The 57,671-nt window shown below is 46.4% G+C and carries 49 protein-coding genes and 1 tRNA gene (1 of these 50 running past the window's edge); 15 read left to right on the forward strand and 35 right to left on the reverse strand.

All coding sequences use genetic code 11. From position 1 onward, the window contains the following. Positions 1-22 precede the first annotated feature (22 nt). The 13 genes from C1A02_RS03745 to C1A02_RS03800 form a co-directional block, all read right to left on the reverse strand. Complete coding sequence (locus tag C1A02_RS03745) at positions 23-592, reverse strand: ANTAR domain-containing response regulator (RefSeq protein ID WP_243577912.1); 570 nt, start codon at positions 590-592, stop codon at positions 23-25. A gap of 430 nt (positions 593-1,022) precedes the next feature. Then, positions 1,023-1,277, reverse strand: a complete 255-nt coding sequence (locus C1A02_RS03750) for a cupin domain-containing protein (protein ID WP_101696894.1) — start codon at positions 1,275-1,277, stop codon at positions 1,023-1,025. Positions 1,278-1,460: 183 nt separating this feature from the next. Further along, a complete protein-coding gene (eutJ, locus tag C1A02_RS03755; RefSeq protein ID WP_101696895.1) occupies positions 1,461-2,312 on the reverse strand; it encodes an ethanolamine utilization protein EutJ in 852 nt (283 codons plus the stop codon). A 172-nt stretch (positions 2,313-2,484) separates the two neighbouring features. Beyond that, positions 2,485-3,663: a methionine adenosyltransferase gene (metK, locus tag C1A02_RS03760; RefSeq protein ID WP_101697472.1), complete on the reverse strand. Its 1,179-nt coding sequence runs from the start codon at positions 3,661-3,663 to the stop codon at positions 2,485-2,487. Between the two features lie 263 nt (positions 3,664-3,926). Next, positions 3,927-5,276, reverse strand: coding sequence for an aldehyde dehydrogenase (locus C1A02_RS03765; RefSeq protein ID WP_101696896.1), 1,350 nt, complete (start codon positions 5,274-5,276; stop codon positions 3,927-3,929). Further along, on the reverse strand, positions 5,266-5,844 hold the full coding sequence (locus tag C1A02_RS03770; RefSeq protein WP_101696897.1) for a BMC domain-containing protein: 579 nt from the start codon (positions 5,842-5,844) through the stop codon (positions 5,266-5,268). Before C1A02_RS03770 ends, C1A02_RS03765 begins: the two co-directional genes overlap by 11 nt. Before the next feature lie 359 nt (positions 5,845-6,203). Continuing rightward, entirely contained in the window at positions 6,204-6,986 is a 783-nt protein-coding gene (gene pduB / locus C1A02_RS03775) for a propanediol utilization microcompartment protein PduB (protein ID WP_101696898.1), read from the reverse strand. Positions 6,987-7,013: 27 nt separating this feature from the next. Continuing rightward, positions 7,014-7,934, reverse strand: a complete 921-nt coding sequence (locus C1A02_RS03780) for a glycyl-radical enzyme activating protein (protein WP_101696899.1) — start codon at positions 7,932-7,934, stop codon at positions 7,014-7,016. Between the two features lie 55 nt (positions 7,935-7,989). Then, complete coding sequence (locus C1A02_RS03785) at positions 7,990-10,557, reverse strand: glycyl radical protein (protein WP_101697473.1); 2,568 nt, start codon at positions 10,555-10,557, stop codon at positions 7,990-7,992. Positions 10,558-10,592: 35 nt separating this feature from the next. After that, a complete protein-coding gene (locus tag C1A02_RS13820) occupies positions 10,593-10,721 on the reverse strand; it encodes a hypothetical protein (RefSeq protein WP_279385497.1) in 129 nt (42 codons plus the stop codon). A gap of 256 nt (positions 10,722-10,977) precedes the next feature. After that, positions 10,978-12,444 carry a sensor histidine kinase gene (locus C1A02_RS03790; RefSeq protein ID WP_101696900.1) on the reverse strand — a complete coding sequence of 489 codons (1,467 nt, stop codon included), beginning with the start codon at positions 12,442-12,444 and terminating at the stop codon, positions 10,978-10,980. A gap of 752 nt (positions 12,445-13,196) precedes the next feature. After that, positions 13,197-14,009, reverse strand: a complete 813-nt coding sequence (locus C1A02_RS03795; protein WP_101696901.1) for an alpha/beta fold hydrolase — start codon at positions 14,007-14,009, stop codon at positions 13,197-13,199. A 169-nt stretch (positions 14,010-14,178) separates the two neighbouring features. Beyond that, complete coding sequence (locus C1A02_RS03800) at positions 14,179-15,189, reverse strand: FkbM family methyltransferase (RefSeq protein WP_101696902.1); 1,011 nt, start codon at positions 15,187-15,189, stop codon at positions 14,179-14,181. A gap of 524 nt (positions 15,190-15,713) precedes the next feature. Here C1A02_RS03800 and C1A02_RS03805 point away from each other — a divergent pair. The 4 genes from C1A02_RS03805 to cutA all read left to right on the forward strand — a co-directional run bounded on the left by C1A02_RS03805 (position 15,714) and on the right by cutA (position 19,202). Then, positions 15,714-16,502, forward strand: coding sequence for a phosphopantothenoylcysteine decarboxylase domain-containing protein (locus C1A02_RS03805; RefSeq protein WP_101696903.1), 789 nt, complete (start codon positions 15,714-15,716; stop codon positions 16,500-16,502). Next, complete coding sequence (coaC, locus tag C1A02_RS03810; RefSeq protein WP_101696904.1) at positions 16,499-17,038, forward strand: phosphopantothenoylcysteine decarboxylase; 540 nt, start codon at positions 16,499-16,501, stop codon at positions 17,036-17,038. Before C1A02_RS03805 ends, coaC begins: the two co-directional genes overlap by 4 nt. A 390-nt stretch (positions 17,039-17,428) precedes the next feature. Further along, a complete protein-coding gene (locus tag C1A02_RS03820; RefSeq protein ID WP_101696906.1) occupies positions 17,429-18,664 on the forward strand; it encodes an MFS transporter in 1,236 nt (411 codons plus the stop codon). A gap of 208 nt (positions 18,665-18,872) precedes the next feature. Continuing rightward, positions 18,873-19,202: a divalent cation tolerance protein CutA gene (gene cutA / locus C1A02_RS03825; protein WP_101696907.1), complete on the forward strand. Its 330-nt coding sequence runs from the start codon at positions 18,873-18,875 to the stop codon at positions 19,200-19,202. A 299-nt stretch (positions 19,203-19,501) separates the two neighbouring features. On the opposite strand, the gene C1A02_RS03830 is transcribed toward cutA, so the two are convergent. From C1A02_RS03830 to pdxR, 5 genes are all read right to left on the reverse strand, one after another. Continuing rightward, complete coding sequence (locus C1A02_RS03830; protein WP_101696908.1) at positions 19,502-20,215, reverse strand: DUF421 domain-containing protein; 714 nt, start codon at positions 20,213-20,215, stop codon at positions 19,502-19,504. A 212-nt stretch (positions 20,216-20,427) separates the two neighbouring features. Beyond that, positions 20,428-21,609, reverse strand: coding sequence for a collagen-like protein (locus C1A02_RS13615; RefSeq protein ID WP_207204872.1), 1,182 nt, complete (start codon positions 21,607-21,609; stop codon positions 20,428-20,430). A 212-nt stretch (positions 21,610-21,821) separates the two neighbouring features. Next, complete coding sequence (locus C1A02_RS03845) at positions 21,822-22,610, reverse strand: serine hydrolase (protein WP_101696910.1); 789 nt, start codon at positions 22,608-22,610, stop codon at positions 21,822-21,824. Between the two features lie 43 nt (positions 22,611-22,653). Continuing rightward, entirely contained in the window at positions 22,654-23,949 is a 1,296-nt protein-coding gene (locus tag C1A02_RS03850; RefSeq protein ID WP_101696911.1) for a GntT/GntP/DsdX family permease, read from the reverse strand. A 518-nt stretch (positions 23,950-24,467) separates the two neighbouring features. Next, the gene (gene pdxR / locus C1A02_RS03855) at positions 24,468-25,898 is read right to left on the reverse strand and encodes a MocR-like pyridoxine biosynthesis transcription factor PdxR (protein ID WP_101696912.1); all 1,431 of its coding nucleotides are present in this window, start codon (positions 25,896-25,898) and stop codon (positions 24,468-24,470) included. A gap of 109 nt (positions 25,899-26,007) precedes the next feature. Here pdxR and pdxS point away from each other — a divergent pair, with 109 nt between their 5' ends. Together pdxS and pdxT are read left to right on the forward strand one after the other, a co-directional pair. Next, positions 26,008-26,883, forward strand: coding sequence for a pyridoxal 5'-phosphate synthase lyase subunit PdxS (pdxS, locus tag C1A02_RS03860; RefSeq protein WP_101696913.1), 876 nt, complete (start codon positions 26,008-26,010; stop codon positions 26,881-26,883). Next, positions 26,883-27,470 carry a pyridoxal 5'-phosphate synthase glutaminase subunit PdxT gene (pdxT, locus tag C1A02_RS03865; protein ID WP_101696914.1) on the forward strand — a complete coding sequence of 196 codons (588 nt, stop codon included), beginning with the start codon at positions 26,883-26,885 and terminating at the stop codon, positions 27,468-27,470. Before pdxS ends, pdxT begins: the two co-directional genes overlap by 1 nt. Positions 27,471-27,779: 309 nt before the next feature. On the opposite strand, the gene cls is transcribed toward pdxT, so the two are convergent. Beyond that, complete coding sequence (gene cls / locus C1A02_RS03870; protein ID WP_101696915.1) at positions 27,780-29,318, reverse strand: cardiolipin synthase; 1,539 nt, start codon at positions 29,316-29,318, stop codon at positions 27,780-27,782. 128 nt (positions 29,319-29,446) lie between these two features. Here cls and C1A02_RS03875 point away from each other — a divergent pair, with 128 nt between their 5' ends. Then, the gene (locus C1A02_RS03875; protein WP_101696916.1) at positions 29,447-30,319 is read left to right on the forward strand and encodes a DegV family protein; all 873 of its coding nucleotides are present in this window, start codon (positions 29,447-29,449) and stop codon (positions 30,317-30,319) included. Positions 30,320-30,397: 78 nt separating this feature from the next. Continuing rightward, a complete protein-coding gene (locus C1A02_RS03880; protein ID WP_101696917.1) occupies positions 30,398-30,778 on the forward strand; it encodes a RidA family protein in 381 nt (126 codons plus the stop codon). A 3-nt stretch (positions 30,779-30,781) separates the two neighbouring features. Here C1A02_RS03880 and C1A02_RS03885 read toward each other — a convergent pair whose 3' ends face one another. After that, a complete protein-coding gene (locus C1A02_RS03885) occupies positions 30,782-31,738 on the reverse strand; it encodes an L-lactate dehydrogenase (protein WP_101696918.1) in 957 nt (318 codons plus the stop codon). A gap of 231 nt (positions 31,739-31,969) precedes the next feature. Here C1A02_RS03885 and C1A02_RS03890 point away from each other — a divergent pair, with 231 nt between their 5' ends. From C1A02_RS03890 to C1A02_RS03910, 4 genes are all read left to right on the forward strand, one after another. Next, positions 31,970-33,274: a putative DNA modification/repair radical SAM protein gene (locus tag C1A02_RS03890; RefSeq protein ID WP_101696919.1), complete on the forward strand. Its 1,305-nt coding sequence runs from the start codon at positions 31,970-31,972 to the stop codon at positions 33,272-33,274. Beyond that, on the forward strand, positions 33,262-34,125 hold the full coding sequence (locus C1A02_RS03895; protein WP_101696920.1) for a TIGR03915 family putative DNA repair protein: 864 nt from the start codon (positions 33,262-33,264) through the stop codon (positions 34,123-34,125). The genes C1A02_RS03890 and C1A02_RS03895 overlap by 13 nt, the downstream gene beginning before the upstream one ends. Positions 34,126-34,464: 339 nt before the next feature. After that, positions 34,465-34,848 (forward strand): hypothetical protein, encoded by a 384-nt coding sequence (locus C1A02_RS03900; protein ID WP_129588139.1) that lies wholly within the window; start codon positions 34,465-34,467, stop codon positions 34,846-34,848. Positions 34,849-35,070: 222 nt separating this feature from the next. Next, the gene (locus C1A02_RS03910; RefSeq protein WP_101696923.1) at positions 35,071-36,300 is read left to right on the forward strand and encodes an NRAMP family divalent metal transporter; all 1,230 of its coding nucleotides are present in this window, start codon (positions 35,071-35,073) and stop codon (positions 36,298-36,300) included. Between the two features lie 76 nt (positions 36,301-36,376). Here C1A02_RS03910 and pfkA read toward each other — a convergent pair whose 3' ends face one another. The 6 genes from pfkA to hprK form a co-directional block, all read right to left on the reverse strand. Beyond that, positions 36,377-37,348, reverse strand: a complete 972-nt coding sequence (gene pfkA / locus C1A02_RS03915; protein ID WP_101696924.1) for a 6-phosphofructokinase — start codon at positions 37,346-37,348, stop codon at positions 36,377-36,379. A gap of 114 nt (positions 37,349-37,462) precedes the next feature. Continuing rightward, on the reverse strand, positions 37,463-40,999 hold the full coding sequence (locus tag C1A02_RS03920) for a DNA polymerase III subunit alpha (RefSeq protein ID WP_101696925.1): 3,537 nt from the start codon (positions 40,997-40,999) through the stop codon (positions 37,463-37,465). Positions 41,000-41,122: 123 nt separating this feature from the next. After that, positions 41,123-42,028: a DNA-binding protein WhiA gene (gene whiA, locus C1A02_RS03925; RefSeq protein WP_101696926.1), complete on the reverse strand. Its 906-nt coding sequence runs from the start codon at positions 42,026-42,028 to the stop codon at positions 41,123-41,125. A 9-nt stretch (positions 42,029-42,037) separates the two neighbouring features. After that, positions 42,038-42,895 (reverse strand): RNase adapter RapZ, encoded by an 858-nt coding sequence (rapZ, locus tag C1A02_RS03930; protein WP_101696927.1) that lies wholly within the window; start codon positions 42,893-42,895, stop codon positions 42,038-42,040. Between the two features lie 27 nt (positions 42,896-42,922). Continuing rightward, positions 42,923-43,834, reverse strand: a complete 912-nt coding sequence (gene murB / locus C1A02_RS03935; RefSeq protein ID WP_101696928.1) for a UDP-N-acetylmuramate dehydrogenase — start codon at positions 43,832-43,834, stop codon at positions 42,923-42,925. 55 nt (positions 43,835-43,889) lie between these two features. After that, positions 43,890-44,879, reverse strand: coding sequence for an HPr(Ser) kinase/phosphatase (hprK, locus tag C1A02_RS03940; RefSeq protein WP_101696929.1), 990 nt, complete (start codon positions 44,877-44,879; stop codon positions 43,890-43,892). Positions 44,880-45,408: 529 nt separating this feature from the next. On the opposite strand from hprK, the gene C1A02_RS03945 reads away from it, so the two are divergent. Then, positions 45,409-46,596 (forward strand): glycosyltransferase, encoded by a 1,188-nt coding sequence (locus C1A02_RS03945; RefSeq protein ID WP_101696930.1) that lies wholly within the window; start codon positions 45,409-45,411, stop codon positions 46,594-46,596. Between the two features lie 181 nt (positions 46,597-46,777). Here the strand turns inward: C1A02_RS03945 and secF are convergent, their stop codons facing one another. The 4 genes from secF to asnS all read right to left on the reverse strand — a co-directional run bounded on the left by secF (position 46,778) and on the right by asnS (position 52,177). Continuing rightward, positions 46,778-47,737 (reverse strand): protein translocase subunit SecF, encoded by a 960-nt coding sequence (gene secF / locus C1A02_RS03950; RefSeq protein ID WP_101696931.1) that lies wholly within the window; start codon positions 47,735-47,737, stop codon positions 46,778-46,780. Continuing rightward, positions 47,734-49,143 carry a preprotein translocase subunit SecD gene (locus C1A02_RS03955; protein WP_101696932.1) on the reverse strand — a complete coding sequence of 470 codons (1,410 nt, stop codon included), beginning with the start codon at positions 49,141-49,143 and terminating at the stop codon, positions 47,734-47,736. Before C1A02_RS03955 ends, secF begins: the two co-directional genes overlap by 4 nt. Before the next feature lie 161 nt (positions 49,144-49,304). Then, on the reverse strand, positions 49,305-50,591 hold the full coding sequence (locus C1A02_RS03960; protein WP_101696933.1) for an aspartate aminotransferase type Ic: 1,287 nt from the start codon (positions 50,589-50,591) through the stop codon (positions 49,305-49,307). 191 nt (positions 50,592-50,782) lie between these two features. Next, positions 50,783-52,177, reverse strand: coding sequence for an asparagine--tRNA ligase (gene asnS / locus C1A02_RS03965; RefSeq protein ID WP_101696934.1), 1,395 nt, complete (start codon positions 52,175-52,177; stop codon positions 50,783-50,785). A gap of 695 nt (positions 52,178-52,872) precedes the next feature. On the opposite strand from asnS, the gene C1A02_RS03970 reads away from it, so the two are divergent. Next, positions 52,873-52,959 (forward strand) — tRNA-Ser (locus tag C1A02_RS03970). 594 nt (positions 52,960-53,553) lie between these two features. After that, positions 53,554-54,090 carry a superoxide dismutase family protein gene (locus C1A02_RS03975; RefSeq protein ID WP_306437206.1) on the forward strand — a complete coding sequence of 179 codons (537 nt, stop codon included), beginning with the start codon at positions 53,554-53,556 and terminating at the stop codon, positions 54,088-54,090. A 632-nt stretch (positions 54,091-54,722) separates the two neighbouring features. Here the strand turns inward: C1A02_RS03975 and C1A02_RS03985 are convergent. The 5 genes from C1A02_RS03985 to rsmA all read right to left on the reverse strand — a co-directional run. Beyond that, a complete protein-coding gene (locus tag C1A02_RS03985) occupies positions 54,723-55,166 on the reverse strand; it encodes a hypothetical protein (protein WP_243577913.1) in 444 nt (147 codons plus the stop codon). 89 nt (positions 55,167-55,255) lie between these two features. Beyond that, a complete protein-coding gene (locus C1A02_RS03990; RefSeq protein WP_101696936.1) occupies positions 55,256-55,954 on the reverse strand; it encodes a DUF4367 domain-containing protein in 699 nt (232 codons plus the stop codon). After that, positions 55,944-56,486, reverse strand: a complete 543-nt coding sequence (locus tag C1A02_RS03995; RefSeq protein WP_101696937.1) for an RNA polymerase sigma factor — start codon at positions 56,484-56,486, stop codon at positions 55,944-55,946. The genes C1A02_RS03990 and C1A02_RS03995 overlap by 11 nt, the downstream gene beginning before the upstream one ends. A gap of 399 nt (positions 56,487-56,885) precedes the next feature. Continuing rightward, positions 56,886-57,122, reverse strand: a complete 237-nt coding sequence (locus tag C1A02_RS04000) for a hypothetical protein (protein ID WP_243577914.1) — start codon at positions 57,120-57,122, stop codon at positions 56,886-56,888. 4 nt (positions 57,123-57,126) lie between these two features. Further along, on the reverse strand, positions 57,127-57,671 hold the 3' portion of the coding sequence (gene rsmA / locus C1A02_RS04005; protein ID WP_101696938.1) for a 16S rRNA (adenine(1518)-N(6)/adenine(1519)-N(6))-dimethyltransferase RsmA. Its footprint extends 319 nt past the window's final position; the window shows 545 of its 864 coding nt (coding positions 320-864); its start codon lies beyond the right edge, outside the window; its stop codon occupies positions 57,127-57,129.

A 57,671-nucleotide genomic window follows, 5' to 3' on the forward strand; every position in this document is an offset into this window, starting at 1 on the left:
CGGAACAATATTCCGTTTTCAATCATTTCATCGCCGAGATCATCATTTTTGCCACCTGAGCGATGGTGCAGCCTTTATCCATAGCCACTTTGCGCATATACTCATACGCTTCGTTTTCTTGCATGGATTTCTTTGCCATCAAAATGCCCTTGGCTTTATCAACGAATTTTCGGTCTTCCAAAGCGGTTTTCGCCTTGCTGTATTCCGCAGCTAATTTTTTCATCTTTTTATGTTTGCTGATGGCAATTTGAATGGCTGGTATCAATGTATTTTCATCAACGGGTTTGGTAATACACCCCATCACGTCGGCACTGATTGCTCTTTCGGCAATGGACTTATCGCTGTAGGCTGTAAGTAACAAAATAAACGATGCCAGTTCTTCCCGATGAATAATGGCAGCGGCTTCTAAGCCATCCAACACCGGCATTTTAATGTCCAGAATCGCAAAGTCGGGCTTTTTACTTCTGCAAACCTCTATCGCATCAAAGCCATCCGCAGCCTCACCAACCACTTCGTAACCATTGAGCTCCAGTATTTCTCTTACATACATTCGGATAAGCGGTTCATCTTCTGCGATAACAACCCGATACATCACTTCACCTGCTTAATTCCAAATTAGATATCTCGTTATTTATCTTATCTGAATAATGAAAAAAAGTCAATACTCACAAGTTTTATTTAGTTATTTTGCAATACCCCTGCCAACAGGAGCCTGTTATTCGAACTGATTTCTGCTGCCTTCAATGCTAGGTGGCCTGCAAACCGTTTCCAGAATATTACAAGAATGCTCAGGGTAAAATCGTTGTAATCTTCTTCACAACAAGTGATTGGCATAGCGGCAAAAGGCATCTAAAATAACGCCAAAACACAATTTGCCGCTATGCTTTCTTTGGGCCGAATTGCCCGTAAACGGAGGAAACGTCAGTCAGCCCACCCGAAAAGCCTTGGGATACTACTTTTACTTTAAATACAATGCAGAGCTGTTGTGGGCTGACTGTGACGTTAATCGGAAAACACAAAGATTATCGGAAATGCTTTCTCATCGGAATGGTTACTTTCCACACACAATCCATTCCTTTGGGGAAAGTAACCAGATCACCTGTGCCGAAAGAAGCTTTGCCCCCGGCATATTCGACTGTCGCCTGCCCTTCGATGATATAGCAGGTTTCTGCGCTGGGATAATGCCAATTAAATTCCGCAACGCCGCTCTCCCAAATCGGTTCGCGCATCATGTACACTTTTTCGCCTTCTGTTGCTTTTCTTACGATAATTTCCATATTAAGTCCTTCCTTTCAAAACGCTCCGATACACAAAAGAGAAAATCTTTTGTGCCGGGCCATCTTTGCTAAATTCATCTAAACAAAAAAGAAACGATTCTAACACACTATTCATCGAAACTGTTTTAAATTGTCAAACCGCTCGCTCTCCATTTTCTTTGCCGGGCTGTTTTGCTGAACTACTCAGGATGTTACCGTACTGCTCTCTGTCTGATTTTGTTCTGCAAAGCAGTTCATGGCAATTCCGATGGGGGTTACCAAAAAGGGATTGGACGGCAGAATCACCGGAATCCCAACCTGCGCCTGAAACACCTTTTCAATTCCGGTCATGCAGCAAGTGCCGCCGCAAAGATACAGAACTTCGGTTTCATTGGTATCGATATGGTTGCGCACAATAGAAGCCATTTTTTCCACCACAGGCTTGATGATCGGAAAAATTTTCTTGTGGTTGGAACGATCCATTTTGATGCGCTCTGCCTCTTCAAAAGGAACCCCCATATTGCCCGACAGCACCAACGTAAGATGCACACCGCCCGTGGCTTCATCCACCACGCGCATCACATCGCCGTCACGGAATACCGCAAGGCCGGTTGTTCCCCCACCGATATCCACAATCACACCGTTGGAAATACGGTATAGAGCATTGGCTGCACTGGGCTCATCCAACACCCGAATTACTTCGAATCCGGCACTTTCTGCCACATAGATATGGGTTTTGGTGCTGCTTTCGGTTCCGGCCGGCATCGCAATTGCGCACTGGGTCAGCTCCCGGCCAATGCGAGATTCCAAAGTGGCTTTTAGCTCCCCGACAATTTGCTGCGCCCCCATAAAATCCACCACTACGCCATCGCGAAGAACTCTGGCCGCGCGCTTTTCGCAAGCAACCGGATGATCCTTTTCATCCAATACTACAATCACGATATATGCCGTACCCAAATCCACGCCGACTTTTAGCTTTCCTTTGGCGGAAGACAGAACTTTCTTTTCCGAACGTTCTACCTTTTCGATGTATGCGTTAACCGCCTTCAAATCCATTCCCGCTTCCCCTCTCGTGTTGTTTCTTCCAGCACATCCATCTGTTGTATGCACCGATGTGTGCGGCCAAAAATTTGCTGTTCGAATCCAGTCTTATCAAAACAGCTCTATTTTGTGGACGCGGCTTCTGCATTTATCTATCAAACCCAAAACAGTATCGTGCAATGCAAAATCAAAGAAATCTCTTGGCCATACGCTGCATCGCCAACACACATAGATGCTCGGTTTGATCCAATTCTTCCCACCGAAAGCCCTGATTCTCCCGGCCAAAATGACCATAAGATGCCGTCTTTTGATACTGGGGTCTGCGCAGGCTCAAGTTTTCCAGAATATCTTTTACCGAGTAAGAGAATACCTCTCTCACAATGTCATGCAGAATATCCAGCGGAATCTGCTCGGTTCCGTATGTATGAATCGACACAGCTTCCGGCTCAGGGCGGCCAATGGCATAAGCCAGCGCCACCTCACACCGTTTGGCTAACTTGGCTGCGACAATGTGTTTTGCCACATACCGCGCCATATAAGCGGCTGATCGATCCACCTTAGTGGGATCTTTCCCCGAAAACGCACCGCCGCCATGTTTGCCAATACCCCCATAGGTATCCACCATCAGTTTGCGCCCGGTCAGTCCCGTATCTGCCATAGGACCGCCCACAGAAAAGCTGCCGGTGGGATTGATATGAATCTGCGTGTGTTCATTCAGCCAGCGGAGGTCGATTACCGGACAAATGACATCACGCAAAATAGATTCCCGAATCAGTTCCCCGGAAATACCTTCCTGATGATGGGCAGACACAATGATGCTGGTAATGTGACTTGGTTTTCCATTTTCATCATACTGCATGGTCACTTGCGATTTTCCATCCGGATACAGCCAGGAAAGCCGGCCGCTTTTGCGCATTTCTGCCAGCCGAAGGCAAAGCTTTGTGGCCAGATGATGCGTCAGGGGCATATAGGTTTCGCTTTCATCGCAGGCAAACCCATACATGATTCCCTGATCCCCGGCCCCAATCAGGCCCTGTTCTAGTCCAACCCCTTGAGCAATATCCGGAGATTGAGCATGAACATTGGTAAGAATCAGGCAATTACGCGCATCCAGCCCAGATTCGGGCGTGGTATACCCAATCTGCCAGGCGACTTTTCGGGCAACCTCCAAAATATCCACGCTTGCGTTGGAAGTCACTTCTCCCGCAAGAAAAAGCGTATCCTTTGAGGCCATCGTTTCCACCGCCACACGGCTGAATGGATCCTGTTCCAAATAAGCATCCAGAATGCCATCTGATATTTGATCGCAAAGCTTATCGGGGTGCCCTTCCGTCACCGATTCAGATGTCACCAGATAAGACTGCATGTCTTGACACCGCCTTTTATCAAAAGTATCTTGGGGATGAGCTGGGCTTCCAAGCGGCAAAGGTTTGTTTTTTTCTCCGTCTAAAACCAACCCTCTTTTTGACGCTTGCTCTGCAACTGTTTGCGATTGATTTGCCGCCGCAGCTCATCACACAGGGTTCTTCCCCACAACAGCTCCCGTACAAACTTTGTTCTATATTTTACCGCCTCAAAAAACGGCTTGCACATAACAGAACAAAGCCCCCAAAAGATAGAAATCTGCAATCAGCGAATCGAAAATCCGCTTGTCAGCGTGCAGCGTCTTCTTCGGGCAAAATGCCGGGCGGTTGTTACTCCTTCTCCGGTTACATTGGCAATGGTAAAGCTGGCATTCCCTTCACCGTTAACGCCAATTCCTACCAAAGAAGAGCCATTTTTCGCAAATACCGACGTCTGCATGATATGTGCCGCCCGATTCAAACGCTCAATGGATTGAGAGTGAATCATGGCGGTATGCCGAAGCCCCTGTTCAATAAACAAGGCAGTTTCCAGCGCTGCATCAAAGTCTTTGACACACACCATAGGAACCAGCGGCATCAGCATTTCCAGCGTCACAAAGGGATGTGTTTTGACGGTGTTCACCACAATCAGGCGAACCTCCCAGTCGCAGGAAATCCCGGCGGCTTTCAGAATGGCATTGGCGCTTTTTCCTTCTAGGGCACGGTTCATGGTCATCTCACTGGTGACGGTTGCCTTGGTCAGTTTCAGCATTTCCAGCTCATTTTCCACATAGTACACGCCTTGCTTTTTTAGCTCCTCAGCAAACTGAGAAGCAGCTGAAGAAACCACAACAATACTCTTTTCACTGATGCACATGATATTGTGATCAAAAGAGGCACCCGCGATGATATCACCGGCCGCTTTTGTAAAATTGGCTGTTTCATCCACGATTGCCACCGGGTTTGCCTGGCCTGCCCCAATCACTCTTTTGGATGCAGAAAGTGCCTTGCCCAGCATTCTGCCACCGCCGGTGGCAACCACCATCGCCACATCCGGATGATTCATAATTTCATCGGCCAGCTGCATGGAAGATTCCGAAAGCGCAATCACCAGGTTGGGAATTCCGCACACGCTGTATATGGCCTCATTAATATGATTGACCACAAAGCGGGAAACCGCAACACACCTGGGGTGCGGGATATGAATTACAGCGTTCCCGGCCGCCAGCATTCCGATGGTATTGTTAATAATAGTAGCACAGGGGTTTGTGCCCGGCTGCACCGCGCAGATTACCCCATAGGCGGAATATTCATATAAAGTCATTCCATCATCACCGGTCAGAACATCTGTCACCAGATCTTCTACCCCAGGTGTTTTGTGAATGGCCAGCATCAGCTTTATTATCTTATCACGGGGATTGCCCATCCCGGTTTCTTGCAGTTCCTTCTCGGCCATTTCCGGAACCAATGGAATCATCCTGTTTTTAATTGCCGTAATGACTTCCCGCCTGCGATTAAGCGTCAGTTTGGAATAGGCCTGATAAGCCTTTCGCGACACAAAAACAGCCTGTTCCACCACATCCGGCTGCTGTTCTGCAACAAAACCGGCTGTACACATTCTATCGTTAAATTCCATAACAAGCTCCATTCTGTTCAGGAGCCGGTTTGGCCGGCATTCCTTCAACGATTTTATTTTGGCTCGTCTGCGGCTCGTCAGTTACAGCTGCCGGCAAACGGTTTCTTTTCTTCTTTTTCCGCATAGGCTTCTGTTCGGAAGCATCGCCGGAACAAACGGGATTTACCGCCGTTCGTGTCGGGGGCTGACCGTTGGTTTCCAGTATACACTCGTTTTCAGCCACTTCATTTGATTCCAAGCCAAAATCAGGATTCAACATGCAGTCAAACATCGAACCGGTATCGTCCGATTCTGCCGTTTGACAGAAAACTTCTGAAACCCCATCCGCCGGGCAGGGAATTACTTTGGAAGAAATATATCCCCCATATTCTTCCCCCATCTGCTTGCCGGCCTGAATGGCGGCATCGACAGCTGCCACTTCACCCAATACTTTGACCGTAAGCCAACCGTACCCCCATGTCCGTTCCACATTCGCAATTTTGACATTCGCCGTTTTCGCCATGAGATCGGTAATCATCACAGCAGTGGCAAGCCCTCGAATTTCGATGATTCCCAATGCACTTTCCATCCGGCGTGTCCCCCTTCCTGATTTCAAAAATCCTATCGTGATTGGTACAGAATGCTTCTGCCAAGTGTTTTAGATTGTTCTTCCTTCACACGGCGCGGTTTCGCCCGGGCGCAGGCGAAACCATCCAGCCGTTTCGGTAAGGAAAAACAAACTGATCCGTTTTTCGAAAAACTCTTTTTCCCATAGACGCCCCCGCCGATTGGTGCTCCCGAACGTTTCGGCACAGGAGGAGCAAACAGCAGCGCCTGATTCCGGTTAACCACAGGAAAATGATTCGTTCTGACGGAAATCATAATTTTATATTCGAACTATTCAAAAAATCGAAAGTCTGATCTATGGAATTCTAGTGATATGCGGGTTTAAATGTAAGGCGTTGCGCAGCTTTTCGGCTCTTCGCCCATGGCGCTCAGCAGTTTTAGTCCCACATCAATGGCCGCTTTCACCGCTTGCCGCACCGCACCGGAATCCCCGGTAAAGGTGAGTGTAACTTCGTTTGAGTAGCAATATCCCTCTCCGGCATTGGGGGAAGTATAGCTGACAACCTCTACGTTAGCCGCTTTAACAGCCACATCCGACAAAACGGTTCCAATCGCCGCCGGAGCCGCGCACACCAGACCAAAGGCTTTCCCCAACGGGCAGCCGAATGCCTTTTCAATACAGTAGCTGGCTCTGGCAGTGTACTGATATTCCAGATGGCCGGGGTCGCTCACATAAATGTCCCCATAATATTTCTCTAAAGAACTCAGCGCCACTTCCACACCACGGCGGGCATCCGACACATCGTCTGCTCCAATGATAATAAGGGCACCGGGGCCGGCCCCACCCTTGCCGTCACGGGGTGCTTCCACACTGATCACCTCAGTGTTCGTGGCTTTAATCGCATCGTCAACCGCCATAACATGGGGGCCCAGTGCCGATCTTCCCCCGATAATGCCAATGGAACGATATTTTCCCAGTTTCATGGCTTGCGCCAATTGCGGATCCACACTGGCAATTACTAAACCAATGGTATCCCCGATGGCAGTACCAACATATTCGGTCACTCCAATGTTCTTTTCCACAGACGTGGATCCCGGTAATTCAGCAGCATTCATCTCGGATGCAACACGCTTCATCACCTTCTCAATCAAATTTTGATCCATTCCATAACCTCCTGTTCATTCTTATTTTTAACCGCCCACAACACAGCGAAGTCCCTGATTTTGCACAATCTGCTGGAATTTAGCCGCTTCTTCCGGTGGAAGCGGTTTGATTTCGTAACCCATCGAATACTCTTTCCCTAGCAGGTTATATTTGTTTTCACCCAATGTATGATAAGGAAGCACATGAACGGTATCAACCCCCTGCAAGGTTTTTGCAAACTCGGCAATGCGTAGAAACTCTTCGTCAAATGCATTGATTGTCGGAATGGTTGGAACGCGGATTACCGTTTTGGTCAGCTGAGCAATTCGCACCGCATTTTTATGAATCAGCTCGTTTGTTACGCCGGTCACGTTTTTATGCGTTTGGGAATTCATAGACTTAATGTCCAGCAAAGCCAGGTCAATAAAGGGAAAAACCGATTCCACCGCCTGTTCACTGCCGTACCCTGTGGTTTCTATGGCAGTGTGCCACCCCTGTGACTTACAGGCTTTGAGCAGCTCGGTTGCAAATTCCCACTGCACCATCGGCTCCCCTCCCGACAGGGTAATCCCGCCGCCGGATTTCCGGTAAATGGTCGCATCCTTCTTCAGGATTTGCACCACTTGCTCTACCGTCATTTTCTCGCCTTTTAGCACAAGTGCACCTGTGGGACATACACTGGCGCATTCCCCGCAGCCCACACATTTTTGCCGGTCAATCAGCCCGGGGGTATCCAGGCTGATTGCGCCGACTTTGCAGGCACGCAGGCATTTGCCGCAGCTGATGCATTGACTCTGCTGAAACATAACAACGGGAGCCAGCTTTTGTGATTCCGGATTGCAACACCAGAGGCAGGAGAGCGGACAACCTTTCAGGAAGACAATGGTTCGTATGCCGGGGCCGTCGTGAATAGAGAAACGCTGAATATCAAACACCGTTCCCTCGGCTTTATAGTTTACAGACGCCATTTATAAAAAACCTCCTGCACTTCATTGCGCGCCGTATTGAAAAGAAATGCTATATTTAGAATGTCTGCTCTGTACGAGCGATAATGTTATCCTGAGTATCTTTCGCCAGCCGGACAAAGTGCGCGCTGTATCCCGCTACGCGGACAACCAAATCCTTGTGCTGCTCCGGATGTGCCTGCGCATCAAGAAGCACCTGGCGGTCAACAACGTTAAACTGAATGTGCATGCCCTTGCGCTCGAAATATCCGCGGATTAGTGCTGCCAGATTCATCAGTCCGCCGTCGCCCGCCACTGCAGCAGGCAGGAATTTCATGTTGTACAAAGTTCCGTTACTGGCTATGGCATGGTCCAGCTTAGAAACGGAGTTGGCCGCTGCGGTGGGGCCGTTAGTGTCCACACCGGCACGGGGGGATACTCCGTCGCCCAGCGCTGTTTTCGCCAGTCTGCCGGTGGGCAGTGCCCCGACATCTTTGCCGTACAGTACGTTTGCGGATACGGGGTACATGCCCGCCTGATACTTGCCGCCGCGGGGGTTGCTGTACTGCTCGACCAGCTCGCAGTAAGTGCGGCCGCAGCGAACGGTGTACTCGTCAATCTCGTCGATGTCGTTTCCGAAACCGGAAGTATTCTTCAGGATTCTTAGAATATCGTCATATTTGCCATTGCTGGCTACGCCCTGGCTCTCCACATTTTTGCGGATATCTGCCAGACTGACGGATCCGGAACCGCTGAGAATGGATTTGACCGCCTCATAGATTCTGGCTTCCATCTCGGCCTCTGCGTTAGAGGCTGTGCCGCATGCTCCTGCGCATTGTCCGGCAGAAGCGGACAAATCAGTTGAGCCAAGAGCCGGAACCGGATAACCGAAGTTGTGATCCAAAGCATCTTTTAACTGCTCTAAAGTAATCTTTTTCTCTTCAAAGACATTCTTCTGAATGGCATACAGGGAATCACCGGCATCGATAATACCAACGCCCTGCGGGCCGGTAAAGTTCCACATGGCTCCGCCTTCCTGTACGGATTTGCCCTTTTCAATGCAGCCTTCAATCAATGCAGACTGGAAAGGCAGCGGCGCTCTGTCGCCGTGAGCCATATCGATGCAGTTCACTGTTTCTACCATGTTGTGCACAAAGTAAGCCATCTGCTTTTCAAATGCCTTGAAGAAATCTTCGATGCAGGTAAAGGTGGTGATTTCGCCGGTTTGCGGGCCCAGCTGTTTACCGAAGCAACGGCCGTTGTTCAAAGTGATTTCCAGCACTTTTGCAACGTTAAAGCTGGCGGCATCGTGCCATCCTTCATATTTGTGCTGAATGTCAGGCTCTACGCATCCGCTGGGGGTATAGGTACGAGCCATTTTCAGCGGAATTCCGCGGTTGACCATTGCGGGAATAATCACTTCGTCGTTAAACAAGTTGGGCATACCGTAACCCAAACGAATCACTTCGCAGGCACGATAGAGGAATTCGTCCGGAGTCTGGTTCCCAATGCGAACGCCCACAGAAGGCATCGGCATTCCCACATGTGCCAGTGCATCCAGGCACATATAGCTGACATCATTGGTCAGGTCGTTGCCTTCCTCATCGGTGCCGCCCAAAGCCAGCAATTCAAACAGCTGATATCCCGCAAATGCCTGAGCAGAGATATCATCACGGACTTTGTTGGCGTCGTTGAATTTAACAAACAGGCAGTCGATCAATTCCTGTGCAAATTCTCTGGTAATGCCGGGATCGTTCTTATAGAACTGATACATGTAACGGTCAAAGGGACCGGGGGAATAGCTGTGTCCGTTGGACTCAACGTGCAGCATATAATGAACGAACCAGAACGACTGAACTGCTTCCCAGAAGGTTTTCGCGCCGCGCTCCGGCACATTGTAGCAGTTCTGAGCAATTTGCAGCAGCTCTGCTTTTCGGGTGGGGTTCAGTTCTTTCTGAGCCATTTCTTCCGCTTTTTTTGCATAGCGATGGGCGTGATTAATGGCTGCAGTATAAGTAATTAAAAGAGCCTTGTAGAACTGCTCCTTCTTGATGGATTCGGGCTGGTTGCGATCCAGATTCTCCATGGCTTCCAGTACTTCTTTGATGATTCCGCTAAAACCAACCTGAACAACTTTCTCATAGAACACAACCGAGTGTCCGACACCGGCATACAGATAGTTGCCTGCGTTAAATACGGCACATTCCTGGCAATCGCGGTTTTCCGGGGACATCAAAGACAAAGCATACTCGCTCAAGGTCTTTCCCTTCCAGTAACTGCCCAGCTCACGCAGAATTTTCTTGCGGTCTTCTGAAATAATGAACGGATCGCAGTCTCTGGTGGCCATGGTATCGAGCTCCGGCTCAATCCAATCATAAGAATATTCGATTCCCAGTTCGGAAGAACGGGAATGCTCGGTAGTCGTGCCGACAATCAACTCATCATCGCGAATGGTAATCTGCATGTTGTTAAACAGGTTTTCCACCACTTTTGCGCGGCGCAGAACCGGGGCCATGTGCTCGGTATCCTGATAAGATTCGGTAACCAGAAGTGCCCTCTCTACTTCAACAACCGGGACGGCCTCTACCTGTTCCTTCTTCAAGCGCTCTACTCTCGCTGTTGGTTTTGTAAATCCCTTTGCTATCATTGCGGTATTATTTGTTGTCATTTACTTATACCTCCTTATTTCATTTGGCTCTGAAATGTTGCATGCAGCTTCACTGCATGCTGCGCAGCAGTATTCATTCCAATTGATTGAAACCATAATGCTCCGACATGCCTATTGGCTATGTAATCCAGTTTTAACTGCATACCCCCTGTCGCTCCTCGTTATGTAAATATAATAAAAGCCCAAAAATCCCCTGAAATCAGGAATTTTTGGGCTTCTTTGCCTCAAAATTATCGTTTAATATACTTCATTGCATACAAAACGTTTCAATTGTATGATATTGACTTTTCTGTTTTACCGTTTATTCTAAAAAAACAAAAAAGAGCCCAAGAGCTACGTTGGAAGCTCTTTTGGACTCCGTTGCCCATCCAGCATACGTCATTGCACACTGGGACACTATTAATAATAATTTTCGTTGCAGATAAATGTAAAGCGGACTTTGGTTCCGGGGCTATTGGAAGAAATATCAATATCCCCCTTAAGTTTGTCTTTCACCAGACTTTTCACCAGTTTAAGCCCCATACCACTTCGATTCCCGGTGCCGGAACACCCAGCACCATCATCGGTAATGGTAATGCAGGAATAAATATCCCCTTTTACAATGGTCAGCGTAACCCGACCCGTTTGCCTGCTAATAAACGCATGCTTAATGCAGTTTTGGATCAGTTCATTGACCACCATTGCAATGGCCATCACGGTATCGGACTGCAGAGAAATTTCATCCCCAAACAATTCCAAATTCAAATCCAGCCCTTCCGGAACAATAAAGCTCATGGAGCTGTTAAACATGCGGCTTAACATTTCCTTAATGTCAATGTAATCCACACTGTTGTGAGCCAGAATCTCATGGGTCAGACTGATGCTGTAAATTCGACTGATAATGTCACGGGAAAAGGATTTTACCTGTTCATTATTCGTTCGGTTAGACTGCATGCCAATCAAACTGATAATGGTTTGAAGATTATTCTTCACCCGGTGGTGAATTTCTGCAATAGCGGCTGATTTCACGATTAACTCAGTTTCTTTGTTTTTAATCTCTGTGATATCTTTGATAATCAGCACAGCGCCTTTAAATTGCCTTTCCTCGTTCCACGTTGCGGTGCAGGTCACTTTTAAATTATATTGACCAATCTTAATTTCATTGTGATCAATTTGGCGTTTCTCAATCAAATCATGATAGGTGTAATTGCCAAATGACAGGTTTTCAAAAGTCAAGCCTTCTATTTCATCCTGATAATTTAAACCCAAATAAATTTGCTTGGCCAGCGGATTTGCATAAACGCAAATTCCCTGAATATCGAAAAACAGCACTGCATCATTCATGTATTCTGCAATAAACTGTATTTCACCACCGCTGGAAATGGTATCCGCAGTGGGGTATTCCTGTTTTAAAAAGGATTTCTCAACTGGACTTTGATGCAGATGCTTTTCCACAATCAGAACGCCAATGATTTGGTTCTGGCTGTTGGTAATCGCACTGACATTCTGCCGCACAATGATATTTCGGTCACTTACACTGGCTTTCAGTTCCCGGGTGGGTACCCCTATTTCCAGTGTTCGATAGACCCCCGGCTCGTTTTTGCGCCACATGATATCCCCCACCGGACTGTGCGTGTAAAAACTTGCTTCCGGTGAGCTGTGCTGAGCCACAACCACGGCCAAATGGTTATCTTTTGTTAAAATATCAATGTATGCATCGCCCCCTTCCAGATCACTGATAAAGGGCAAGGTATGGCGGACTTCAATCAGTAAAGCGACATCCTGTTCCGATAAATCGGTAAGCCGGTTAACGAGGTCGATTAATTGCTGATCTTCAATACCCGGTTGGCTTGAAGCATCTTTTTTGTTCTCTGCACAATCAAACACCGTTTCTTCATGGCCACCTTTCGTCTATTCACAGATGCCATGTTGGCTCACGGGAATCTTGCCCCAATAAGCTTTGTTTGTCAGCATCTTTGGGACAAGCAGCCCGCCTTTTTTCAGCGGACAACCAATCGCATTACCTCGCTGGTTTATTTCTAAAATTACATATTTTATCATTATCTTATAGGAACAATTACAAAAAGTCAATACCCGATAAACGGTAAATTGTGATACTTTCTAAAGTTTTTTTCATCCGAACAATAAAAAAACAGTCAACACCCACAAGTTTTATTTAGCAACTTTGTGAAATTTAACGCTATTTTTTGTTCTGTTTCATTTTGGTCCAAAAATAGATTTCCCAGTCCAACAGGGACGAAAATGGAAATCCGGCATACTGTTTTTCAAGTGTTCCTTCCCGAATGAATCGGATAGTAAATATATGACCTGTACACCTGTAAAATGCTATGATATAATAATCTCACGGCAGAAACGAAAGCAATAATCTAAAACCATCTAAACGAACGAAGCAGGCTTTTAAAAATGGGAGGAAATCGAATGTCGTTTTCACTGATTACAATGGTTGGATTCGTCGCAGTAATTGCTCTTGTAGCCAGTCTTGTGGTGTTCGCAATACACAGGAAATAAGACGAAACAAGATGTTTTTATTTTGATAAGTTTACTCTTCCTTTTTATCCATAAAAAAACTCTCTATTCCCGGGCGTCTTCCGGGAATAGAGAGTTTTTTGTTTGTTCGGTTAATCTTGTGTAAATGCAATCAGCTCTTGATTAAACCGCTCCATCTGATCATAAAAAAGAAAATGTCCGCATTGTTTCAACGGCACCAGTTTCGAATTCCGAATTCCCTTGTTTTGTGCTATTGCCAATGGGAAAAGACATACTTTGTCATTTAATCCATGTAAAATCAGCGTGGGGGCATCTATTTTTTCCATATCGTCAAATAATTCTTCTTTGAGCCATGTGTTGGCAATCGCCGCCGTTGACCAGCTTGCTGCCTGCAAACCCAGCTGAAAAATCCAGTCTGAAAACGGAGCACTGACCCGGTGATAAAAGATGGTTTCTCCAAACCCGCGCAGCATCTTGGGCCGATCTTGATAGGTGCCCTGTATAATGTCCAGCACCGCCTTCTTTTGCAAGCCATAGGGAAAATATGGGCGTTGGATCAGGCTGGGCGCCGCTGCCGCAAACAAAGCCAGCTTAGATACCCCGTAACCTTTATGCCTTGCCATATAACGAATGCAAATGGCTCCGCCTGTGGAATGACCGCCCAATGTAATGTTTTTCAGCTGCAAAGCATCAATCACAGCGCGCACATCATCGGCAAGCCGATCGTAGTCATATCCGCTCCAGGGTTTATCGGACAAACCAAAGCCACGGCAATCCATTGCAACACACCGATATCCTAATTTGGGAAGCTGGTTCAATTGATACTCAAACAGATTGTGATTTCCCGGCCAGCCGTGAACCAGCAAAATTGTTTTGTTTCCGCCTGGGTTCAAATCCTCAACATAAAGCTTAACATTCGGCTCTGCTGTCACATAATATCCCATCTGAATCATCTCCGAATCATTTCGTAATAGAATATTCGGTTATCGTATATTCGGTTACTTTTGCCGTTGAAGAATCATTTATGTGCTCCTTTTTAAGAACTTCTCTGACAAATTCTGTCCATTCCAAGGGAGCATCCAAACCGGAGCACCGGCCATTTGAATCAACGATTCAAATGGCGTAAAGAACATATTCCGTTGGAACAAGCGGGAACCCATAATACCTGAAATAAAAGCGATAAGAAGGGTCTATTTCCTCAATCAGACGCGGCAGTTTCCAAAGATCCTTATGGTTGTGATAGACGCTCAAAGCCAGCTTTGGGTGATTCTTTCTGATTTTTTCTGCACAGCCTAACAAGGCCTTTTCTTCCCCGCCTTCGATATCCATTTTAATAAAAGTGACATCTTCTTCAATATCATCATCGATACGCACAACCGGAACCTCGTATTCGCCGGTTTCGGAAAGCTGGTTCACAGATGAGATGGAGTTGGAAGAAAAATACATGGTGCCATTTTTGTTTCCCGCTCCCTTTTGCCGGATGACCACCGAATCCAGATGAAACAGCTCTTTATTTTTCTCAATATATTTGATGTTTTCCGGAACAATTTCATAACAGTACATTCGTTTACAGCAATTGGTTCCGAACACTTTGGAATAATCCACAAGGGTATCCCCAATAAAGCCGCCGATATCCACAAACACTTCGTTCTCATCACATTGAACAAGATCCAAATCAAAATATTGAGAAAACGTTTTGTCACAAATTGCCTCAATTCGTTTCGGGTCTGACATTAGCCAGTAATAAAGGATATTCACAAGAATCCGTTTTGAACGATAATCCTCTAAACGGTGATAAATCCATTCAAAATCCTCACGGTGCTCCGCAAAAGCATAGGCTCTGTTTTCTGCCAGCTGAAAATCCTCTCGCTCAGGGAAATACGTTCCCCAAAGCCCCCCATATTCATTGTAAAAATGGATAGAGCTTTGATAGCTTCTCGGATTGGTTTCGCTGAAATATCTAAGGTTTTGTTTGATGGCTTCTGTTATTTGCGAAAGATCTCTTTCTTTTATAAATTGCATCAACCGATCAAATTCCGCGTCAATCTGGTTTGGTATGCGAAATACGGAAAGTTCCATGTCCTCTGTATTTTGAATTTCCGGAACTTCTGGTGTGATAGGCATATCGCTTGATATCCCCTTTCAAATGTTGTATTCCTAGTATCATACGTAGCGTACATGCAAAGGGTGAGAAATCCAGTTTCCGCAAAAAAGCTGGTTTCAAGCGAAGAAAAATATTGTTTTTTCATCTTAAAAATATCAATCATTTTGATTTTTCAGCACTTTTTATCCGCGTAAAACCTGCATTTGCAATCTGATTGGGACATGATATAATAACCTCACAGTGTAATCCAAAGCAAAGTTTACCCAAGAGAACATGGAACTCTAACTTGCGCTTTCGCACAAGATCGGCTGTGCCGCAAAAGTACTTTTCATGCTTTATTCTTCACGCTTTATTCTATGATATAATAGAAGCGAAAGCAAAGTGTTCCATGCTTAAAAGAACATAGAAACATCACTTGTGTTGACGCAAAAGGGCGGTTTCACCGCAAGAATAATTCTCCGTTTTCTTATCTATAAGAAGAAAACACAGAACAAATTTCGCAATACTTTTTCGAAAATTATCAGCAAAGGAATTACGAAAAAATATGAAAATTATTATTACAGCAGGCGGAACAACCGAAAAAATTGATCCGGTCAGAAAAATCAAAAACTCTGCCACCGGAACATTGGGGAGCCTGATCGCCGAAGCCTTTGTAACGCGGTGCGGCGAAAAAATGGAAAAGATATATTATCTTTGCGAACGAGGCTCTGTCCTGCCTCATCTTCCCTGTGTTGAAGTGGTTTTTACAGAGGGAGTCGAGCAAGCCAAAGACGCTCTGTCCAACCTTCTGACCACACAAAAAATAGACGCTGTAATTCACTCTATGGCGGTCAGTGACTATACTGTCGAGCGTTTGACCACCGCTGAAGATCTGGCGGGCTTTCTTGCAAGCAAGCTGTTTCCCTTAAACGGGCAGCAGTTTACAGCCAAAGATGCTTTGGCCGATTATATTGCCGGTTGCATTCGGGAGAATGACAGGCTGCTGGATCAAAACAGCAAAGTTGGCTCTAACATTCAAAACCTGATGCTTTCAATGAAACAAACCCCAAAACTAATCAGCCTGATTAAATCCTTGCAGCCATCGGTGGTTCTGGTGGGATTTAAGCTGTTAGACGGCGTAGAAAAGCAACAGCTTCTGGATGCCGGCTACGGAGTTTTAACGAAGAATTCTTGTGATTTGGTTTTGGCAAATGATCAGACAGAAATCAAAGATGGAAAACACCGGGGTTATTTGCTGGCACCGGATAAAAGCTGTGTTCCATTTGAAACCAAAGAGGAAATTGCGGCAGGCATTGCCGACAGAGTGTTGAATTTGATTGAGGCGAGAAAATGAAAAATATTATTTTAGGCGTCACCGGCAGCATTGCCGCCTACAAAGCGGCTGACATTGTAAATGTTTTGACCAAAGACGGATATAATGTGGACGTAATAATGACAAAAGGCGGCATGGCTTTTATTACCCCTTTGACATTGCAGTCACTTTCTAAAAACCGGGTGTATACCGAAGTATTTCAGGAAGATTATCCCCGAGAAATCAAGCATATTTCGTTGGCCAAAAAGGCCGATCTTCTGCTGATAGCCCCGGCTTCCGCCGATATCATCGGCAAAATGGCAAACGGAATTGCCGATGATATGCTTTCTTCTGTGGTTTTGGCCATCAAAGATATTCCCCGCTATATTGCGCCCGCAATGAATACCAATATGTATGAAAATCCCATTGTTCAAGATAACCTGGCCCGGCTGAAAAAATATGGGTTTCAAATCATCGAGCCGAAAGAAGCCCGTTTGGCTTGCGGCGATTTGGGCAAGGGTGCCATGGCCGATGTGGATGTAATTATCCAAACCGTAAAAAAGTGTTTTGAAGGCTAATAAGAAGTTCTAAATCCTGTGATAGTTTTAAAGGCTTGCACACCAAAGCCCGTGCCCATGTTTTGTCCAAAGAATGGAACACAAAGCACAGAAATTGGACTCTTGTTTTTTGCCCGGCTCTATAGTACAATAAAAACAATTTGAAACGAAAGGAGGGTTTTCAGTATGATTTGTGGTTTTGCCGGAATGAAATTGGCCGTTTGCCGTATAATGCCTGTTTCCTATTCCTATCGGGACAGGTGCGCCCATTTTTCATTTGTTATCATTCCGGAGAAGGCACAAAGGTACTGCTGATCCTCGTTTACCCCAAATGGGAAGGCGACAGCGGCTTTTTGCCCTGTCGCTTTTTTTGCGCCTTTCTCCTTTTTATGAAGAAAGGAAAATTCTTATATGAAAAAAAACAAACCGGAAACATCTGCCTGGAAAAAGCGGGCCGGCCTGTTTCTATTTAGTCAAAATATATCTCTCTTTGGCTCCTCGGTAGTAGGATTCTCCATCATCTGGCACATTACCCTGACCACATCTTCCGGCACATGGCTGATGCTTTCAACCATCTGCTCTGTACTGCCGCAGGTATTGGTGTCTTTATTTGGGGGTGTTTGGGCCGATCGATATAGCCGCAAGCATCTTATCCTGTTGTCCGACTCCTTTATTGCTTTGGCCACTTTGGCACTGGCAATTGCTTTTCTGCTGGGATTTGATTCTTTGGAACTGCTGTTGATGATTTCCGCTGTACGTTCTATCGGGGCTGGTGTACAAACGCCCGCTGTGGGCGCAATTTATCCCCAATTGGTGCCACAGGAACATTTAACCAAAGTACAGGGAATCAACCAAACTTTAAATTCGACTTTAATGCTTTTGGCTCCGGCCGCCGGTGGCCTTATCCTTGGCTGGGTTGGAATTGTGGGGGCCTTTTTTGTGGATGTAATTACTGCAGCCCTGGCAGTTTGTGTGATGAGCCGCATAGAAGTGGAAAAAATAGAGCCGCAAAGCGAATCTCATTCCATATGGATGGATTTAAGAAGTGGCGTAGAATACGCTTTTGGGCACCCGATGCTTCGCCGTATTCTGATTTGTTACCTGTTTTCTTTTTTCTTGATTACACCGGCTGCCGTGCTTTCCCCCCTGATGGTGGAACGCACCTTTGGCAGTGAAATTTGGCGGCTGACCGCCAATGAAATGATCTGGACACTGGGTGCTCTGTTCGGGGGAGTGTTTGTTTCGGTAAAAGGACAGTTTCAAAATAAAGTAAAAACAGTTTCCCTTTGCCTGATGGCTTTCGGAGTATTGTTCGGGTTGTTGGGATTATCTTGGAACTTTATTTCATTTCTGGCCTTTATGGGAATTGCGGGATTCTTCCTGCCGCCCATGAGCACTGCCCAAACAGTACACATTCAGGAAATAACCAGACCCGAAATGCTGGGCAGGGTATTCTCTATGGTGCAGATTATCACAGCCAGCGCAATGCCGGCAGCCATTTTATTGTTCGGCCCTTTGGCTGACGTAGTCAGCGTAGAATCGATTCTTCTAGTCAGCGGATTCTTTCTGGCATTGGTAGGATTTCTATATGGCCGAGGCAGCCAAACACAAATTGATATGAAAATTCCGCCCAGCGAATCGTTTTAGAAAAACACACTTAGAATTATTTTAGAGCAAAGCAGAGAAATCCTGCAGAAATCCGCCGGATTCCTCTGCCAAAGCAAACTTTATAGCAATTCATGTGACTGGCAGAAAAATCGAAAACTAACCCCTGACTTTTCCACATGGCTTTATAACAGGTATTTCAAATTTCTTTTTCAATAAAAGGGAAGAAAAAACGGAGGGAGCCTTTCAAATGAACTTTGAATATTGTAAAATCGAAATTTTTATTCCCCACACCCATTTGGCCGTCCTTCAGGATGCTTTGCAGCGGGTGGACGCCGGACATATTGGCAGCTACGACTGCTGCCTTTCCTATTATGAAGTAACGGGGTGCTGGCGTCCGCTGAAAGGCAGCCAGCCGTACCTCGGAACAGAAAACACCATTTCTTCTGAAACGGAATATAAGGTAGAGGTTATCTGCAAAATGGAAAAAACAGAAGAAACCATAGCAGCGATTAAAAAAGTTCACCCTTATGAAGTGCCCGTTATCAACGCAATTCCGCTTTACAAAATTTCATTTTAAATCTTCCAACCACAGAGAATCGTGTTTTTTCGTGCAGTTTGGCCGGGCACCTTTCCAGCGTTTATGCAGAGGGATGAAATTGAACTGTCTTGAATCTGTCTTGTTCAAACACAGCAAAGAATCATACTGCCCCCTGCGAACTGGTCTCATAAAATGATTTTATAATCAAAAAACCTTGCGCATTACCCTAAAATTGGGAACTGCACAAGGTTTTTTTGATTGTTACAAACCTCATTCTCTGACCATTATGAGAAGCAAATCAATTTTAACTGGGTTTAAAAAAGCATTTCTCTTAAAAATCACTCTAACGGGAAAAGACTTGTAAAGTCTTGTGTTTGAACCACCTTCGACACATACAATTGCCCCTCCGTATTCACATCCGCATAAAAGACTTCCTTAAAATCGTCAATGCCCATCGGCTTTAGTTGAGAGGCCAGCCAGTTTCTGTCCTTTTTTAATTGGCACAGGTTTCTGTCATAAACCTGCCCTTCCATAATCAGCGGTATGGATAAGCCTTTGGATGCCGTGCCGATTTTCATATCAGATGGGGTCAGGGGAAGAAACTGGGCTTTTTTCAGCACACTGATATTTCCGCTGCCTTCCACAATCGCATATTCTACCTCATTGAGATCAAATATCCCCTGTTCTCTTAGCGCCATCAACACATGCTCTAACGGATATTTGAGCCGCTCCATATTTTCTCTCAAAAATTGTCCGTTTTGAATGATCACCGTTGGCCCAAAGGTCAGTTTTCCGGCTATTTTCTTATGATGAATTAATATATTGCTGACAAAATATTGTAAAGCAACCATTACAATCACAGAAAACAGCACCGGAAGATGTGGAATCTCTGGCTCAGAAATATCGGCCCCGATGACGCTTCCGATGACTAAAATGGTTAAAAAATCGTAAACGGGCAGTTCACCGATTTTTCGCCGGCCCGTTTTTAAAGTCAGCAATAAAATCAGTGCCATTACAGATATAATTCTTAACGCTACAACTACATACAGCATCTTTTCCTACCTTATGTTTTTTATTATCCTTGCCCGAATCGGCCAAAATTATCAATACGCAGATTCGTTGGTTTTATTCTGTTTAGCCAATGTTTTCATAGCATTTTATGGCGCCTTTCCCAAAACAACGCCAAAGAAAGAATTCTTTTCCCATAAAAAGGCTGGCGAAGCAAAATTGCTTCGCCAGCCTTAGTCAAGGGTTAATCCCCCATTTATTTCATTGCCGCCAACCATGGTGTTTTCTGCAAACTAACGTCACTGATATTTACAGTTTGCCCAATTGAAAACCCGCCTGTAAAGTTTTGGACTCTGAAATTAATCGGCGGAGCATTTTCAACCGTGCTGGTTCCCGCTGATTTTGCGCCCAGCTGAGATGCGTTAATTTGATTGTAAACAGCCAAATAATAGATATTTTCACCCGTTATAGTAATGGGAGTAGTCAGCGGAAGCATAAACAATCCACCAGAAATAGATGTCACCATATCGGTAACCGCCACCACTACAGCGGTATTGTTGGTGTCTGCTCTTAAAACAGCCATTTGAAACTGCCCCGTTTCCGATCCCACTTGGAGCACATAAGCGGAAATATGGGTCAGTTCTATATTATCAACCGCGCCGCTGAATACAACACCGCCTACGGCCTGATTATTTCCTCCCCCATCATTATAAGCAAGCAGCGTATCAATAGCACCTAAGCTGGTGGTCATAATATACATATCTTGCGCGGCTGCCGAGCCCGCAGGTCCAGTCGGGCCTGTGCCCCCAGTTGGCCCAGTCGAGCCCGTTTCCCCGGTAGGGCCAGTCGGGCCTGTTTCCCCCGTTGGCCCGGTAGGGCCTGTTTCTCCCGTTGGCCCAGTTGGGCCTGTTTCCCCGGTAGGGCCAGTTGGGCCTGTTTCTCCCGTTGGCCCAATCGGGCCGGTTTCCCCGGTGGGCCCAATCGGGCCGATTTCTCCCGTTGGACCAGTTGGGCCGGTTTCCCCGGTGGGGCCAGAAACATTTTCCCGATACACCGTCAACGAAGCTTTTGCTGAAGTTTGGCCCGAATACAAGAAAAACATATAATTTGTATTTTTCAGCGCTATGGTTACAGGTACCGTTTGCACCCCTATGGCTGCAAAGCCCACCACTTCTCCGGATCGAACCGGAGAAGTGCCTTCACAAAAATCCCCCTGAGAGGAAACAAGCGCCAACCCTACTCCTCCCTGAGAAAGAGCGGTCTGAACTGCGACACACCAGTTAAAAATATATGTGCCGGGTTCCTGCAAAGTAATTTCACCCGTATTGTTGTCATAGCTAATATCACCCAACTGTTGTTTGACTTGATCAAAAATGACATTGGCATTTGGGGAAACAGACCCCGAACTTGCTCTCTCTAATTGCAAAGATATGCTCATAGGAGAACCCCCTTTATTCATTACTACCATCCATACCTTTTAAATCATATGCAATTGCTTTGCGTTGGTTGCATTGGACGATTTCTGTATTTGGCTAAAAAAGCAAACCGAAAAACTCGGGAAAATTCCCGGATTCCGGTTTGCTTTTTGAAATGAATTCTTTTCTCGCACAGAAACGGCTTTTACCAATCCTGTAATTTTTTATAAACAGATTATTGAGAAACCGATGCTTTTTTCAGCATTTGCTCCCATACGATTTTTGAAACGATTCCAATCAATTCCCGACCTTCTTTATTGGTCGGATTGTCTTTGGTCAAAACCACAATCAGATAAGGATGCTTTGGCAGAAACACAATTCCTACATCGTGTTCCAAATAATCCAAATCCCCGCATTTATGAGCAATTTCTAAGTCTTCCGGCAGGTAAAGCTGAAGCCGCCCCGTTTGCTGCTGACGTTTTAACAGATCCATCATCAACCGGCTCATGGAAGCGTCCACACACTGCTCCCGATAGATTTTCTCCAAAATCAGAGCCAAATCCCGCGCACAGGTAAAATTATCTTTACCCAACTTTTTTGCCTGAGAATCCATCATCCGACGCTCCAGCACCGTCTGTTTCATTCCCAACGCATTGGCCGTGGAATTGATTTCCTCCATCCCCAAGCGGTCGATTAAAATGTTGGTCGCCGTGTTGTCACTGACAATAATCATCAGCGTTAAAAGTTCTTCCAAAGCAATCTGATGGCCTGAACGAAGCTCTTTTAAAATACCATCTCCGCCGGTTTTCATATCCGGTGTCATCGTCACCAAATCGTCCAGCGACATCTGTCCATCACGCACTTTTTCCAGCAAACAGGCCATGATGACCAGCTTAATGGTGCTGGCTGATGGAAAAACAGCATCGGCATTGATTACTGCAGTTGTTCCGTCTGTCAGATCCTGCACCCAAACCGCAGCCTCCCCGGGCTGTGCATTTAGGTATTCCCGCAGCATTTGTTCCATTGCAACCACTCCTTTTCTTCCGTTTGATATCAATCAGGCTTTCTCACCCAAACAAAGAACGAATAAACACATAAATAATGCAGCAAATCGCTACCGTTACACCGAACTTCACCATGTTTTTCATATCTTTGGAGCGTGCCAAACCCATTTGCCCCAGCATATCCGCTTCGGGATAAGCAAAGGAAGTAATCTGAGAAGCAACCAGCAGAATGGTGCCCCAAAGGGTAGCCGAAACACCCAGATTTTCTACCAAAGGCTTAAACATGCTGTCCAGAAGAATAGATTCTGCTGTAGCAGCACCGCTGATGCCGAACACGCCTGTCAATGTGGTAACTGCCGAAAAGCTCACGATGCTGTTGGATTGAAACAGCGGGGTCAGAAGATTTACCAGTTCATCAAAAGCACCGGCTTCGGTGATAAAGTTAATAAAAGGAGTAAACAGGACAAACATGATGAACAACCAAACCATTTTTGCTGCGCCGTCGATCATCTCATCAAATAATTTGTTCAGCGAAAGTCCGCCTGCAATGCCGGTTAAAACCGCTGTAACAGAAATGACCATAATGGCATAAGACGATCCCGCCTGCAGATAAATTCCATATCCAATTAAAACCGCCATACAGGTAAAAAAGACTGTAGTAGCACGTTTGGATTGCGGTGTAGCTATGTATTCCATGTTGACTTCTTCCACATCGGTATAAGCATAAATCCCCTTGGTTTTTTTCTGAATCCGCAATGCCATAAAATAAGTAACAACCCAGCAAATGGCCGCCACAGGCAGCCCCACACCGGTGACATAGGTTCCATAACTCATATGGGTCAGTTCCATAATCGTAATTACCTGTGGGGAATAAGGCCCGATAAACAAACCGGTCATGCCCGCCCCCATCAGGACGGCCGCCATGGTGGAAGGGGTAAGGCCAATCATTGCCACCATCGGAATGATCATCGGTGCAATAATAGCGTTGGCTCCGGCCAGAGTTCCCAGCAGTGCTACCACAACAATTGAGGTTGCCATGGTGGCAAGAACCGCCTTCTTTTCGGTATTAATGCCGATTTTCTTAGTGAAAGCATAGATGATAAACTCTGCCACACCCGTAGCCCGCAGCACTGCGCCCAGCGCCGAACCCAGCATGATGATAAAACCAATCAGACCCAAAAAGGATCCCAAAGCATCCCCCAAGATGCCACCCATTTCAGAAAAGGATTGCTGCGTCATAATGGCGCTGAGCACCACGCAAATCACTACGTTAAGAACCGGGTGGATATCCCGGAATGCCAACACAATGTAAAGAACCAAAGGGATTAATGCAAAAAGCGGGGAAAGACCAAAAATCATTTTAATACACCCCTTTCTATGAACAAAGTAATAAGAATCAAAAGGAATCAAAAAATTTGGCTTTCATTGGCGCATCAAACAAAAAAGAACTCAGACTTTCATTTCTTAGGTTGCCGTTGTATTCGGGAGTCAGGGACAGAGAATTGCTTTCATGAATTTTCTCTCCTTTCTTCTTTCGTTTTGTGTTGATTTGCCCAAACGGCTGTATTTCCACCCCCTGTCTTTACTAGCCGCAAACTGAATAAAAAAGAATGGGATCCCATTGGTATAAAAACACCAACGGGATCCCATTTCCGTGGTAAGGAGCGAAAAAACTATCCTTACGCAAAAAATAAAGCCGTTATCAAAAATAGTAGCAGACAATTCATACAATGTCAATAAAAAACGATGAAAATGTATTTTTTCGATGTTTTTCGATATAAAGCTTCATAAATACAAAATACAAGTGGTTATAACAGCGTCCTATTCCGAAAAAACAGCAGTGAAATCACATCTGATTTAAAATAGATTTCCCTCTGTTAGTTTGCAGAGAAGCCAAGTGCCTGAGACAGCCTTCGGACTCCCTCTGCCATCCGTTCCCGGTCTGCTCCGGAATAATTAATCACCAAAATATGACGGGAGCTTTGGTTCCTCTTGCTGTCATACTCAGACAGACAGGAAATTTGAACTCCGTGTTTTTCCGCTTCCTGTTTCAGCTGACGGTCGCTGAGCTGTGTGTTTACCCGCAGAAGAAAATGCAGTCCCGCATCTTCTTCCAGAATCGTTACCTGATTGGCAAGGGGACTGGAGCGAATCGCTTGTATGGTTTCATCCCTTTGGGTTTTATAAAAATTCCGCATACGGCTGATGTGCTGTTCAAAGTATCCTCGGGCAATAAAGCGGGCCAAAGTATACTGCTCAAAACTGGGAACCGTGCAGGCATAAAAGCTCAGCTTTTCTCGAAACTGTTCCGCCAAAGAATCGGGCAAAACCATATAGCTGATGCGAATGGACGGCGCCAGACTTTTCGAAAAGGTGTTCATATAAATCACCTTTTGGCTGGTGTCAATGGAATACAGCGTGGGTATGGGTCGGCCGGAAAAGCGAAACTCGCTGTCATAGTCATCCTCTATTAAAAATCGTTCACTCTTCTCGTTGGCCCATTTCAAAATCTCTTGCCGCCTCTTAATGGGCATCACAATCCCGGTGGGAAAGTGATGAGAAGGCGAAATATGCACCACACTGGCATCGCTTTCGCGAAGCTGACTCACCGACATTCCCTCAGAATCCAAATCAATCGGCCGGCACTTAACCTGATGAGAACGGTAAATAGCGGGTATTTTCTGGTATCCCGGGTTTTCCACGGCAAACACATGCTTCCGCCCCAGCAGCTGAATAATTAGGCCATACAGATATTCCGCCCCCGCCCCGATAATAATTTGAGAAGGGGTCACCGCCATCCCCCGAAAGCGGTACAAATAGTCCGCCAGCGCATTTCTCAATTCTTGTGCTCCGTTAAAAGGCAAAGGCTCCAAAAGGCACATGCTCCGCTCTGACAGCACCTGCCGCATCAACCGGGACCAAACAGAAAAAGGGAACTTTTCTGAGCAGATGCTGTTGCTTGTCAAATCCAGAAAAACCGGCTGTGAACCAGGGGGAGCCGTTTGCTCTTCCCCGCTTTGGCTCTCTTCGGTGTCCGCCGCACCAACCGCAGAAGGGGTCGATTGTTCCAGCACGCTGACATAATATCCTCTTTTCTCTTCCGAATAAAGATATCCCTCCAAAATCAGCTGGGCATAGGCATTTTCCACCGTGACCACACTGATCTTTAAATGCTGGGCAAGGCTTCGTTTCGAGGGCAGTTTTTCCCCTGCCTTCAATTTCCCCTGCAAAATATCGGCTTTCATTTTCTGGTACAGGCTATCATACAAGGGGGTGTTTCCCCTGCTGCTCAAATCATAAGTAAGCATAGCGCCCTCCATCTGGTATTATAAAAAAATATTAAAATGGATATTTGAATCATACCAGAAATCATTATAATGGATTACAAGAATGATGTAAAGCAGAGGAGCGATTTTCATGGAAAACAAACGTTATCAACTGAACAAAGAATTGGCGCAGATGCTGAAAGGCGGCGTGATTATGGACGTCACCACGCCGGATCAGGCCAAAATTGCAGAAGCGGCCGGTGCCTGTGCCGTGATGGCGCTGGAACGAATTCCGGCGGATATTCGGGCAGCAGGCGGTGTTTCCAGAATGAGTGATCCCAAAATGATCCGTGGAATTCAGCAGGCAGTTTCCATCCCTGTGATGGCTAAAGTCAGAATCGGCCATTTTGCAGAAGCCCAGATTCTAGAAGCCATTGAAATTGACTACATCGACGAAAGCGAAGTCTTGTCCCCCGCCGATGATATATATCACATTAACAAAACACAATTTCAGGTTCCTTTTGTGTGCGGTGCGAAAGATTTAGGAGAAGCCCTGCGCAGAATCACCGAAGGCGCATCCATGATTCGCACCAAGGGGGAACCGGGCACCGGTGATATTGTGCAGGCGGTTCGGCATATGCGAAAAATGAATTCTGAAATCCGCCGGGTGCAGTCCATGCGGGAGGATGAATTGTTTGAAGCCGCCAAACAGCTTCAGGTCCCTTACGCTCTTCTTCAAAAGGTGCATACTGAGGGGCGGCTTCCGGTGGTTAATTTTGCCGCGGGAGGAATCGCCACCCCGGCGGATGCGGCTTTGATGATGCAGTTGGGCGCCGAAGGCGTATTCGTTGGCTCTGGCATCTTTAAATCGGGGAATCCGGAAAAGCGCGCTGCCGCCATTGTAAAAGCGGTGACCAATTATCAGGATGCAGCACTTTTAGCAGAGCTTTCTGAAGATTTGGGAGAGGCTATGGTAGGCATCAATGAAAGTGAGATTGAGATCCTGATGGCGGAGCGTGGAAAATAATGAATATCGGCATTTTGGCACTTCAGGGCGCCTTTGCAGAACACATGAAAATGCTGGAAACCCTTCATGCGAACGGTATTCTGATTCGCCAGAAAAGTGATTTATCTCACCCGCTGGACGGATTGATTCTGCCCGGCGGAGAAAGCACTGCCATGGGAAAACTGCTTTTTGATCTGGACATTTTGGAGCCTGTGCGGGAACGAATTCTGGAAGGGCTTCCTGTTTTCGGCACCTGCGCAGGAATGATTCTGCTGGCAAAGCAATTGGAAGACAGCCCCATTCGGCATTTGGCCACAATGGATATTACGGTTCGCCGCAACGCTTATGGGCGGCAGCTGGGCAGTTTTACAACAACAGCCGCCTTTGGAAACTTCCCCTCTATCCCCATGACCTTCATCCGTGCCCCTTTTATCACCCAAACGGGAAACAGTGTGACCGTGCTTTCCACCGTGAACGGCAACAAGGTGGCAGCCCGGCAGGGAAACCAGCTGGTAACTGCTTTTCACCCGGAACTAACCGACAGCGTCGCGGTACACAGTTACTTTCTGAATATGGTTCAAAATTGGGTCACGGGGGAAAAAGCGTAAGCCTTACCAAAAGGATCTATGCTCTAAACCCTCACCGTTTTAAACAAAATGTATAATATCAATTACTGATTATACGTTTAGTATTTAATTAAATGAAATAAAACAGACGAAAAGCAGCCTAAACAGCTATTTTTCGTCTGTTTTGCGTGTTGAATTAACACGATTTGTATTATTCCGTTTAATAATACAAAATGTATATAGTTTTTTCGCTTGATTGGTTTTAAAAGATAGCAAAAGGCCCTTGTAACCATCCGCTGTTTTGGCACCGCAAGGTCTTTTTCCATCCTCGCATTTTCTGTGATATGTTTGTTACATTAAAGGGGCAAAGATTTTCAGAACAAAACTGCCAATTCGTTCCCGCCACTTTAGGCCGCGGCACTCCGCCAGAGGAATGAGCTGACATTGTAATAAAGTAGAAAGAAATTCTTCTTTCATGTCCTGTATCATAGGGCAGCGGTACAGCCAGGCCGCACACTCAAAGTGCATGTAAAAACTGCGGTAATCAAAATTAATGGTTCCCACAACACCATAGTCATCATCACAGACCACTGTTTTGGCATGGTTAAATCCCGGTGTATACTCGTAAATTTTCACCCCGTTTTTTACCAGCACTTCATAATTAGAACGGGTAACCGCATACACCATTTTCTTATCGGGAATGTGCGGCGTAATAATTCGCACATCTACTCCACTTTTTGCCGCAATACACAGTGCGGTGGTCATTTCATTGTCCAGAATCAAATAGGGTGTGTTAATATAGACGTATTTTTTGGCCCGGTGAATCAGGTTAAGAAAGGTATTTTCCCCCACCGGCTCCCAATCCAAAGGATTGTCACTGTAGGGTAAAATAAAGCCGCCTGCTCCCTCCCCCGTTTCCATCTGTTCGGGAAGGGCACGAAACCGTTCAAAGTCCTCGGTCACTCCCCGCACATCCCCCCACATAGATAAAAACATAACCGTAAAATTCCATACGGCTTCCCCCTGCAGTTTCATTGCAGAGTCTTTCCAGCGGCCAAATCGGGGTGTCAGGTTAATATACTCATCTGCCAGATTTACCCCCCCGGTAAAGGCGGTATGTCCATCAATCACCACAATTTTCCGGTGATCCCGATTGTTCATCAGCGTGGATAAAAAGGGAACGAAGCTATTAAAAACACAGCATTTGATGCCCATTTTTTCCAGTTTTTTATTGTATTGAAACGGTAGGGTAAACAAACACCCCATGTCGTCGTACAAAACCCTGACATCAACCCCTTGCCTTGCCTTTTGCGTTAAGATTTCCAGAACGGTGTTCCACATAACCCCTTCCTGAATGATAAAATACTCCAGAAAAATAAAGTGCTCTGCTTTTTTGAGTTCCTCCACCAAAGCCTGAAATTTGGCTTCTCCGCTGGGGAAATACACAGCCGAACTGTTATGATAAACCGGGCAATTGGAATAGCGCTGCAAATAACGCACCTGCGCCCCAGCATCCAGACTAATTTCGGTGATCTCTTCCAGAATAGCCGGATCCTGTTTTAAATAGGTTCGATAGTTTTGGTTGGCCAGTTTTACACCCCGGCGTATTTTGCGGTTATTCCGGCTGCGCCCAAACCACAGGTAAAACAGCCCCCCAAAAATGGGGAACAGTAAGATGGGAATATTCCACGCCAGCTTATAGGCCGGGTTCAGATCACTGTTGAGGATCCAAAGCACAACCACCGCACTGATCACGCCGCAAAAGGCATAAAACCATACAAAATAGTTGCTAAACTCTACCATCATCAGAATTAAGACGCCAATCTGCGCAATCAATGCCAGCGCAATCAATGAGGTACGACTTAGCAGGATCTTCAGTAATTTCTTCATACGGCCCTTCCTTAAAATAGTTTTTCAAAAATGTTATTGCTTGTCAAACGGATAGGGATACTATATAATAATAAGAAATTCAGGGATAAAAAAACTGGCAGCCCTGATTTTTAGAGGAGGCCAACTGATTGAAAGACTATGCCTTAATAACAGACGCCACCTGCGATCTGCCCGCGGATGTGCTGGAAAAGCTGGGGGTCCGCGTCATTCCGATGGAATTTCAAATGGGCGGAACCTTGTATCAGCATTATCCGGATGCACGGGAAATGAGCCTGACCACTTTTTACGAGCGGATGGCATCTGGCGAGACCCCATCTACCTCTCAAATCAACCAAATTACTTATATGAAATATTTTGAAGCCATTCTGGAAACCGGAGCAGACGTTCTGTACCTGAGCTTTACCTCAGGATTAAGCGGAACCTATCACGCTTCTTTGATTGCCGCCAGAGAATTGGAAGACAAATATCCCAAGCAGCGCATTGTCTGCGTGGATTCTTTCTGTGCATCCATCGGGCAAGGGCTGTTTGTGTTTTTGGCCGCCCAGAAAAAGCGGGAAGGTCTTACTTTAGATGAAATGGTTCGTTGGGCAGAACAAAGCCATCTGCACATTGGCCAATGGTTTACAGTGGACGACCTGAATCATTTGCGCCGGGGCGGCCGCATTTCTTCCGTTGCCGCAATGGCCGGAACCGCCTTGGGCATTAAGCCCATTCTGCATGTGGACAGCGAAGGCAAGCTGGTAGCCGCCGCAAAGGTTCGGGGACGAAAAAAGTCAATGGAAGCGCTGATTGAGCGCATTGCCCAAACCGGGATTAACCCTGCGGAACAAACCATTTTGGTGGGACACGGCAACAGCGAAAAAGATGCCAAACAGCTCAAGCAAGAAATCAAGGAACGCTTTCGTCCCAAAGATATTATTCTTTGTGATATCGGCCCGGTCATCGGTTCCCATGTGGGCCCCGGAATGCTGGCCGTGTCGTTCTGGGCCAGCGAAAACTAACCACTTTGCACAAAGAGAGTTCCCGGCTGATTTCAGCCGCCTGCTCAATAAATATTATTTTGTCAGGAGGAATCTATCATGCAAAAGAAAGAAATCTCCACTTCAAATGCCCCAGCCGCCATCGGCCCATATTCCCAGGCAGTGCAAATCGGGAATATGCTCTATACTTCGGGCCAAATTCCCATTGATCCCGCCACCGGCGCTTTCGTGGAAGGCGGAATCAAAGAGCAAACTGTGCGTGTATTTGAAAACCTGAAAGCTGTACTGGCACAGGCAGGAACCGATTTTTCCAGTGTGGTAAAAGTTAATGTGTTTTTAATGGATTTAGCAGATTTTGCGGTTGTTAACGAGCTTTATTCCACTTATTTTGAAAAGCCTTACCCGGCCCGTTCCTGCGTGCAGGTTTCCGGTTTGCCGAAAGGTGCTTTGGTCGAAATTGAAATGGTCGCTGCTTTGTAACTTCTACTGTTCGAAACGGATGCCGCCAAAGGCATCCTGTAATAAGTTTGCAGAGAGCTTGAATTTTTCAAGCTCTTTTTTTGTGAGCAAAACTTCTAAAACACCGCAGACTCCATCCCGGCTGACGATGCAGGGAACCCCGATATACACATCGGCCTGCCCGTATTCGCCCTGAAGAAGCGTCGATACGGTCAAAATGCTCTTTTCATCCCCAAAAACAGCCTTTACAATCCGCACCATGGACATTCCAATTCCGTAATAAGTGGATTTTTTCGCTGCTATAATTTTCTGGGCGGCATTTTTGACATCCTCGCTGATTTCTTCCAAATCCTTTACGGAATAACTCTGCGGGGATTCCTCCACGATGGTTAAAACCGGCTTTGTACCCACCATTGCCTGAGACCAGGGAACGAATTCGCTGTCCCCGTGTTCGCCCATCACATAGGCGTGCACATTTCGGGGATCCACTTCTAAATAGCTGCCCAGCATATACCGCAGCCGGGCGCTGTCCAGTGTGGTTCCGGTTCCGATCACCCGGCTTGCAGGGAATCCGGAAAGCCGCTGGGTCACATGAGCCATAATATCCACCGGATTGGTGGCAATGAGAAAAATGCCCCGGAATCCGGATTCCACCACCGGCGCAATGATAGAATGGAACACCGCTGTATTGCGCTGCAAAAGGTCAATTCGGGTTTCCCCCGGCTTTTGAGCAACCCCGGCACAGATAGCCACAATATCCGCATCCTTGCAATCGGAATAGCCGCCTGCATAAATTTTCATATGAGAAGCAGAAAAGGCAACGCCATGGTTTAAATCCATAGCTTCCCCTTCGGCTTTTTGGGTGTCAACGTCAATTAGCACCAGTTCATCGCACGCCGTTTGGTTTAAAAGCGCATACGCAAAACTCATCCCCACAAACCCGGTGCCCACCAGCACTATTTTTCGATTATCATTTTTCATTGCAATCCCTCCTGTTACTCTTCTTGCAACCATACAAAAATTCAATTGTTACAGCAGGCTTGTCTGCTTACATTATACTACATTTTTCCAATTTAGCCAGTCTATTTTGCCGGCTGTCTAAGCCTGCGCTGTTTCAAAATAAATCGCTTTATTATGCCCCAAATATTTCCCTTTACAAAGAACATATGTTTGTGTTAAAATAAGCAAAGAAATCAAAGGGAGGCAAGCCGGATGCAAACGCTGGAAAAACTAAAATTATTATCCGATTCCGCCAAATATGACGTGGCGTGTACCTCCAGCGGAGTTGACCGCGGCGCATCTCAAAACGGCGGGATGGGCAGCGCCTCATCCGCCGGAATCTGCCATAGCTTTTCGGCGGACGGCCGGTGCATCTCTCTGTTAAAAGTGCTGATGACCAACTGCTGCGCCTATGACTGCCAATACTGTGTCAACCGAAGAAGTAACGATGTTCCCCGTGCCGTGTTTGAGCCCCGGGAACTGGCTGACCTGACAATGAATTTTTATCGCAGAAATTACATTGAAGGGCTGTTTTTAAGTTCGGGAATTCTGAAAAATCCGGACTACACCTGTGAACAGATGATCGAGGTCGTGCGGATCCTTCGCGAAGAATATCGCTTTAACGGCTATATCCACGCCAAAGCCATCCCCGGGGCAGACAGCCTTTTGATTCAAAGACTGGGCACGTTAGCCGATCGGATGAGCGTAAATATAGAACTGCCCTCTCAGCAAAGCCTCCATTTACTGGCGCCGGACAAATCCAAAACTAAAATTTTAAAACCTATGGGCTTCATCACCGGAAAAATCAAAGAAAACTCCTCTGAAATGGTGCGCTACCGCCATGCCCCCAAATTTGCCCCGGCAGGCCAAAGCACCCAAATGATCATCGGCGCTACACCGGACACCGATTTTCAGATCTTAAAGCTGACCGAAGCTTTGTACCGGCGCTATGAACTCAAACGGGTCTTTTTCTCTGCTTATATTCCGGTTGCCGATAACCCGCTTCTCCCGGCGCTGACAGTAAAGCCGCCTCTTTTAAGGGAACACCGGCTGTATCAGGCCGACTGGCTTTTGCGGTTTTACGGTTTTCAGGCCGACGAACTGCTGGATGAGAAGCACCAAAGCTTTCATCCCATGCTGGATCCCAAATGCAACTGGGCGCTGAATCATTTAGAGCTGTTTCCGGTGGATATCAACCGGGCTCCTTATGAATTGATTCTGCGCGTTCCGGGAATCGGGGTCAAAAGCGCCCGGCGCATCCTTGCCGCCCGGCGCGCCGGAACCCTGCGCACTGAGGATTTAAAAAAGCTGGGTGTGGTGATGAAGCGGGCCCGTTTTTTTGTCACCGGATCGGGAAGGGGCGAACGCCCCCCGGCTTTGACCCCGGACGCCGTGCTTCGAGCCTTGGTTTCTGATTCCTGTAAGGAACAGTTTTTGCCTCAAGGCGAACAGCTTTCTCTGTTTGCGCCTCAGGCGGCAGAGCTGACCGCAGAGGAGGTTTGGAAATGCCTTTCGTAAACACCCCAAACAGCGCTTACCGGTACGACGGCAGCTGGGACGGCCTTTTGTGCTGTTTGTTTGAAACCTATGAGCGAAAAGAAATGCCCCAGACTATTTTTTCTCACGAAGACACTCAGCTGACTTTATACCCGGCTGTGGAAATCCTCACTGATCCCAATCGGGTAAAAAGGGTGCAAAAATCCATGCCGGGGAAAATCGGTTCCGCCGCCAAACAACTGGCAGAGGATGCTTTTTTAACCTGTCTGCCCCAAAAGGAGCTTTGGATTCTTCGGTTTTTACGCCTGGCCTTTCGAGAGGGACCCCGCGTAATGAATCAGCTGACCCATCCCGCCGTTCACATGTTGAATAAAGCGGTACTTCACCTGCATCAGGAAAGCCACCAATATCAGGGATTTGTCCGCTTTACCGTGTCCGGCGGTGCGCTTTCTGCAGTGATTGAGCCGAAAAATCAGGTTCTTCCCCTGTTGGTTCCCCACTTTTGCCAGCGGTTCTGCAACGAAGCATTTCTGATTTATGACAAAACGCATGACATGGCTTTGGTGTACCAGTCCGGCCGCCACGAAATTTTGCCCCTTTTGGCCTTTGAGCCGCCGGAACCAGATGAAACGGAGCAAAACTACCGTGAGCTTTGGCGCTCTTTTTATGATGCGATCAGCATTAAAGAGCGAGAAAACCTGCGCCTGCGCATGACTCATATGCAAAAACGGTATTGGAATCACCTGACCGAAATGCAGCCCCGGCCGTTTCGGTATCCTACAGAGACAGCCCCGAAAACGGAACAAAAACAGCCTTCTTCCAAAGAAGCAAAAGGGAACAACATGGGGCAAAAGAAACGGCTTCTTCCCTGACGCGAATAATAGCAGCAACGGTCTGTGCTCTTTCACATAATGGCATCAAAAAAACTGCATACTAGAATTGCTTTGGCTCTCATCCGCTCGGCATTCTGACAAGCCTCTAAAACACATTCGAAACTAGGGCGTGTTTGTAAATCATCCGTGTGCCCAACAGAAGAAAACGCAAAGCAAAAAACACAGGTACCGATTTTTCGTCATGTTTCCGTGTACTGTGGGGAGTATAAACACAATTTCAAATTGAAAAGCAATTCTGATTCCATATATGAGGGATACATCATAAATATAAATAGCGAAAAAGAAAAACAATTTGTCCAAAATTTTATTACAGCCAGAATGCGGGAACGCTTATGGTTTGAGCTAAATCACCCCCAAAAGCGTATGCGAGCCATCGGGCGGTTTTGTCACACAGCAGATCAACTGCTGATTCCCCAAACAATTTACATCAAAGAAAGCAAGTTGTCTGTTGCGGAAATATCACGGGTGGTATGCACATTTGTCCCTGCCAAAAGCTCTTGTTATGTGCTGTCGTATTATTCGGACTTGGATGCCTGCGATATGCCTTTGACAGAAGCTTTGAATCAATGTATTGGGCTTGGGATGCCATCCATTGTTATTCTGGATGCAAAAAATGTGGTTGTGGAAACAGAACAGTCCTTTGGCCCCTCTGTAAAATACATTTTGCATATTGATTCCCCTCATTTTCCTTTTGACTTTTAAGCACAGTTTAAAAAACAAAAATCCCCCGGAATCGTTCCGGGGGATTTTCATCGAAAAAGAACAGAAAAGGCCAATCAAAAAGCAGTTTTTCCAAATATCAAATGCCATTCTTCACCTGCAAACGCAGGCTTTTTTGATGGAAGGTCTTGCTTTTCCCCCTGCGGCAAGGTACGATATTAAGGCAGGACATTTTTCCGCAAAATACATAAAAGGAGCCACCACATGAACCATCTGGAATCTGACCAGAAGCAGAAGCGCTCTGCTCTGCTGGCAGCTGCTTTTTTAACAGGAGCCTCCTCTATTGGGCCGGGCTTTTTAGTACAAACCTCTTTGTTTACCGCCCAGCATGCCGCCAGCCTGGCGGCGGCTGTGGCAGCCATGATTCTTTTGGATATTATCACAAAGCTGAACATCTGGAGGGTTTTAGGAATTTCCGGCCTGCGGGGGCAAGAGCTGGCCAATCGGGTATTGCCCGGCTCGGGAAACGTGATTGCCGTTCTGGTCACCTTTGGCGGATTTACCTTTGCCATCGGGAACATCGGCGGGGCTGCGCTGGGTCTGAACGCTGTCTGCGGTCTTCCGGTGCAAATCGGATATGTTCTTTCCAGTGGTCTGGCCATTTCCCTGTTTTTGGTGAAAAATGCCCGTTCCGGGATCAACCGCGCCTCTCAAGTATTAAGCGTGATGGTACTGGTTGTTTTAATCATTATGGTGTTTCAAACCAAACCACCCATGGATCAGGTGGCAAAAGGGCTGATTTTCCCTGAGCAGCCTTATCTGTTATTATTCCCGCTGATTACTCTTTTGGGCGGTTCCACCGGCGGCTATATTTCATATGCGGGTGCACATCGCTTTCTGGACTATGGCATTACCGGAAAAGAAAACTTGAAAGGGATTCAAACCAGCACATTAATTTCTTGCGGAATCACCGGATTTTCCCGGATTCTGATTTTTTTAGTGGTATTCGGTGTGTGTGCCAGCGGCGGAACTTTGGCTGCCCAATCCATTGCAGCAGCCGAAAACCCCGCAGCACAGGCTTTTTTGTTGGGTGCCGGGCAATTTGGTTCGCGCCTGTTTGGCCTTGCGCTGTTTTGTGCCGGAATTACCACTATTATCGGTTCTTCCTATACCTCGGTTTCTTTTCTAAAAACACTTCATCCGGTGATTGAAAAAAATGAGAAATGGTTTATTACCGGGTTCATCGGCCTGGCAGCTATTTTAATGGCAACCATCGGCAAAGCCACCGCATTGCTGGTGATCGCCGGGGTAATCAACGGCTTTTTGCTTCCCCTAACCCTTGCCATTACTTTGTGGAGCATTCGCGACAAGAGCATTGTGGGCGAAGACTACCATCACCCCAAATGGCTGGTTATCACCGGAATTCTGGTCACGCTAATCACGACTTATGCTTCCTTTGTGGCGCTTCCGGCAACTATGGAATTATTTTTTTAAGAGCTGTTGAAAACAAAGAAAAAGACGCTGTGATTCCGTCAAACGGAACCAGCGTCTTTTTTAATTGAATGAATGCTCAAATAGAAACCTTCAGCGCAATCTGATACAAATCCGCATCAAAATCACGGGGCATCTGCAAAGCCTGTGTAATATCAAAATCCACAATCTGGCTGTTCTGCATAGCCACCACACGGTTGCTCTTGCCTTCTTCCAGCAGCTTTACCGCATGGTATCCCATTTGAGTGGCCACAACCCGATCCCGCAAAGTGGGGGATCCACCACGCTGCACATGACCCAAAATGGTTGCGCGGCTTTCAATGCCGGTATTGCGCTGAATTTCCTTCGCCAGCTCTTCCACCGGGCAATCGGCGCCTTCGGCCACCACAATAATAAAGTGACGTTTGCCGATGCTTTGAGTATATTGCATGCGCTTATAAATATCGCGCTCTAAATCATAGGGCTGTTCCGGCACCAAAATCGCCATAGCACCCACCGCAATGCCTGTATTCAGGGCAATGTCTCCACAGCGGCGCCCCATTACTTCCACCACACTGCACCGGTTATGAGATTCCGTGGTGTCACGCAGGCGATCCACCATTTCCATGGCAGTATTCATGGCCGTATCGTAGCCAATGGTATACTCGCTGCAAGCAATGTCGTTGTCAATTGTACCGGGTACACCAACACAGGGAATCCCGGCCTGAGTCAAGTCTCTGGCGCCGCGGAAAGAGCCGTCACCACCAATGACGATTAACCCTTCAATTCCCATCTTACGGCAATTGTCTGCTGCCAGCTGAACCCCTTCGGCAGAATTGAATTCAGGGCTGCGGGCGGTATACAAAACGGTTCCGCCCGTATGGATAATATCTGACACGCTGCGCAGATTCATTTCTACCGTATCACAATTAAGAAGCCCGTTATAGCCCCTGTGAACCCCCAACACTTCCATTCCGCTGGAAAGGCCGGTACGAACTACCGAACGCACCGCGGCATTCATTCCCGGTGCATCTCCGCCGCTGGTTAAAACGGCGATTCTTTTGATCCCCATATCTCGTGCCCTCCTGAATTAAGATGATGGATTTATTTGTCTTTTTATTATATCCCGTTCCCATGGGCAAAACAATGGATTAAAGTTTCTACTATATGGATAAAAGTTGCCTTGCTAAACAACTGCCACATTTTCTTCCCCCAACAACTCCCGCAGAGCCTGCAACAAAATATCGTTCACACTGACCCGGTATTGAAGGGGAGCCTGCATCAGCTTTTTGGTGTCTGTAAAATACAGATACAAAGGGGTTGTTCCTTCAAACACGGCAATGTATTGCATTGCTTTTCGGTAACGAGGATGCTCTTTTCCCGGCAGCTTTAAATACAGCCCCGGCCGGCTGGATTGTTTTTTTGGTGCCGCAGAATTCCCCGGTTTTGGGCGAACCGAATCACCGTCTGCTACGCCTTGGCTTCCCATGCTACCCAGCCGATCTTCCGAAGGCGGGGGCTGAATTTGTTCGCAAACCAGCTTTGCATCTTTTTCTTCCGTCAGACTCAAACGGCCCCGAATCAGCACAATATTGCCTTCAGCCACCTGTTCCCCATACCGCTCCAGCACATTGGGGAACACCAAAAATTCGATAGAGCCAAACATATCCTCCAGCAAAAGAAAAGCCATGCGGCTTCCGCTTTTGGTTACTTTCAGTTTCACCGAAGAAATCACACCCAACAGAGTTAAAACTTCCCCGTCCCGATACCGCCCGGTCTGCTCTTTGACATCTTCCAGCAGTTCCCCGGTGCGGGTGGCGCCAATTTGATCGTACCTCTTTAAATATTGGCTCATGGGGTGCCCCGAAAGATACATCCCGGTTACTTCTTTTTCCATAACCAACTTGTCTGCATCCGAAAAATCCTGCATGGGCGGAATGTGAAACCCCGGTTCCTCTGCCTGAAGAGCGGGGGTGTCAAAAAAGCCCAGCTGGCCGTCTACATTTCGCCGCTTATCCGAATCCAGAGTATCTAAAATATTCGATATATTATTCAGCATCTGTCGGCGGTTGTATTCCAAAGAATCCAGCGCCCCGCATTTGATTAGGCTTTCCAGCGCACGGCGGTTTAAATCCTTTCCATACATCCTTTTGCAGAATTGATAAAAAGATTCAAACTTTCCGCTTTGCTCCCGTTCCAGCAATAAATTGCGCAAAAAGCCGTCCCCCAAATTCTTAACCGCCAACAGTCCAAAGCGAATATCTCGCCCGGCCACCGTAAATCCCCGGCGGCTCTGGTTCACATTGGGGGGAAGAACCCGAATCCCCATACGGGAGCATTCGGCGATATAAGCCGCGATTTTATTGGTATTGTCCAGCACGCTGGTCAATAGCGCCGCCATGTATTCCCGGGGATAATGACACTTGAGCCAGGCAGTCTGGTACGAAATGGTGGCATAGGCCGCTGCGTGAGATTTATTAAACGCATAAGAAGCAAAGCTTTCCATCTCGTGAAAAATCGCCTTTGCCGCTTCCTCATCCACGCCCCGGCGCACACAACCCTCCACCTCAATGGTGCCATCCTCTGCGATAAGGCCATACAAGAAAATCTCTCGTTCGCGCTCCATCACGTCCGCCTTTTTCTTAGACATGGCTCGGCGTACAATGTCTGCGCGGCCCAAAGAGTATCCCGCCAGCTTGCGAAAAATCTGCATGACCTGTTCCTGATACACAATGCAGCCATAGGTAACATCCAGAATATCCGCCAGCATCGGGTGCCGATAGGTAACCTTTTCGGGGTGGTGCCTGTTTTCGATATACCGGGGAATGGAATCCATGGGGCCCGGCCGGTAAAGCGAAATCACTGCAATTAAATCTTCTAAATTTTCCGGGCGCAGCTGCATAATCACACTGCGCATGCCCCCCGATTCAAACTGGAATACGCCGTCGGTAGAACCGGCGGTTAGCATTTCAAACACTTTGGGATCCTCCAGTGAAATAGCGGATATGTTGAATTCCGGCTCATTCAGGCGAATGGATTCCTGCGCATCATTGAGCACCGACAGATTGCGAAGCCCCAAGAAATCCATCTTTAAAAGGCCCAGTTCTTCCAACGTGGTCATAGTGAATTGAGTCACAACGGCGTCACCGTTTTTCGCCAGAGGAACATAAGAGCTGACCGGCTGGTCGGTAATCACTACCCCTGCCGCATGGGTAGATGCATTGCGAGGCATTCCCTCCACCTGCTTGGCCATGTCAATCAGTTCTTTTATTTGGGGATCGGTGTCATATCTGGCACGCAGATCCGGCGAAGTTTTCAAAGCCTTTTCCAAAGTAATATTCAGTTCCATAGGCACCAATTTTGCCACGGAATCCACCACATTATAAGGGATTGCCATGGCTCTGCCCACATCGCGAATTGAGCCTCGGGCCGCCATTGTGCCAAAGGTGACAATCTGCGCCACGTGATCTGCGCCATATTTTCTTACCACATATTCAATCATTTCGCCCCGGCGTTCGTCGCTGAAATCGATATCAAAGTCAGGCATACTGACCCGCTCGGGGTTTAAAAACCGCTCAAACAAAAGCTGATAGCGAATGGGATCAATTCCGGTAATCCCCACACAATATGCCGCCAAGCTTCCGGCGCCGGATCCTCTTCCCGGCCCCACCGGAATTCCCACCGATTTGGCATACCGGATAAAATCGTAAACAATCAGGTAATAATTTACATACCCCATGCTTTCAATCACCTGAAGTTCATATTCCAGCCGTTCCAAAATTTCCGGTTCTGGATTTTCCCCATAAAAACGATGAAGACCCTGATAACATAAATCCCGGAAAAAAGCGGCATTGTCCTCCCCGTTGGGCGTTTGGAATCCGGGCAGCTTGGTGTGTCCGAACTCAAATTCCACCCGACATCGGTCGGCTATCACCACCGTGTTGTCACAGGCTTCCTTTGGGAACAGCGCGCGCATTTCCTCTTCACTTTTTACATAAAACTGATCCGTGGCAAACTCCATTTTGTCCGGATCCTGAATGGTATGGTTGGTCTGAATACAAAGCAGAATCAGGTGCACCCGGCTGTCTTCCTGACGAATATAATGGCAGTCGTTGGTGGCGACCAATGGAATTCCCGTTTCTTCGGACAACCGCTGCAAACCGGCGTTAACCTGCTTTTGTTCCCGAATTCCATGATCCTGCATTTCCAGATAGAAATTATCTTTTCCGAAAATACTTTGATATTTCAGCGCAACCTGTTTGGCAGCAGCATACTCGTCCGCCGTTAAAAGGCGGGGGATTTCACCGGCAAGGCAGGCAGAAAGAGCAATCAGCCCTTCGCTGTACTTCTCCAGCAATTCCAAATCCACACGGGGTTTGCTGTAAAATCCTTCTGTCCAGGCGTGAGAAACCAGCTGAATCAAATTCTGATAGCCCGTGTTATTTTCGCACAGCAGCACCAAATGATAAGACTCATTGTCCAGCCCATGCACCTTATCAAAACGGGTGCGGCGCGCCACATACACCTCACACCCGACAATCGGCTTTATCCCATTTTTTTGAGCAGCACGGTAAAAGTCCACCGCCCCATACATCACACCGTGATCGGTAACGGCAACTGCTGTTTGTCCCTGCTCTTTCACAGCCTGCATCAAAGGCTGAATGCGGCAGGCACCGTCCAGCAGGCTGTATTCCGTATGCAAATGCAGATGCACAAATCCCATGGTTTGTCCCCTTTCTGCGGCCTAATGCCGCTTTCTGCCTTATCTCTGCAGTGTATTTCTTCCCCTGAAACCAGAACGCCGCCGGTCAAAGCATTTTTGGCTTTAACCGGCGGGCACACGGCATTACTTTAAATTTTCCGCTTCTTCGACCAGCCGCCGCAGCCTGTGGTTTACCCCGGAACGGCTGACCGGCGTTTGAAACAGCTGCCCTAATTCCCGAAGAGAAAGCTCCGGATACTCTAAACGAAGTTCCGCAGTTTCCCGCAGCTCTTGGGGCAAATTCGCCAGCCCCACTGTATCTCGGATTTTTTCAATCGCTTCCACCTGTCTTACGGAAGCACTGACTGTTTTATCAATATTGGCAGTTTCAAAATTCGTCTTTCGGTTGACATTATTGCGCACTTCTTTTAGCATGCGAACCTGCATCAGTTCCATTGCCGCACTGCCCGCACCCAAAAGAGCCAACAAATCCGCAATGCGATCCCCGCCCTTAATATACACCACAAAATAGCCTTTGCGGTTCACCAAAGCCGGGTGAAAATCCATTCCATCCCGCAGAATCGCCATGACGTCCTTTGCCAGATTCATAAAGGGAAGAATGAATTCCAAATGATAATCTTTGTTGGGATCTGTCACCGTTCCGCAGGACAAAAATACCCCCCGCAGAAAAGCCGCTTTGCAGCAATCGTTTTCCAGATTAGAATGGTTAATCCGCAGGCTGATTTCCTGACCAGAATACCCGAATTCCGACAAAACCTTTTGCCGCTGGCTTTCCTGAGTTACGGTTAAAGTATAGCTGCTGCGGTGATACGAAACCGCCGTTCGCACATCCACAATGGCCCCGGTTATCTGAGCCGTGAACTGCGCCGCCCGGCGTGCCACCCGCGCGTGCTCTGTCATCAAAGTGATGGATGATAACGAAAAACTTTTGGCACACAGCAAAAGGCCGTAACACTCTGCCTTTTTACAGCAGGAATCTTCCGGTTCTATTCTGCATAATTCCGACTTGGTATCATATGAAAACGACATGGCGTGCTCCTATTTGTGAATATCCCTGTGATTCACACTGGCTCTTTTATTGTTTTCTAACAGATGGTTATAAAGAAGCTGTGCCAGCGCCACCGAACGGTGCCGACCGCCGGTGCAGCCAATGGCAATCACCAGCTGACTCTTCCCCTCGTCACAGTACAGGGGAAGCATGTAATCGATCATATCAATAAACCGGCGAATAAATCCCTGCGTTTGATCCCACTTCATCACATATTGCCGCACCGGTTCATCCAATCCGGTTTGATGTTTTAATTCTTCCACATAAAACGGATTCGGCAAACAACGCACATCAAACACCAAATCCGCCTCTGCCGGTATCCCGTATTTAAATCCGAAGGATACACAGTGAATCATCAGCGCCGCGGATGCGTCCCCCAAAAACAAACTGGAAATCCGCTCTTTCAGCTGTGCAGGTGATAAAAATGAGGTGTCAATAATATAGTCGGAGCATTCCCGAACCGTTTTCAGGATTTTACGCTCCATCTGTACCGCCTGTTCCAGAGATCCCAAATATTCTTCTGCCAGCGGATGCTTTCTTCTGGTTTCTTTAAACCGGTTGATAAGCACCGCATCGCTGGCATCCAGAAACAGAATTTTGTACTTCTTGCCTTCTTCCCGCAACAGCGCCAGTGTTTCAGATAAACTGTCAAACAATGTGCCGCCCCGGATGTCCGTCACTGCCGCCACCCGACTAAAGCCTTCCTTTGCCTGACTGCAAAGATCATAAAAAGTGGGGATTAGCTTAGGCGGGATATTATCCACGCAATAAAACCCAATGTCTTCCAGTGCGTTGACCGCCCGGGATTTTCCCGCACCGGAAAGCCCCGTTACAATGATAAATTCCATTTTCTTCCCCCTGCCATTCCGCCCTGATTATTGCCCAATTCGTTTTACTTCACATTCCAGTTCGATTCCGGTTTCTTTTAAAACCGTAGATTGAATCATAGAAATCAGCCGCAGCACATCTTCACAGGTGGCATCCCCTCGGTTTACAATAAACCCTGCATGCTTGCTGCTGACCATTGCGCCCCCCACACATTGTCCTTTCAGGCCGCATTGCTCAATCAGCGTTCCCGCAAAATTTTGGGGAGGGCGCTTGAACACGCTGCCCGCACTGGGCATTTCCAATGGCTGTTTGGACTTTCGGCGGCCAATTAAGTCATTCATTTTTTCTCGAATTTGATCTTGTTCGCTGGGGCACAGCTGCAAATTTAAAAACAAAATGGCCGAACCGTTTTGACTGTATGCACTGTGCCGATAAGAAAGATCCAATTCATCACCAGACAAACTGCCAAACTCTCCATTTCTTGTCATGTGCTCACAAGATATCAAAATATCTTTCATTTCACCGCCATATGCGCCCGCATTCATAAAAGCCGCACCGCCGGCCGTCCCCGGAATTCCCCAAAGAAATTCTGCACCGGACAAAGAATGATTCAACGCAAAAGAACACAAAGAGGACAAGGTGGCCCCTGCGCCGCACCGCACCAAGTTCGAATCCTGCAAAGTAATTTCGTTAAATTGACCTGTCAGGGCAATCACCATTCCGCGGATTCCTTCATCGCTGACCAGCATATTAGAGCCGTTCCCCACTACCATGTAAGGCACTTCCAGCCGGTTGGCTTCCATTGCCAAGGCCTTCAGGCTTTCCAGACAATCCGCAAACACAAATAAGTCTGCCGCACCGCCGATCCGGAAGGTGGTGTGTCGGCACATCGGTTCATTAAAAGAATAGGTACAGCCCAAGCGATTGGCTGTCGCGCCCAATTGTTCAATTCGGTTCATAGATGCCTCCTCTATTTCATATTAAAATGAGATACGGGAGCCATCCGCCCCGCAGTTACAAATCAAAATCCAATTTTGTTTCTGTGGGCTGCAGCATGCCCACATCCATTCCCAAACTGGTTAGAAGATCCTGAGCCGCATTGTATCCCATCTTTTTCTGACGGTTATTCATGGCCGCAACCTCAATGATGACAGCCAGGTTTCTGCCCGGCTTTACCGGAATCGTCAAAATAGGAACCCGGATTCCCAAAATTTCCGTATAATCATTGTCGAGTCCCATTCTGTCATAATTTTTAGAACTATCCCACTGTTCCATACTGATGACAATATCAATTTTTTCCGTCACCTTAACAGCGCCCATACCGAAAATACGCCGTGCATTGATAATGCCTATGCCTCGCAATTCAATAAAATGCCGGATATTTTCCGGGGAGGAACCCACCAAAGATTTTGCCGAAACACGGCGAATTTCCACCGCATCATCAGCAATCAGACGGTGACCGCGTTTGATCAGCTCAATGGCTGTTTCGCTTTTTCCCACGCCGCTGTCGCCTACCAAAAGAATGCCCTCGCCATACACTTCCACCAAAACCCCGTGGCGGGTGATTCTTGGTGCCAGCTCTACATTTACATAAGAAACCAAAGCCGCCATTAAATCGCTGGTGGGTTCCGAAGAACTGAACACCGATACCCCGTAAATCTGGGCTGCCTCCAGCAGTTCCGGCAGCGGCTCAATATCTCGCGCCACAATTACGGCTGGGGATTTTTTGGAAAGCAGTTTATTCAGGGAAATCTGCCTTTCCTCGGGAGTAAAGCTATTAAGGAACGCGGTTTCAGTATTGCCCATAATTAAAATTCGATGCGGATCAAAATAATCAAAAAAGCCATTTAATTCCAAGCCCGGGCGGTTTACTTCTCGGGAAGAAATCAAAACTTTTTCGGGATCATGGGGCATATAGACCGGCCGAAGGGAAAGCTCTTTAATCACTTTAGCAAGTGGAACTGTGAAAGTCTGTGGTGTATTGGGATGTTCAAAGCCGCTCACTTTTATCACTCCTTGATTTACCCTGAATCAATGGTATTTTAACAAACCGTTTTTCTATCCTTATTATAGCTCAAACCCCGGGATAATTCAACGATTGGTCATTCTAAAGTCAAATTCCTGAAATTCAGGAAAGAATTGATTGGAAAGAGAAAATTTATGGTATAATATAACCTCACGCAGGTTCAGCCTGAACATACATCACAATAAAAAAATTGCTTTACTGCACACAGCTGTCGGTTTTTAAGCGAAGATCCCCTGTAACCAAGATGCTCTGAACGAGCCAACACATTAAATCAGCCAATCGCCGACCTGAAAAGCAAAAGCCGTGCACTAACTATAACAAAACAAAACCCATGTAACGAAGCAGAAACAACAGAAAGTCTGTTGTCAAATAATAAATAGTTGGTAAAGAACAGTTGGCCTTATGCCGCCAAAAAAGCACCGTTGTGCCCCAAAGCCAACTGCGCTTTGGATTGTTCTGCTGTCCGAATAAGCCGGACACATGGATTTACCAGAACCGGGAGGAATTATGAAAATCGCTATCTTTACAGAAACCTATCTGCCCCAAACCTCCGCTGTAGAAACTCAGGTTCTGCTGCTGGCGCAGACCCTGATTCAGCTGGGCCAAGAGGTACTGGTGGTCAGCACTGACGTGGAGTCGGATGAATGTTATTTGGAACAACACACCTTGTTCGGCCCGGCCAAACCGACGCAGTCCATCTATGGGCAAAACGGCAAACGTACCAAACTGAATCTGCTGAAAGATTTTATTGATGATTTTGACCCGGATGTCATTCATTTATTTACGTTTTGCTCCGTTGGCAGCCTGGGGCTCAAATACGCTTTATCCCATGATCTTCCGCTGATTACCACGGTTCAAAATACACATGACGTCAATGAAGGCTTTTATGGAAAAGGACTGCGCCGCTTGTGGAACAAAAAGCTTTGCCAAAATACTTATCAAAAAGCACTGGCCTTTTCCGATCTGGTAACCAGCCCATCCCAAAAAATCCTGCACAAAATTCGTCCTTTATGCAAACACCAGCAGTTGACAGTTTCCCCTTTGTGCGTGGACACTGAGCTGTTCCGGAAGCGAGATTCACAGGACAAGGATTTCGATTCCATCCGCCGCCTTTTGGGAATCACCGGAAAAATCGGAGTCCTGTTCGTGGGCACACTGGGAAAAGACAATCAGGTGGATCTTCTGTTGGAATACTGGGCCAAGCTGTCCAAAGAACAAAACCGGCTGCATCTGTCCATTGTGGGAACCGGCCCGGAGCTGGAAGAACTGAAGCAAAAGGCAAACCTTTTGGGGGTTTCTTCAAGAGTTACCTTTGCAGGGGATATCCCCCGCGAAAAAATACATTTGTGTTATCAGGTTTGCACCGCCTTCTTCAGTGCATCTGATTCCAACGCCATGAAGGCAGCCCCCATGGAAGCTATTGTCAGCGGCCTGCCGGTGATTCTTCCCAAAGAAAGTGTGGGGGCAGAACTGTTGGTAGAAGGTGTAAATGGTTTTTCTTATGAGTCGGCGGAAGAAGTGGGAACTATCCTGAAAAACTTTGCTTTGCTTTCCCCGGAAAAAGAGGCGGCCATGAAAAAACTGGTGGCTCGCACTTTGGAAACGGTAACGCTGGAGGAACAGGCCAAAAGCTTTTTGCAATGCTACACTTTAACGCAAAAGCATCACTACAAAAAAGCAGCTGATTTAGAATGATTCCATTCCAGCGGATTGGTTGAAATGAAAACAGTCCCAGCTTGGGTGTTCACACCCGCCGGGACTGTTCTGATTTTTTCAAAGGCAAACTGAAAAGCGCCAAACAATATTTTCTTTCGGATCAGAAAAGGGACTCCATTTTCATGGATGTCCCTTTTTCGCTACATCATAAAATATTATATCAGCGAGCGGAAGCAACCTGCTTTTTCTTGGCCTTATGCTTCTGCCACATCACATACAGCGGCCCCGCGATGCAAATGGAGGAATAGCAGCCGGATACGATACCCACCATCATCGGCAGCGCAAAAGTCTGCACAGAGCTCAAATCATAAATGACACCCACGATATACACAATCGTAATCGCAACAAAGGTGCAGCCCGCCGTGTATACGGAACGGGTTAATGTCTGATTGATGCTGGTATCCACCAACACGCTGTAGTCGGTTTTCGGGCCCATCAGCTTGCGGTTTTCACGGATTCTGTCATAGATGATAATCGTATCATTCAAAGAGTATCCCAAAATGGTGAGGACTACTGCGATAAAGTTATCATTAATGGGCATTCGGAAAATCACGAAGGTAAAGTAAACCAAAATCACGTCATGCAGCAAAGCGATAATCGCCATAGAACCCGCCGACATACCGCCAATCTTCTTAAAGCGCAGCGCAATGTAAACGATCAGCAGAATGGTAGCAAGCAACACCGAAATCAGGCACTTCATAAAAAAGTCGCGGCCCATAACCGGGTTAATGGAACTGGATTCCACCACAGAAAACCCTGCATTGGGATATTCTTTGGCCAAAGCAGCCGCCACTTCCTGCTGGTTTTCCACAGTCAGTGCATCTGTTCCGGAAAAAGACAAAGCCACATTATTGACACTCTGCTCACTTTGTGTGCTTTTTACATTGGTGTTGATGCTGACGGAAACTGCCTTTTGGGTGGTATCTTCCACAATCTTCTGCACTTTTTCCTGATCAATGGTTCCCGTGTAAGAATATTTGATCAAAGCGCCGCCGGTAAACTGAATGTCCATCTGTGTGCCGAACACGATATTAAAAATCAAGCCAATGGCCAGAAAAGCCAGAGAAATCCCAAAATAAATTTTTCGGTTTTTATAAAATCCAATCTGAAATGTTTTCATTTTGCGGCACCTCCGTACAGCCATTTGCTGCGTGCAAACTTAAACCCGGAGATCGATTTGGTCATCAATCGGGTCGCAGTAACGCCCATGATAAAGTTGCCTATGGTACCGATCAACAAGGTATATCCAAAGGAATAGATAGACCCGGTAGTTGACGGCCCAAACAGTGCCGACAAAATATTGCTGGGGCCAAACACACCCATCAGAATCACAGCCACGATAATCACGGTAATGTTACCGTCAAAAATTGCCCAGAAGCTGTTGGCATTGCCCTTTTGAATGGCTCCATCCAAAGTTTTGCCCGCCCACAGTTCTTCTTTGATTCTGGTTGCCGTAATGATGTTGGCATCCACACCCATACCAATGGAAAGGATAATACCCGCTACACCGGGCAGCGTCATGGTAAAGCTGTTCAGAAACGGGAAATATCCCGAAATAGCCGCAAAAGACACAGCAACTTGTCCCAACAGTGCAATGACGGCGATACAGCCGGGCAGCCGGAACATGACCAACATAAAGATTGCCACCAGCGCAAAAGCAATAATACCGGCCAGACGCATCGCATCCAACGAAGATTCGCCCAAAGAGGGGCTGATGGTCTGGAAATTGGTGGTAACCAGCTTAAAGGGAAGGGCACCGGCGCTGATTTTCGCCGCCAAATCAGAGGCTTCGGTTGCCGTAAAGTTTCCTTCAATGGTGCATTTTCCGTCGCTAATCACCTGATTCACGGTGGGCGCAGAGATCATAACGTCATCCATCCACACCGAAATCGAGCCATTGAGCAGCCGTTCGGTGGCCTCTGCAAACTTTTCAGCCCCCTCGTCACTCATTTCCAGAGCTACCAAATACTTGGTTTTTCCGGTTTTCTCATCCTGATACATCTGGGGCTGGGCAGACACCACTTCGCTTCCCTGCAAAATAATAGTATCTTTGGTAACACCTTTGGGTGTTTTATAAACAGGTTCCCCATTCGAGCCTGTTTCTGTGGTTTCGTATTCGGCTCCCTCTCGGAAGGTGAGCAAAGCAGTGGCACTCAGTTCCTGAATTGCCTGCTCGGGATCAAAATCCTTTTCATCGCTCTTCCAGGGGAAACGCACAATAATACGGTCGTTATTGTCATCTGTATAGATTTCATAATCCGTAATATTGTTTTTTACCAGGCGCAGCTCAATTGTTGATTTGGCCGCCGCTAACTGGGTTTCGGTTGCGTGCTGCCCGGTCTCCGGGGTAAAGGTTGCTTCCACTCCTCCGCGGATGTCAACTCCCCATCGAATATCTCCCGCACCTTTCACATATGTCGTGCGAATATCTCCGTTTTGCACATATACGCCGAAGATCGAAGTATAGGTTAAAAACAAGATAAGGAGGGCAACGATGAAAAACACCGGTTTTCCTATTCGCTTCATGCAGATATCCTCCAATAGCATTAAGGTTTCCGCGGCTGCGTTCCATAACAGAACCGCAGCCGCGTAGATAACAAAATTTATTATATGATTATACCTGCAAAAAGTCAATGGAAAAGCCCCGGATATCGACGGCAAATGGGCTGATTCTCAAAAAAGTCTTATCATTCAGCAGAAGCGCCCAACAGCTTTTCTAACGCTGCCAGCCGGGTGCTGACGCAGAACACCGCCACCGCAGTCCTCATTTCTTCTAAAGACGGGAAGGTGGGAGCCACACGAATATTGCTGTTTTTCGGATCTTTGCCGTAAGGGAATGCGGCACCTGCGCCTGTCAAGACCACACCTGCCTGCTTGCACAGTTCCACCACGCGCTTTGCGCAGCCTTCCATCACGTCTACACTGACAAAATAGCCGCCGTTGGGCTCTGTCCAAGAAGCGATGTTCTTGTCACCCAGCTCAGCGCGCAGAGTATCCAGTACCACTTGGAACTTCGGTGCAATAATTTCCTTATGCTTTTTCATATGTTCCAGAATTCCATCCACATTTTTAAAATAATTCAAATGGCGAAGCTGATTGAGCTTGTCGGGCCCGATAGTCTGGAAAGACTGATGTTTGCGGAATGTCTGGCAGGTTTTCTCGCCTGCCGCCATGGCCGCAACGCCCGCGCCGGGGAAAGAAATTTTAGAAGTGGAGCAGAAAAACACCGGAATCTCTGTATTGCCTGTTTTCTCACATTCCGCATACAAATCCAAAAGCTGATCGGGTGTATCTGTTAAATCATGAATGCAATAGGCGTTATCCCACATCACCTTAAAATCGGGTGCAGCGGGTTTCAGTGCTGCAATGCGGCGCACAACCTCATCGGAATAAGTGGTTCCCAAAGGATTGGAATATTTCGGCACACACCACATGCCCTTAATGGAGGCATCCTGCGCAACCAAACGCTCTACCATATCCATATCCGGTTCGCCGTCTACCATGGGAACCAGAATCAGTTCAAAGCCGAAATGCTCAGTAATGGCAAAATGACGGTCATACCCGGGGGAAGGGCACAAAAATTTTATCTGATCTTGTTTGGACCAAGGGGTGCATCCGGAATAACCGTGAGTCATCCCGCAGGAAATAAAGTCAAACATCAAATTCAGGCTGGAATTGCCACCGATAATGACATTTTCGGGTTTCACCTGCATGAATTCTGCAAAAATCGCTCGCAGACCCGGCAATCCGTCGGGCATTCCATAGTTTCGCAGATCGTCACCGGTGGAGGCGATCACATTGGAATCCGCAGTCAACGCATTGAGCATATCCATCGTAAGATCCAGCTGTTCGGGCGAAGGTTTTCCCCGTGCCATATTCAGCTTCAGGCCTTGTGCCATGTAAGCATCATATTCTTTTTGTACTTCCTGCTTCTCCAGCTCCAGTTCTTGTCTGGACAACAAATTATATTCCATTTGAGCATCTCCTTTTCCAAACCTGCATAAATGTTATTTAAAGTATTACTATTCTAATATATTCAAAGCAAAAACGCAAGTTAAATTTATCGTTCCTGCATTTTTGTGAGATTTAGCAGATTTTTTACAGAAAAGTAGAGCAATTTGCTTTTTTCGGCTTAATTTCTTTCTATTTTTAGTAAAATTCCTTCTTAAAATTCTGCGGAACCGGTCGTGCGCGGGAAAGGTAATACATCCCGAATATTCGAAATTCCGGTGAGATACATCACCAGACGTTCAAACCCCAACCCAAAACCGGCATGTTTTACTCCGCCATAGCGCCGCAAATCCAGATACCACCAATATTCCTGCTCGTTCAGACCAGCCTCTTTCATTCGGCTGAGCAAAAGATCCAGCCGCTCTTCCCTTTGGCTTCCACCAATGATCTCTCCGATTCCGGGAACCAGCAAATCCATGGCCGCCACTGTTTTCCCATCCTCATTCATCCTCATATAAAACGCCTTGATTTCCTTGGGATAATCCGTTACAAAAACCGGCTTTCCAAATACCTGCTCCGTCAGATAACGCTCATGTTCTGTCTGTAAATCGGCGCCCCAGCTGACCTGATATTCAAACTTGTCGTTTTGAGGAATCAGCAGTTCCACCGCTTGGGTGTAAGTTACATGGGCAAATTCCGATTCCGCCACATGGTGCAGACGATCCAGCAATCCGGTATCCACAAATCGATTGAAAAAGTCCAGCTCCTGAGGGCATTCCGCCATGACTGCACGAATCACATACCGCAGCATTTCTTCTGCCAATTTCATGTCGTCAGAAAGTTCGGCAAAGGCAATTTCCGGTTCCACCATCCAGAATTCCGCTGCATGACGGGCGGTATAAGAGCGCTCCGCCCGGAAGGTGGGCCCAAATGTATAAATTTTTCCAAAGGCCAAGGCCATACATTCGCCTTCCAGTTGGCCGGAAACCGTCAGCGAAGTGTGCTTTTGGAAAAAGTCCTCGCTAAAATCAATGGTACCATCCTCCTGCAATGGGGGATTCTGCAAGTCCAGCGTTGTCACATGGAACATTTCCCCTGCACCTTCACAGTCACTGGCGGTAATCAATGGCGTATTGGCATACACAAAGCCCTGCTCCTGAAAAAAGCGGTGAATTGCAAACGCCGCCACAGAACGAACACGGAATGCTGCGCTGAACAGATTGGTTCTGGGGCGCAGATGAGCAATGGTGCGCAGAAACTCCACCGAATGCCGCTTTTTCTGAAGAGGATATTCGGGAGAAGAAACCGCCTCCACTGTAATTTGTTCTGCATGCAGCTCACAAGGCTGTTTGGCTTGGGGTGTCAGCTCCAGCTTGCCGGTAATGCGCAAAGCGGCACCCACATTTTGACGCGTGATTTCTGAGAAATTTTCTACTTTCTGCGCTTCAAACACGATTTGCAAGCCCTGAAACCCGCTTCCATCGTTTAAATCAATAAATCCCAGTGCTTTGGAATCCCGAATGCTTCTGACCCACCCGCAAACGGTAATGGACTTTTCAGCATACTCCTCCGGTGACTTGAGAATTCTGACAATCTCCAGACGTTCCATAAAACCAATCCTCCTAAAATATTATAAATTGTGACGTCTTGCCCTGCCCAACAGGAAACAGACAGAATACAAAACAGAAAATTTTATGTTCCATTCTTCCAGGTACCGCTTTAAAAAAGATTCTTCTAATTTTTCCTTTTCCCCAGACCGGATCAAACCCTTTCTTAATTAAGAAGAAAGAAGACAAAAACTTGCCAAGGCTTCACCTTTGGAATTCGGGAAAAGTCCATGCAAAACAACAGTTTCGTGTCGCACGCCGCACCATTGTGGGCGGCGCTACCGCTCATTCGGTGTCTCTCTTCTCAGCAGTCCAGAGGAAAAATTATTTCAGCGTGAAAGCAGGCAGCCAAGCGTGGTAAAGTGCAAAGCCCCCATCAGCCTTTCCCGCAATGTGCGTGCAGGCTCAGCCTGCCTTCCGCTTGCGGTGTGAGGTTATTTAAACCAGAACTCCCCTAACCGCTGAAAACCACTGCTCTAAAGTCTAAATTTTAAACTAAGCTATGGTGCAATGTTCTCTCAGCCGCCGGAAGCTTTGCTTCCGCTTGCGGCGTGAGGTTATTATAACATTTTTTCCCGATAAACTGCGACAAAACAAAAAAAATTGCATGATATTTAAAAATACACTTGATTTTTGCAAAAAGATTCGATATAATAACAAAGTCGTCGGTATTGAGCCATCGCTTAACCGAGTATTTGGAGAGGTATTCTAATTGGTAAGGAGCCACATTGGAAATGTGGTGTGCCGCAAGGCATTGTGCGTTCGAGTCGCATCCTCTCCGCCAAAAAAAGCGCTGAACTTTTTATAAAGTTCAGCGCTTTTTCTTTGTATCGCCAACTTAATAAACAAAAAGCAACAACAGTCTTTTTTGCTTTACCTAGACTTCATCTTCTGTCCAGTTTCTTTTTACAGAACAACTTTGAAAAAATCTCACGCAATATTTCACTTTACATTTAGTAAAAGAAAAATCAACAAATGATCTTTTGTTTTTGAATGAATCGATTTATTTTACAAAGCAACTTTAGTTTACAAAATGTAACATATTAAATTTATATACTTAAAGTAAATTTAAATTGATTTTATAGAAGATTAATGTCTTAAAACACAGCCAACAAAAAGAAATTCACTTCCTTTTACCCTCAAAACACAAAATCAAAAACAACTTATAACTATACTATATGTATAATTATATCAAATTTTAATTGCTTTTGTTTTATTTTTTCCTCTTTTCTGCCACGAATCGAGCGAAAAAGAAAATGCTTTTACACAGGAATCCAAATGTTTTGCGTCTTACCAATACGGTGTGTAATATCAGGTCAAACGTTTTTCTTTGCATTTTCCTTCTCTTGTGCATAAAATACCGCAGGAGGTTTTTACGTTGTATGATGATATCACATCTTTTCAAAATACCCTAAAGCGTTCCCCGGACGCTGTGGCTATGGTAGCCGGAAGCCCCGCATACCCTTCTATCCGCGGGAAAGTTTATTTGCATCAAATGGCAAGCGGCGTTCTGCTGACCGCATGGATTAATGGTCTGCCCCAAAGCAAAGAATCCTGTGCGCCCAATATTTACGGGTTTCACATCCATGAAGGAAACATGTGCAAAGGCAATGCAGAAGATCCGTTTGCCGATGCCGGGCTTCATTTTAACCCTAAGAATTGCCCGCATCCTGCCCACGCAGGAGATCTTCCCCCTTTATTTGGGAATCAGGGATTTGCTTATCTCTCGTTTTTTACCGATCGTTTTATTGTTTCGCAAGTAATTGGCCGCACTGTGATCATTCATTCCCATGTGGACAATTTTACGAGCCAGCCTTCCGGGGATTCTGGAACTAAAATTGCCTGCGGCGTGATTGAACGTCCCAAACGGCAGCAAACCTGCCAAAGATGTTCTGCACATCCCCCTCTCTGCTAAAACAACGAAAAACACATAGCACTCGCAGTCCCAAAACAATTTGACTGTTTTGGGACTTTCCTTTTGCCTAAATTCCTTACTAGGCCTGTCAGGAATTCGGGCAGGAAGCGAAAGCTATGTGTCTTTCTGTATATCTTTTGGAGGAGACGCTTGTAAAAAAGGTAAAAGGAATTATGAATACTGCGATGTATCCATTCGGTAATGACATCTTTTAGAGGAAAAACGATAAATCACCTAAAGCTTATCTCTATCCCACTTTATCCGGATATTTGCTTTATGAAAACAGTAAAAATGAAAATACAAAATAGGAATTTACTTAATTTTGCATTGATAAAATCCAAAATCTGATACAAAAACTGATTCTGTAACAACTCTTGAATTTCTGCCGTTTCTGTACTTTCTTTTGCTCTTAATACAAATAATAAGTGGTATAGTACCAGCATCAGGCTATAAAAAAGGGCGATAAGTAATAAATAGGGGATGGCCAGCTGTCCAAACGAAAAAAATTGGATAAAAACAAAGGTACACAATAGCAAATTGATTGCCATAACCATCTGTTTGATGTAATATTTCGCATGTTTCCGCAACAGCCAACCCCCTTTCGCTGTTTTCAGAAAATGTTGAAAAAGGACTTAATATGTTACCGTTTTGCTGTAAATCAGTCCCTGTTCAGCTCCGGTGGCTCCGTTTACCACATAAGTGGTGGCAACACGGTATTTGCCTTTGGATACCTGATACTGTTCAGCTATGATTGCAACATTATCTTTCGTAGTTACCGACCACTTTTTAACATTCGTCCAAGAACTTCCGCTGGCCTTCTGCAATACACTCTCCAAATAAATGGTATGACCAGAGGATGTTCTGGTGCAATCACTTTGAATATCAGCCTTACCCGAAGCAGAGATAACCAAAGTGGAACTTGCAGCGCCAATATTTACATAATAGGGCTGCACAATTCCAATGGGGCTCAAGGGATTCAGATTAGCCGCCTTCACAGTTGCTGCAGATGCAGGCAAAGCGGTTAGGGATAGCACTACCGCGCACAATCCCACAGACAAAAAAGACTTCATTTTCATCAAAAAACCTCCTTATGATATGATTCCATACATAAAGACAAATCTAAGGACGGTTTTGTGACATGTTTTTCCAAAATATTTTTATTTTTTTATATTTTTTCTTTTTGAGCTTCTAAAACGCCTTCAGCAATCTTCAAAATAGTTTCTTTATCCAGTGTACTTTGGATTTGGTAGGTATATCGATCATCATGCCACAAAAAGAGTTGATTGTTCTGATTCGATATATAAACAGCAGACAAACCGTTCCATTCAGCCTCCTCAAGCTCAACTCCTTCTGTATTCAAATGAATAGAATTATCTTCGATTCGTTTTTGTTGGTAAAAAATAAAATCTTCTTCCTTTTTATATTGCAGAAAAAATACATTACTTTTATATTCTCTTACCAATTCAAAGCCATCCGGAATAAAGGTAGGATAAACCTCCTGAATATATTCCACCTGATTAACGGTAGCTTCTTCTTCCTCCCAAAAAAGATGAGTTACCTTCTCATAGATTTGGGCGGCAAAATCCCCGATCTTCTCCCGCACGGGGGGTACGGCAAGGACTGACACAGAAAGCACGGCAATTAATGCGGCAATCAAAACCAATGTCTTTTTGCGCAGATGCAGCAATGGCTTTTTGCGCGGCAATTGCTTTTTGCTTTTCCGAATCAACTTTCGCATTTTTCGTTCAAATTTTAATGAAAAAGTGTGTTGTATTTGCTCATCGTTCGGCAAAGAGTTCATCTCATAAAAATCAGCACGAATCAATGCTTCCTTTAATTCTTCTTCCGTAAAGTTATAGGACATTCGATGTGCTCTCCTTTTCTAAGATGCCCTTGAGCTTATTTCTGGCCCGTTCCAAACGCTTGCGCACCGCATCCTCAGAAATATCCAGCATTGACCCAATTTCTTCATTTGAATAATTCATAATGTACTTTAATTTTAAAATATCCCTGTGAATCACCGGCAATTCTGAAATAGCTTTGATCAACTCGCCCGAATCTTCCTGAGGTAAAGAAAAAGGCTGCATAAACGTGTCTTCCATCTGATCCAAAGACAGTTCTCCTTTTCTTCTGCGGCTTCTGTACAAGTTAATGGATTCGTTCCTAACAGTAATAACAACGTAGCTCTTCGTTTTGTGACCGTCAATTTCCACAATCTTATCAAAATTCTGAATTATTTTTAAAAAAGAGCTATGAACAGCGTCCTCAGCCAGCTGTTCATCCCGCAGTATTTTGTTAGCCACATAAAACATCAGCTTCCGGTATGTAGTATAAATCTGTTCAAATTTATTTTTGTCTTCTTCTGATTCAATGAGTGCTAAATAAATTGGTAGCATGTGCGTCCTCCCCACCCTTTCAAAAAGGGTCTGCTTCTCTGCATTATTTACGCAGGAATTTCCCAAATAAATCCAATTGTTGGTATTTCAAAGAATGATTGATTTTAGCTGCCAGGGTTCCCATTGACCCATAGCAAACACTTTCCGCAAAAATAAACTATGTAAAAATGGACAAAGAAAAGAGACTGTCCTGTTCGAAACTTCATTTTACGCCGCACAATAAACCCTGGTGATAAATAGAAACTCACCGGATTTACCGCGCCAACGAAAAGATGAAATCTCCTTTCGGACACCCCCTTTTTTATCCATAAAAACCTGGCAAAAAGCAGCCGCTTGCATTCTGTTTCTCATCACGGTGCTTTTTGATTTTATTATGTCTTATGTGATTCCCGTTGCCCTTTAACGGGGCATCTCTTGCTGGGTTGACTGCATTTCTTCCGGCAAAGATTCCTCCTCCGGTTCATCCCAGCTTTGCAAAGCAAAATACATTCCCGTCAGTGAAACAAAGCAGGCCGTAACACCGCAGGCAATCGACCAACTGCTGATATCCAGCGGCCCCAGCACCATTGCTGCCAAAGACAGCAATAAGCCCAAAACAAAAAATAATTTGGCAATCTTTTCATCGGTATCCAGCATCGGATCACTCCTTTTTTGAAAACAGATGGTTACTGAACCGGGCAAAATCCTCCATCGAAAGCTGCTCTGCTCTTACCCGGCGATCCAGCCCGGCGTTGTCTAAAGCTTGTCCTACCAGTTCTTTCTGCATTCCCAACCCCGCAGATACGGAATTCAGCATGGTCTTGCGCCGCTGCCCAAACGCTGCCTTCACTGCTGAGAAAAATTTGACTTCGTCTTCCAGCTGAACGGCGGGCTGCTTTCGCAGCGTCAGGCGGATAACCGAAGAATCCACATTTGGTGCCGGCATAAAACTTCCGCGGGATACCTCAAACAGAATCTCAGGCTCTGCATGGTAATGCACCGCAACGCTGACGGCGCCGCACTCTCGGGTTCCCGGCACGGCACAGATGCGGCGGGCCGCTTCCTTCTGCACCATAACCGTCAGTGAAGTAATGTCCAGCCGTTCTTCCAACAGACGCATAATTACAGGCGACGTAATATAGTAAGGCAAATTCGCGCATACCGAAACCGACATACCCGCAAATTCCCGGCTGAGAAGGTCCCGCA

It is taken from the genome of Clostridium minihomine, from assembly GCF_900240385.1.
Lineage (GTDB): Bacteria > Bacillota > Clostridia > Oscillospirales > Acutalibacteraceae > Faecalispora > Faecalispora minihomine.

Excerpts from the sequence above, each read along its gene's own strand:
- C1A02_RS03785 (WP_101697473.1), bottom strand. The coding sequence starts at position 10,557 with ATGATAGCAAAGGGATTTACAAAACCAACAGCGAGAGTAGAGCGCTTG.
- C1A02_RS03960 (WP_101696933.1), bottom strand. The coding sequence starts at position 50,591 with ATGGAATATAATTTGTTGTCCAGACAAGAACTGGAGCTGGAGAAGCAG.
- C1A02_RS03990 (WP_101696936.1), bottom strand. The coding sequence starts at position 55,954 with ATGTCCTATAACTTTACGGAAGAAGAATTAAAGGAAGCATTGATTCGT.
- metK (WP_101697472.1), bottom strand. The coding sequence starts at position 3,663 with ATGCAGTCTTATCTGGTGACATCTGAATCGGTGACGGAAGGGCACCCC.
- C1A02_RS03895 (WP_101696920.1), top strand. The coding sequence starts at position 33,262 with ATGCCTTTCGTAAACACCCCAAACAGCGCTTACCGGTACGACGGCAGC.
- asnS (WP_101696934.1), bottom strand. The coding sequence starts at position 52,177 with ATGGAACGTCTGGAGATTGTCAGAATTCTCAAGTCACCGGAGGAGTAT.
- secF (WP_101696931.1), bottom strand. The coding sequence starts at position 47,737 with ATGAAAACATTTCAGATTGGATTTTATAAAAACCGAAAAATTTATTTT.
- rapZ (WP_101696927.1), bottom strand. The coding sequence starts at position 42,895 with ATGGAATTTATCATTGTAACGGGGCTTTCCGGTGCGGGAAAATCCCGG.
- pdxS (WP_101696913.1), top strand. The coding sequence starts at position 26,008 with ATGGAAAACAAACGTTATCAACTGAACAAAGAATTGGCGCAGATGCTG.
- pdxR (WP_101696912.1), bottom strand. The coding sequence starts at position 25,898 with ATGCTTACTTATGATTTGAGCAGCAGGGGAAACACCCCCTTGTATGAT.
- C1A02_RS13820 (WP_279385497.1), bottom strand. The coding sequence starts at position 10,721 with ATGCAGTTAAAACTGGATTACATAGCCAATAGGCATGTCGGAGCATTA.
- C1A02_RS13615 (WP_207204872.1), bottom strand. The coding sequence starts at position 21,609 with ATGAGCATATCTTTGCAATTAGAGAGAGCAAGTTCGGGGTCTGTTTCC.
- C1A02_RS03910 (WP_101696923.1), top strand. The coding sequence starts at position 35,071 with ATGAACCATCTGGAATCTGACCAGAAGCAGAAGCGCTCTGCTCTGCTG.
- C1A02_RS03920 (WP_101696925.1), bottom strand. The coding sequence starts at position 40,999 with ATGGGATTTGTGCATCTGCATTTGCATACGGAATACAGCCTGCTGGAC.
- C1A02_RS03800 (WP_101696902.1), bottom strand. The coding sequence starts at position 15,189 with ATGCCTATCACACCAGAAGTTCCGGAAATTCAAAATACAGAGGACATG.
- C1A02_RS03850 (WP_101696911.1), bottom strand. The coding sequence starts at position 23,949 with ATGATTTTTGGTCTTTCCCCGCTTTTTGCATTAATCCCTTTGGTTCTT.
- C1A02_RS03885 (WP_101696918.1), bottom strand. The coding sequence starts at position 31,738 with ATGAAAAATGATAATCGAAAAATAGTGCTGGTGGGCACCGGGTTTGTG.
- eutJ (WP_101696895.1), bottom strand. The coding sequence starts at position 2,312 with ATGGATTTGAAGGCGGTTAACGCATACATCGAAAAGGTAGAACGTTCG.
- C1A02_RS03985 (WP_243577913.1), bottom strand. The coding sequence starts at position 55,166 with ATGAAAATGAAGTCTTTTTTGTCTGTGGGATTGTGCGCGGTAGTGCTA.
- C1A02_RS03820 (WP_101696906.1), top strand. The coding sequence starts at position 17,429 with ATGAAAAAAAACAAACCGGAAACATCTGCCTGGAAAAAGCGGGCCGGC.
- pfkA (WP_101696924.1), bottom strand. The coding sequence starts at position 37,348 with ATGGGGATCAAAAGAATCGCCGTTTTAACCAGCGGCGGAGATGCACCG.
- C1A02_RS03780 (WP_101696899.1), bottom strand. The coding sequence starts at position 7,934 with ATGGCGTCTGTAAACTATAAAGCCGAGGGAACGGTGTTTGATATTCAG.
- C1A02_RS03880 (WP_101696917.1), top strand. The coding sequence starts at position 30,398 with ATGCAAAAGAAAGAAATCTCCACTTCAAATGCCCCAGCCGCCATCGGC.
- C1A02_RS03805 (WP_101696903.1), top strand. The coding sequence starts at position 15,714 with ATGAAAATTATTATTACAGCAGGCGGAACAACCGAAAAAATTGATCCG.
- C1A02_RS03955 (WP_101696932.1), bottom strand. The coding sequence starts at position 49,143 with ATGAAGCGAATAGGAAAACCGGTGTTTTTCATCGTTGCCCTCCTTATC.
- C1A02_RS04000 (WP_243577914.1), bottom strand. The coding sequence starts at position 57,122 with ATGCTGGATACCGATGAAAAGATTGCCAAATTATTTTTTGTTTTGGGC.
- pduB (WP_101696898.1), bottom strand. The coding sequence starts at position 6,986 with ATGGATCAAAATTTGATTGAGAAGGTGATGAAGCGTGTTGCATCCGAG.
- whiA (WP_101696926.1), bottom strand. The coding sequence starts at position 42,028 with ATGTCGTTTTCATATGATACCAAGTCGGAATTATGCAGAATAGAACCG.
- C1A02_RS03750 (WP_101696894.1), bottom strand. The coding sequence starts at position 1,277 with ATGGAAATTATCGTAAGAAAAGCAACAGAAGGCGAAAAAGTGTACATG.
- murB (WP_101696928.1), bottom strand. The coding sequence starts at position 43,834 with ATGAACCGAATTGAACAATTGGGCGCGACAGCCAATCGCTTGGGCTGT.
- C1A02_RS03900 (WP_129588139.1), top strand. The coding sequence starts at position 34,465 with ATGCGGGAACGCTTATGGTTTGAGCTAAATCACCCCCAAAAGCGTATG.
- C1A02_RS03765 (WP_101696896.1), bottom strand. The coding sequence starts at position 5,276 with ATGGAATTTAACGATAGAATGTGTACAGCCGGTTTTGTTGCAGAACAG.
- C1A02_RS03995 (WP_101696937.1), bottom strand. The coding sequence starts at position 56,486 with ATGCTACCAATTTATTTAGCACTCATTGAATCAGAAGAAGACAAAAAT.
- coaC (WP_101696904.1), top strand. The coding sequence starts at position 16,499 with ATGAAAAATATTATTTTAGGCGTCACCGGCAGCATTGCCGCCTACAAA.
- C1A02_RS03890 (WP_101696919.1), top strand. The coding sequence starts at position 31,970 with ATGCAAACGCTGGAAAAACTAAAATTATTATCCGATTCCGCCAAATAT.
- C1A02_RS03770 (WP_101696897.1), bottom strand. The coding sequence starts at position 5,844 with ATGGAAAGTGCATTGGGAATCATCGAAATTCGAGGGCTTGCCACTGCT.
- cls (WP_101696915.1), bottom strand. The coding sequence starts at position 29,318 with ATGAAGAAATTACTGAAGATCCTGCTAAGTCGTACCTCATTGATTGCG.
- C1A02_RS03945 (WP_101696930.1), top strand. The coding sequence starts at position 45,409 with ATGAAAATCGCTATCTTTACAGAAACCTATCTGCCCCAAACCTCCGCT.
- cutA (WP_101696907.1), top strand. The coding sequence starts at position 18,873 with ATGAACTTTGAATATTGTAAAATCGAAATTTTTATTCCCCACACCCAT.
- C1A02_RS03830 (WP_101696908.1), bottom strand. The coding sequence starts at position 20,215 with ATGCTGTATGTAGTTGTAGCGTTAAGAATTATATCTGTAATGGCACTG.
- C1A02_RS03795 (WP_101696901.1), bottom strand. The coding sequence starts at position 14,009 with ATGGGATATTATGTGACAGCAGAGCCGAATGTTAAGCTTTATGTTGAG.
- C1A02_RS03745 (WP_243577912.1), bottom strand. The coding sequence starts at position 592 with ATGTATCGGGTTGTTATCGCAGAAGATGAACCGCTTATCCGAATGTAT.
- pdxT (WP_101696914.1), top strand. The coding sequence starts at position 26,883 with ATGAATATCGGCATTTTGGCACTTCAGGGCGCCTTTGCAGAACACATG.
- C1A02_RS03845 (WP_101696910.1), bottom strand. The coding sequence starts at position 22,610 with ATGGAACAAATGCTGCGGGAATACCTAAATGCACAGCCCGGGGAGGCT.